Origin of the sequence: uncultured Piscinibacter sp. (assembly GCF_937952055.1) — a bacterium.
Lineage (GTDB): Bacteria > Pseudomonadota > Gammaproteobacteria > Burkholderiales > Burkholderiaceae_C > Piscinibacter.
Map to the genome: position 1 here is coordinate 561472 of NZ_CALFYO010000020.1, position 56936 is coordinate 618407.

The 56936-nt window shown below is 70.6% G+C and carries 50 protein-coding genes (2 of these 50 only partly in view); 37 read left to right on the top strand and 13 right to left on the bottom strand.

The window, feature by feature from the left end; genetic code table 11:
• The 12 genes from Q0599_RS13545 to Q0599_RS13600 all read left to right on the top strand — a co-directional run.
• Positions 1-180, top strand: partial view of an inositol monophosphatase family protein gene (locus Q0599_RS13545; RefSeq protein WP_298830226.1) — the final stretch only. The gene continues 783 nt to the left of window position 1, outside the view; only the last 180 of its 963 coding nucleotides appear in the window; its start codon lies off the left edge, out of view; it ends in the stop codon at positions 178-180.
• A 593-nt stretch (positions 181-773) separates the two neighbouring features.
• Positions 774-2219, top strand: coding sequence for a cytochrome P450 (locus Q0599_RS13550; protein WP_298830228.1), 1446 nt, complete (start codon positions 774-776; stop codon positions 2217-2219).
• Positions 2220-2603: 384 nt separating this feature from the next.
• Entirely contained in the window at positions 2604-5210 is a 2607-nt protein-coding gene (mutS, locus tag Q0599_RS13555) for a DNA mismatch repair protein MutS (protein WP_298830230.1), read from the top strand.
• Positions 5207-6031: a proteasome-type protease gene (locus tag Q0599_RS13560; protein WP_298830232.1), complete on the top strand. Its 825-nt coding sequence runs from the start codon at positions 5207-5209 to the stop codon at positions 6029-6031. The genes mutS and Q0599_RS13560 overlap by 4 nt, the downstream gene beginning before the upstream one ends.
• Complete coding sequence (locus Q0599_RS13565; RefSeq protein ID WP_298830235.1) at positions 6028-6831, top strand: alpha/beta hydrolase; 804 nt, start codon at positions 6028-6030, stop codon at positions 6829-6831. Before Q0599_RS13560 ends, Q0599_RS13565 begins: the two co-directional genes overlap by 4 nt.
• 77 nt (positions 6832-6908) lie before the next feature.
• Positions 6909-8573 (top strand): CTP synthase, encoded by a 1665-nt coding sequence (locus Q0599_RS13570; protein WP_298830236.1) that lies wholly within the window; start codon positions 6909-6911, stop codon positions 8571-8573.
• Positions 8570-9427 carry a 3-deoxy-8-phosphooctulonate synthase gene (gene kdsA, locus Q0599_RS13575; protein WP_298830238.1) on the top strand — a complete coding sequence of 286 codons (858 nt, stop codon included), beginning with the start codon at positions 8570-8572 and terminating at the stop codon, positions 9425-9427. The genes Q0599_RS13570 and kdsA overlap by 4 nt, the downstream gene beginning before the upstream one ends.
• Positions 9428-9468: 41 nt before the next feature.
• The gene (gene eno, locus Q0599_RS13580; protein WP_298830240.1) at positions 9469-10752 is read left to right on the top strand and encodes a phosphopyruvate hydratase; all 1284 of its coding nucleotides are present in this window, start codon (positions 9469-9471) and stop codon (positions 10750-10752) included.
• Between the two features lie 99 nt (positions 10753-10851).
• On the top strand, positions 10852-11130 hold the full coding sequence (ftsB, locus tag Q0599_RS13585; protein WP_298830466.1) for a cell division protein FtsB: 279 nt from the start codon (positions 10852-10854) through the stop codon (positions 11128-11130).
• Between the two features lie 19 nt (positions 11131-11149).
• Complete coding sequence (gene pnuC, locus Q0599_RS13590) at positions 11150-11785, top strand: nicotinamide riboside transporter PnuC (RefSeq protein WP_298830242.1); 636 nt, start codon at positions 11150-11152, stop codon at positions 11783-11785.
• Positions 11782-12411, top strand: a complete 630-nt coding sequence (locus Q0599_RS13595) for an ATP-binding protein (protein WP_298830243.1) — start codon at positions 11782-11784, stop codon at positions 12409-12411. The genes pnuC and Q0599_RS13595 overlap by 4 nt, the downstream gene beginning before the upstream one ends.
• 33 nt (positions 12412-12444) lie before the next feature.
• Positions 12445-13248, top strand: coding sequence for a hypothetical protein (locus tag Q0599_RS13600; protein WP_298830244.1), 804 nt, complete (start codon positions 12445-12447; stop codon positions 13246-13248).
• Between the two features lie 59 nt (positions 13249-13307).
• On the opposite strand, the gene Q0599_RS13605 is transcribed toward Q0599_RS13600, so the two are convergent.
• The 3 genes from Q0599_RS13605 to Q0599_RS13615 are packed head-to-tail and all read right to left on the bottom strand — an operon-like array spanning position 13308 to position 16787.
• Entirely contained in the window at positions 13308-14279 is a 972-nt protein-coding gene (locus Q0599_RS13605) for an Hsp33 family molecular chaperone HslO (protein WP_298830245.1), read from the bottom strand.
• A complete protein-coding gene (locus tag Q0599_RS13610) occupies positions 14279-14803 on the bottom strand; it encodes a gamma carbonic anhydrase family protein (RefSeq protein WP_298830248.1) in 525 nt (174 codons plus the stop codon). Before Q0599_RS13610 ends, Q0599_RS13605 begins: the two co-directional genes overlap by 1 nt.
• A 31-nt stretch (positions 14804-14834) precedes the next feature.
• Complete coding sequence (locus tag Q0599_RS13615; protein ID WP_298830250.1) at positions 14835-16787, bottom strand: aminotransferase class I/II-fold pyridoxal phosphate-dependent enzyme; 1953 nt, start codon at positions 16785-16787, stop codon at positions 14835-14837.
• Positions 16788-16824: 37 nt separating this feature from the next.
• Between Q0599_RS13615 and Q0599_RS13620 the strand changes: the two genes are divergently transcribed.
• From Q0599_RS13620 to Q0599_RS13640, 5 genes are all read left to right on the top strand, one after another.
• A complete protein-coding gene (locus Q0599_RS13620) occupies positions 16825-17613 on the top strand; it encodes a ferritin-like domain-containing protein (protein ID WP_298830251.1) in 789 nt (262 codons plus the stop codon).
• 2 nt (positions 17614-17615) lie between these two features.
• Positions 17616-19124 (top strand): M81 family metallopeptidase, encoded by a 1509-nt coding sequence (locus tag Q0599_RS13625; protein ID WP_298830252.1) that lies wholly within the window; start codon positions 17616-17618, stop codon positions 19122-19124.
• 95 nt (positions 19125-19219) lie between these two features.
• A complete protein-coding gene (locus Q0599_RS13630; protein ID WP_298830253.1) occupies positions 19220-20092 on the top strand; it encodes a basic amino acid ABC transporter substrate-binding protein in 873 nt (290 codons plus the stop codon).
• A gap of 16 nt (positions 20093-20108) precedes the next feature.
• Positions 20109-20861 carry an amino acid ABC transporter permease gene (locus Q0599_RS13635; protein ID WP_298830255.1) on the top strand — a complete coding sequence of 251 codons (753 nt, stop codon included), beginning with the start codon at positions 20109-20111 and terminating at the stop codon, positions 20859-20861.
• Between the two features lie 137 nt (positions 20862-20998).
• Positions 20999-22000 (top strand): porin, encoded by a 1002-nt coding sequence (locus Q0599_RS13640; RefSeq protein WP_298830257.1) that lies wholly within the window; start codon positions 20999-21001, stop codon positions 21998-22000.
• 69 nt (positions 22001-22069) lie between these two features.
• On the opposite strand, the gene Q0599_RS13645 is transcribed toward Q0599_RS13640, so the two are convergent.
• Positions 22070-22663, bottom strand: a complete 594-nt coding sequence (locus Q0599_RS13645) for a MarC family protein (protein ID WP_298830259.1) — start codon at positions 22661-22663, stop codon at positions 22070-22072.
• Between the two features lie 63 nt (positions 22664-22726).
• Here Q0599_RS13645 and Q0599_RS13650 point away from each other — a divergent pair, with 63 nt between their 5' ends.
• From Q0599_RS13650 to Q0599_RS13680, 7 genes are all read left to right on the top strand, one after another.
• Positions 22727-25363 (top strand): LuxR C-terminal-related transcriptional regulator, encoded by a 2637-nt coding sequence (locus Q0599_RS13650; RefSeq protein WP_298830262.1) that lies wholly within the window; start codon positions 22727-22729, stop codon positions 25361-25363.
• Between the two features lie 116 nt (positions 25364-25479).
• Positions 25480-25854 carry a cupin domain-containing protein gene (locus Q0599_RS13655; RefSeq protein ID WP_298830263.1) on the top strand — a complete coding sequence of 125 codons (375 nt, stop codon included), beginning with the start codon at positions 25480-25482 and terminating at the stop codon, positions 25852-25854.
• Positions 25851-26870, top strand: a complete 1020-nt coding sequence (locus Q0599_RS13660) for a hypothetical protein (protein ID WP_298830265.1) — start codon at positions 25851-25853, stop codon at positions 26868-26870. The genes Q0599_RS13655 and Q0599_RS13660 overlap by 4 nt, the downstream gene beginning before the upstream one ends.
• A 165-nt stretch (positions 26871-27035) precedes the next feature.
• Positions 27036-27767, top strand: a complete 732-nt coding sequence (locus Q0599_RS13665; RefSeq protein ID WP_298830266.1) for a hypothetical protein — start codon at positions 27036-27038, stop codon at positions 27765-27767.
• Positions 27768-27792: 25 nt separating this feature from the next.
• A complete protein-coding gene (locus Q0599_RS13670; protein WP_298830267.1) occupies positions 27793-28698 on the top strand; it encodes a c-type cytochrome in 906 nt (301 codons plus the stop codon).
• 29 nt (positions 28699-28727) lie between these two features.
• Entirely contained in the window at positions 28728-29105 is a 378-nt protein-coding gene (locus Q0599_RS13675) for a hypothetical protein (RefSeq protein WP_298830268.1), read from the top strand.
• Between the two features lie 104 nt (positions 29106-29209).
• Positions 29210-29452 (top strand): hypothetical protein, encoded by a 243-nt coding sequence (locus Q0599_RS13680; protein ID WP_298830269.1) that lies wholly within the window; start codon positions 29210-29212, stop codon positions 29450-29452.
• Here Q0599_RS13680 and Q0599_RS13685 read toward each other — a convergent pair whose 3' ends face one another.
• The gene (locus tag Q0599_RS13685) at positions 29453-31240 is read right to left on the bottom strand and encodes a gamma-glutamyltransferase family protein (protein ID WP_298830270.1); all 1788 of its coding nucleotides are present in this window, start codon (positions 31238-31240) and stop codon (positions 29453-29455) included. It lies immediately after the preceding gene.
• A complete protein-coding gene (locus Q0599_RS13690; RefSeq protein WP_298830271.1) occupies positions 31237-32523 on the bottom strand; it encodes a mechanosensitive ion channel domain-containing protein in 1287 nt (428 codons plus the stop codon). Before Q0599_RS13690 ends, Q0599_RS13685 begins: the two co-directional genes overlap by 4 nt.
• Positions 32524-32640: 117 nt before the next feature.
• Between Q0599_RS13690 and Q0599_RS13695 the strand changes: the two genes are divergently transcribed.
• From Q0599_RS13695 to Q0599_RS13705, 3 genes are all read left to right on the top strand, one after another.
• Positions 32641-34002 (top strand): TAXI family TRAP transporter solute-binding subunit, encoded by a 1362-nt coding sequence (locus Q0599_RS13695; RefSeq protein ID WP_298830272.1) that lies wholly within the window; start codon positions 32641-32643, stop codon positions 34000-34002.
• A 9-nt stretch (positions 34003-34011) separates the two neighbouring features.
• A complete protein-coding gene (locus Q0599_RS13700) occupies positions 34012-35805 on the top strand; it encodes an aminopeptidase P family protein (RefSeq protein ID WP_298830273.1) in 1794 nt (597 codons plus the stop codon).
• A gap of 324 nt (positions 35806-36129) precedes the next feature.
• Complete coding sequence (locus tag Q0599_RS13705) at positions 36130-36348, top strand: hypothetical protein (protein WP_298830274.1); 219 nt, start codon at positions 36130-36132, stop codon at positions 36346-36348.
• Positions 36349-36359: 11 nt separating this feature from the next.
• Here the strand turns inward: Q0599_RS13705 and Q0599_RS13710 are convergent, their stop codons facing one another.
• The 5 genes from Q0599_RS13710 to ettA all read right to left on the bottom strand — a co-directional run bounded on the left by Q0599_RS13710 (position 36360) and on the right by ettA (position 44624).
• Positions 36360-37133: a LytTR family DNA-binding domain-containing protein gene (locus Q0599_RS13710; protein WP_298830275.1), complete on the bottom strand. Its 774-nt coding sequence runs from the start codon at positions 37131-37133 to the stop codon at positions 36360-36362.
• On the bottom strand, positions 37130-38215 hold the full coding sequence (locus Q0599_RS13715; RefSeq protein WP_298830276.1) for a sensor histidine kinase: 1086 nt from the start codon (positions 38213-38215) through the stop codon (positions 37130-37132). Before Q0599_RS13715 ends, Q0599_RS13710 begins: the two co-directional genes overlap by 4 nt.
• A 99-nt stretch (positions 38216-38314) precedes the next feature.
• Positions 38315-40984 carry a zinc-dependent metalloprotease gene (locus Q0599_RS13720; RefSeq protein WP_298830277.1) on the bottom strand — a complete coding sequence of 890 codons (2670 nt, stop codon included), beginning with the start codon at positions 40982-40984 and terminating at the stop codon, positions 38315-38317.
• A gap of 123 nt (positions 40985-41107) precedes the next feature.
• Positions 41108-42751: a hypothetical protein gene (locus Q0599_RS13725; RefSeq protein ID WP_298830278.1), complete on the bottom strand. Its 1644-nt coding sequence runs from the start codon at positions 42749-42751 to the stop codon at positions 41108-41110.
• A gap of 208 nt (positions 42752-42959) precedes the next feature.
• Complete coding sequence (gene ettA, locus Q0599_RS13730) at positions 42960-44624, bottom strand: energy-dependent translational throttle protein EttA (protein WP_298830279.1); 1665 nt, start codon at positions 44622-44624, stop codon at positions 42960-42962.
• 115 nt (positions 44625-44739) lie between these two features.
• Between ettA and Q0599_RS13735 the strand changes: the two genes are divergently transcribed.
• From Q0599_RS13735 to Q0599_RS13765, 7 genes are all read left to right on the top strand, one after another.
• Positions 44740-45891, top strand: a complete 1152-nt coding sequence (locus Q0599_RS13735) for an MFS transporter (RefSeq protein WP_298830280.1) — start codon at positions 44740-44742, stop codon at positions 45889-45891.
• Between the two features lie 15 nt (positions 45892-45906).
• Positions 45907-46329, top strand: coding sequence for a hypothetical protein (locus Q0599_RS13740; RefSeq protein WP_298830281.1), 423 nt, complete (start codon positions 45907-45909; stop codon positions 46327-46329).
• 140 nt (positions 46330-46469) lie between these two features.
• On the top strand, positions 46470-47933 hold the full coding sequence (locus Q0599_RS13745; RefSeq protein WP_298830282.1) for a DEAD/DEAH box helicase: 1464 nt from the start codon (positions 46470-46472) through the stop codon (positions 47931-47933).
• A 16-nt stretch (positions 47934-47949) separates the two neighbouring features.
• Positions 47950-48633 carry an NAD(P)H-binding protein gene (locus Q0599_RS13750; protein ID WP_298830283.1) on the top strand — a complete coding sequence of 228 codons (684 nt, stop codon included), beginning with the start codon at positions 47950-47952 and terminating at the stop codon, positions 48631-48633.
• Complete coding sequence (locus tag Q0599_RS13755; RefSeq protein WP_298830284.1) at positions 48630-49844, top strand: MFS transporter; 1215 nt, start codon at positions 48630-48632, stop codon at positions 49842-49844. Before Q0599_RS13750 ends, Q0599_RS13755 begins: the two co-directional genes overlap by 4 nt.
• Positions 49793-50461 carry an RluA family pseudouridine synthase gene (locus Q0599_RS13760; protein ID WP_298830285.1) on the top strand — a complete coding sequence of 223 codons (669 nt, stop codon included), beginning with the start codon at positions 49793-49795 and terminating at the stop codon, positions 50459-50461. Before Q0599_RS13755 ends, Q0599_RS13760 begins: the two co-directional genes overlap by 52 nt.
• A 293-nt stretch (positions 50462-50754) precedes the next feature.
• Complete coding sequence (locus Q0599_RS13765; RefSeq protein WP_298830287.1) at positions 50755-51267, top strand: hemerythrin domain-containing protein; 513 nt, start codon at positions 50755-50757, stop codon at positions 51265-51267.
• 11 nt (positions 51268-51278) lie between these two features.
• On the opposite strand, the gene rsgA is transcribed toward Q0599_RS13765, so the two are convergent.
• Complete coding sequence (gene rsgA / locus Q0599_RS13770) at positions 51279-52370, bottom strand: ribosome small subunit-dependent GTPase A (RefSeq protein ID WP_298830289.1); 1092 nt, start codon at positions 52368-52370, stop codon at positions 51279-51281.
• Positions 52371-52790: 420 nt separating this feature from the next.
• Between rsgA and Q0599_RS13775 the strand changes: the two genes are divergently transcribed.
• Together Q0599_RS13775 and Q0599_RS13780 are read left to right on the top strand one after the other, a co-directional pair.
• On the top strand, positions 52791-53705 hold the full coding sequence (locus tag Q0599_RS13775) for a TIM44-like domain-containing protein (protein WP_298830291.1): 915 nt from the start codon (positions 52791-52793) through the stop codon (positions 53703-53705).
• A 4-nt stretch (positions 53706-53709) separates the two neighbouring features.
• Positions 53710-54471 (top strand): SDR family NAD(P)-dependent oxidoreductase, encoded by a 762-nt coding sequence (locus Q0599_RS13780; protein ID WP_298830293.1) that lies wholly within the window; start codon positions 53710-53712, stop codon positions 54469-54471.
• Between the two features lie 10 nt (positions 54472-54481).
• On the opposite strand, the gene Q0599_RS13785 is transcribed toward Q0599_RS13780, so the two are convergent.
• Positions 54482-54745: a hypothetical protein gene (locus Q0599_RS13785; RefSeq protein WP_298830296.1), complete on the bottom strand. Its 264-nt coding sequence runs from the start codon at positions 54743-54745 to the stop codon at positions 54482-54484.
• Between the two features lie 166 nt (positions 54746-54911).
• Here Q0599_RS13785 and Q0599_RS13790 point away from each other — a divergent pair, with 166 nt between their 5' ends.
• A protein-coding gene (locus Q0599_RS13790; protein ID WP_298830298.1) for a prolyl oligopeptidase family serine peptidase crosses the window boundary here: on the top strand, positions 54912-56936 show its 5' portion. It continues 6 nt past the right edge of the window; 2025 of the gene's 2031 nt are visible here — the first part of the coding sequence; it begins with the start codon at positions 54912-54914; the stop codon falls past the right edge of the window.

A 56936-nucleotide genomic window follows, 5' to 3' on the forward strand; every position in this document is an offset into this window, starting at 1 on the left:
CTCGCGCCCTACACCCGCGCCATCAAGGCCGACGAGCCGGCTGCGCCGCCGAACCCGGCCGCGCTGACGCCGGAGGCCGCGCTGGCCGCTACGCAGCCTGTCGCCGAGCCGGCGAGAAAGAAGGGCCCGGTACGCATCCGCAAGGCGGACGCGGCGCGCGACGACGACGCCCCGCTCTGAGCCGCGATGGCACGCCCAAATGGGCCAGCCCGTGACGGCCGCCTTCGACGGCCACACGCCGACGATGCAGCAGTACCTTGGGGTGGGTGACATCCTCGTCCTTTGCTGGCGAGACTCTCACGGCCTCCCCCTGGCCTGGACCTGATGGTCGGGATGTCATCTCTCGAGCAGAACTTCGGCGAGACGGTCGTCGCTGCCGTGCCCCTGGTTCGCTTGGCGCTGTTCGCGCTGGCCCCGATCGCCTGGCAGCCCTGAGTCACCATGGCGATGGTGCGCTGAGGCGGAGGGCAGGCCGCTGCCGGTTCAGGTCGCGCCGGCTCGGCGGCCGGGCGGCTGCGGCAGCAGGATGCGCTCGACCTCCCCGCGCACGATGTCCATCAGCAGCCGAGTTGCCGCCGTCGGTGTGCGATCGCGCAGCCACACCGGGCCCAGCCTCGCGCGCAGCGGCGTCGATTCGCAGAGCGGCCCGAATCCCCGAGTCCGCAGGCGGCTCGGAGGTGCTGGCGAACCTCCCTGGCGCGAGCGATCAAGCCGCGGGATTGACGCCGCAACGGCGACGATCAGAATCGCGGCGACAGACGGAGGAGTCTCGGATGTCCACTACGCTCAACGCACCCGGCCAGCGCCGCTATGCGGACCTGCCCGGCCCACGGGGCATCCCGGTGTTCGGCAACGCGCTGCAAGTCGACAAGGCGCGCATGCACCAGAGCGTGGAGCGCTGGGCGAACCAGTACGGGCCGTACTTTCGCTTCCGCATCGGTGACCGGCGCTTCCTCGGCATCGCCGACCACGAGGCGCTCGCCACGTTGATGCGCGACCGGCCCGAGGGTGTGCGCCGCGGCGCGAAGCTCGAGCAAATCTGGCGCGAGCTGGGGCTCGCGATCGGCGTGTTCACTGCGGAAGGCGATGTCTGGCGGCGCCAGCGGCGAATGGTGATGGCCGGCTTCGACCCGGCGCACGTGCGCGAGTATTTCCCGTCGCTGCAAAGGGTCGCGCACCGCCTGGCCGGTCGCTGGAGCGTGGCGGCGCGAGAGGGCCGAGCGATCGACCTGCAGTCGGACCTGATGCGGTTCACCGTCGACGCGATCGCCGGCCTTGCCTTTGGCAGCGACGTGAACACGCTCGAGTCCGATTCAGACCGCATTCAACAGCACCTCGACAAGCTGTTTCCGACCCTGTTCAAGCGGATCATGGCGCCGCTGCCCACATGGCGCTGGTTTCGCAGCGCCGTCGACCGCGAGGCCGAAGCCGCCGTCGCCGAGGTGAAGCGGGCGATCGACGGCTTCATCGCCCAGGCTCGAGAGCGGCTGGCGGCCGACCCGGCGCGCCGCGAGCGACCGCCGAACCTGCTCGAAGCGATGCTCGCCGCCGCCGACGCCGGCGACAGCGGCCTCGGCGACGACGACGTCGCCGGCAACGTGCTCATCATGCTGCTCGCTGGCGAGGACACGACGGCGAACACGATCGCGTGGATGCTCTACCTGATGACGCGCCACCCGCAGACGCTGGAGCGGGCGCGGCGGGAAGTGGACGCCGCGCTCCCGCCGGGAGCGCCGCTGAGTCACGAAGGCCTGGCCGCACTCGACTGGGTCGAGGCGTGCGCGCACGAGACGATGCGGCTCAAGCCGGTTGCGCCCTTCATCGGGCTGCAGTTGCTCCGCGACACGGTCGTCGCTGGCATCGAGGTGCCGAAGGGCACGGTGGTCTGGTCGGTGATGCGCCATGACAGCGTGAACCCGAAGCACTTCCCCGAGCCGCAGGCCTTCAAGCCGGAACGTTGGCTCGCCGACGGTGGGCCGGGACAGGCGGCGGCCTCCGCCAAGCGCGTGTCGATGCCCTTCGGCGCCGGGCCGCGCGTCTGCCCGGGTCGCTACATGGCACTGCTCGAGATCAAGCTCGCCGTGGCGATGCTGCTGCGCGAGTTCGACATCGTCGCGCTCGAGACGCCCGACGGCGCCGAGGCGCGCGAGCGGCTTGAGTTCACGATGCGGCCCGAGGGCCTGACGATGAGACTGAAGGAACGCGCAGTCAGCGCGTGAGCGCCGCCGGTGCCTGTCGCGGTGGCGACCTGGTCCTGTCCCGCCCCGATGCCGATCGATAAGCGCAAGAGCACTCCCCGCCCACGCCGGCTTCGCGCGCATCGTCGTCCAGTCGTCGGGCACGACCGGGCTTGCCGGCCCGGTCCCACGCGCAGTCGAGCCAATTGCAGCACGGCACGCCAGAGATCGCGTCGACTTGGCGGGTCGTTGGCGCGGTACGGCCTCGCCGTCACTCGCGCCGCCGATACCAGTGCGCGCACCCGCTCCGTCGCCGACTGCGGAGGCGCGATCGCAGCGACTCGGGCATGACCCCGTGAGACGACTGAAACCTGCCCGCACGCGAAACCGCTGCGGCGCCCGTCGTGATCTACCATCGCGGGCGTCATGACCGCCCCGACCTCCACCGCAGAGCTGCTCCAAGGCGACCTTTCACGCCACTCGCCCATGATGGCGCAGTACCTGCGCATCAAGGCCGACTTCCCCGACACGCTCGTCTTTTACCGGATGGGCGACTTCTACGAGCTGTTCTTCGAGGACGCGCGTCGCGCCAATCGCCTGCTCGACATCACGCTGACCAGCCGCGGCCAGAGCGCCGGCGAGCCGGTGGTGATGGCCGGCGTGCCGGTGCACTCGGTGGAGAGCTACCTCGCCAAACTGATCAAGCTCGGCGAGGCGGTGGCGATCTGCGAACAGGTCGGTGACGTGGCGACCGCCAAGGGTCCGGTCGAGCGCAAGGTGGTGCGCGTGGTCACGCCGGGCACGGTGACCGACACCGAACTGCTCGCCGACAAGAGCGACGCGGTGCTGCTCGCGGTGGCGCGGCATGGCGGCGTGTACGGCCTCGCTTGGCTGTCGCTGACGCAGGGCGAGGTCGGGTTGACCGAGTGCGGGGAGCGCGAGCTGTCCAGCTGGCTGGCGCGCCTGCAGCCCAGCGAGGCCCTGGTGGAGCGCGAACACGGCAGCGCGGCCCTCGCGCAGTCGCGCGTGCCGCTGACCGTGCGCCCGGCCTGGCAGTTCGACGCCGCCTTGGGCGCGCGCAAGCTCTGCGAGCAACTGCGCGTGGCCAACCTCGCCGGCTTCAATGCCCAGGAACTGCACGCGGCGCAGGCCGCGGCGGCGGCGTTGCTGGCCTTCGCCGAGCACACCCAAGGCCAGTCGCTCGCCCACGTGCGCGCACTCACCGTGCGGCGCGCCAGCGAGCTGCTCGAGCTGCCGCCGACCACCCACCGCAACCTCGAGTTGACGCAGACGCTGCGCGGCGAGGACGCCCCGACGCTGTTTTCCTTGCTCGACAGCTGCCGCACCGGCATGGGCAGCCGCGCACTGCGCCAGTGGCTGACGCAGCCGCTGCGCGAGCGCGGCGTCGCGACGCAGCGCCACGACGCCATCGAGGCATTGCTGCACACCGAGCTCGACGCATTGCGCGAGGCCCTGCGCGGCATCAGCGACGTGGAGCGAACCACCGCGCGCGTGGCGCTGCGCCAGGTGCGGCCGCGCGAGCTGGCCGGCCTGCGTGCCACGCTGCAAGCGCTGCCGCACCTGCTGGCGCGCGTGCCGCACGGCGCGTCCGCGCTGCTCGACAGGTTGTGGGAGGCGCTGCACCCGCCGCCCGAGATCGAGGAACTGCTCGTCGCCGCCCTCGCCGACGAGCCTGCCGTGCTGCTGCGCGACGGCGGCGTGATCGCGCCGGGCTTCGACGCCACGCTCGACGAGCTGCGCGGCATCGGCGCCAACTGCGACGCCTTCCTGCTCGATCTGGAGGCCCGCGAGCGCACGCGCACCGGCATCGCCAACCTGCGCGTGCAGTTCAACAAGGTGCATGGCTTCTACATCGAGGTCACCAGCAGCGGCCTCGACCGCGTGCCGGGCGACTATCTGCGCCGCCAGACGTTGAAGAACGCCGAGCGCTTCATCACGCCGGAGCTGAAAAGCTTCGAGGACAAGGCGCTGTCCGCGCAGGACCGCGCGCTGGCGCGCGAGAAGCTGCTCTACGACCAGTTGCTCGACCAGTTGCAGGCCCATCTGGAGGTGCTCACCGCGCTGGCCCGCGGCCTGGCCAGCCTGGACGCGCTCGCCGCGCTGGCCGAGCGGGCGCGGACGCTGGGCTGGTGCCGGCCGACCTTCGTCAAGGAGCCGTGCATCGACATCGAGGGCGGCCGGCATCCCGTGGTGGAAGCCCGCCTGGCCGAGACCGGGACCGGCGCCTTCATGGCCAACGACTGCAGGCTCGACGCCAACCGCCGCATGCTCGTCATCACCGGACCGAACATGGGCGGCAAGAGCACCTTCATGCGCCAGGTGGCGCTGATCGCCCTGCTCGCCGCGATCGGCTCCTTCGTGCCGGCCAAGGCCTGCCGGCTCGGGCCGATCGACGCCATCCACACGCGCATCGGCGCCGCCGACGACCTCGCCAACGCGCAGTCGACCTTCATGCTCGAGATGACGGAAGCCGCCGCCATCATCCACGGCGCCACCGAGCAGTCGCTCGTGCTGATGGACGAGATCGGCCGTGGCACCTCGACCTTCGACGGCCTGGCGCTGGCCGGCGCCATCGCCGCGCACCTGCACGACCGCAACAAGTCCTTCACGCTGTTCGCCACGCACTACTTCGAGCTGACCGAGTTCCCGCTCAAGCACGAGCGTGCGCTGAACGTGCACGTCTCGGCGGTGGAAAGCGGCGACGACATCATCTTCCTGCACGACATCCAGGGCGGCCCGGCGAGCCGCAGCTACGGCGTGCAGGTGGCGCGCCTGGCCGGCATGCCCGCAGGACTGATCCGCCAGGCGCGCGCCACGCTGGAGGCGCTGGAGTCGCACCAGCGCGCCGGCGATGCGCAGATCGACCTGTTCGCGCCACCGCCTGCGCGCACCGAAGTACCGCCCTCCGAGGTGGAGGACGCGCTCTGCGCCATCGACCCCGACAGCCTCAGCCCCAAGGAGGCGCTGGACGCGCTGTACCGCCTCAAAGCCTTGCAGAAGGAAGCTCCATGACGTATTGCGTGGGCATCAAGCTCGATGCCGGCCTCGTGTTCCTGTCCGACTCGCGCACCAATGCGGGCCTGGACCAGATCAGCACCTTCCGCAAGATGATGGTCTACGAGAAGGCCGGCGACCGCTTCATGGTGATGCTGTCGGCGGGCAACCTGTCGATCAGCCAGTCGGTGCGCGAGATCCTTCAGGTGGAGAAGATCGACAACCCGGGCGGCGAGCCGATCACCATCTGGAACGCCGCCAGCATGTTCGACGCCGTGCGCGTGCTCGGCAGCGCGGTGCGCCGCGTCTACGACCAGGACGGCCCGTCGCTGAAGGCCTCGGGCATCGACTTCAACGCCTCGATGATCTTCGGCGGACAGATCGGCGGCGAGGCGATGCGCCTGTTCCTCGTCTACTCGGCGGGCAACTTCATCGAGGCGACGCGCGAGACCTGCTACTTCCAGATCGGCGAAAGCAAGTACGGCAAGCCGGTGCTCGACCGCATGATCACGCCGGCCACGCCGCTGGACGAGGCCGCCAAGTGCGCGCTGGTGTCGATGGACTCGACGCTGAAGTCCAACCTCACGGTCGGCCTGCCGCTGGACCTGCTGGTCTACGAGCGCGACGTCCTGGCGAGCGAGAAGCTGGTCTGCATCGACGAGCACAACCCCTACTTCCACATGATCCGCAGCACCTGGGGCCAGAAGCTGCGCCAGATCTTCGAATCGATCGACGATCCGCACTGGAATGGCGGCGATGCCGCCCACCCGCTGTGCATCAGCCAGGGCCGCTACGAGCCGATGCGCAAGATCACCCACCCCGGCGAGAAGATCGTTTGAACCGGACGCTCCCGATCGTCTTCAGCCACGCCAACGGCTTCCCCGCCGGCACCTACCGCCTGCTGTTCGAGGCCTGGCGACGGGCCGGCCACGCGGTGCACGCGCTGGACAAGTTCGGCCACGACCCCGCCTATCCGGTGACCAGCAACTGGCCCAGGCTGCGCGACCAACTGATCGACTTCATCGATCGCGAGGTCGGAGGTCCCGCCGTGCTGGTCGGCCACTCGCTCGGCGGGCTGCTCAGCCTGCTGGCCGCCTGCAAGCGGCCCGACCTGGCACGCGGCCTGGTGATGATCGACTCGCCGGTGATCACCGGATGGCGTGCGCAGAGCCTGCAGGTGGTCAAGACCACCGGGCTGGTCAGGCGCGTCTCGCCCGGTCGCGTGTCGCGCACCCGGCGCCACGAATGGCCCTCGCGCGACGCGGTGCGACGGCATTTCGCCGCCAAGGCGGTGTTTGCACGCTGGGATCCGCGCGTGCTCGAAGACTACGTGCGCTCCGGCTTCGAGGATCGCGACGGCAAGACCGTGCTCGCCTTCGACCGGGCCATCGAAACCCGCATCTACGACACGCTGCCGCACCACCTCGCCACGCTGCTGCACCGCCATCCGGTGCGCTGTCCGGTGGCCTTCCTGGCCGGCACGCAATCGGCGGAGATGCGCCAGGGGGGCATCGCGGCATCGAAGGCGCTGGCGCACGGCCGCTTCGCGATGATCGAGGGCAGCCATCTCTTTCCGATGGAGAAACCCGACGAGACGGCGGCCGCGGTGCTGCAGTGGGTCGAAGGCATGGCGCCGTAGGGGGCGACCGCCCGACCCACACGCCTATAATCGCGCTTTACCACCACGGCATTCGTGAGCAACGGATGCCGCACGCAATGACCAAGTTCGTCTTTGTCACCGGCGGTGTGGTGTCCTCGCTGGGCAAGGGCATCGCTTCTGCAAGCCTCGCCGCGATCCTCGAGTCGCGCGGCCTCAAAGTCACCCTCATCAAGCTCGATCCGTACCTCAACGTGGATCCGGGCACGATGTCGCCGTTCCAGCATGGCGAGGTGTTCGTCACCGACGACGGCGCGGAAACCGACCTCGACCTCGGCCACTACGAGCGCTTCATCACCACCCGGATGCGCAAGTCGAACAACTTCACCACCGGGCAAATCTACAAGAGCGTGCTCGAGAAGGAGCGCCGCGGCGACTACCTCGGCAAGACGGTGCAGGTGATCCCGCACGTCACCAACGAGATCCAGGAGTTCATCCAGCGCGGCGCCGGTATCGGCACCGACCATGCCGTCGACGTGGCCATCGTCGAGGTCGGCGGCACGGTCGGCGACATCGAGTCGCTGCCCTTCCTCGAGGCCGCGCGGCAGCTCAGCCTGAAGGCCGGCCCGAACCAGTGCGCCTTCGTGCACCTCACCTATGTTCCCTGGATCGCTGCGGCCGGCGAGCTGAAGACCAAGCCGACCCAGCACACCGTGCAGAAGCTGCGCGAGATCGGCGTGCAGCCCGACGCGCTGCTGTGCCGCGCCGACCGCCCGGTGCCCGACGAGGAGCGCGACAAGATCTCGCTGTTCACCAACGTGCCGCGCTGGGGCGTGATCTCGATGTGGGACGTGGACACCATCTACAAGGTGCCGCGCATGCTGCACGAGCAGGGGCTGGACGGCCTCATCTGCGACAAGCTGCGCCTGTCCACGCCGCCGGCGAACCTGAGGCGCTGGGACGACCTCGTCAACGAGGTCGAGCACCCGAAGGCCGAGGTGCGCATCGCCATGGTCGGCAAGTACACCGACCTGTCGGACTCGTACAAGTCGCTCAACGAGGCGCTGCGCCACGCCGGCATCCACAATCACGCCAAGGTGACCATCGAGTACGTCGACTCGGAGACGATCACGCCGGAGAACGTCGACCGTCTCGGCGACTTCGACGCCATCCTGGTGCCCGGCGGCTTCGGCAAGCGCGGCATCGAGGGCAAGATCTGCGCGGCACGCCTGGCCCGCGAGAAGAAGATCCCCTACCTGGGCATCTGCCTGGGCATGCAGGTGGCGACCATCGAGTACGCGCGCCACAAGGCGGGCCTGGCCAGCGCCAACAGCACCGAATTCGACCCGGCCACGCCGCACCCGGTGATCGCGCTGATCGAGGAGTGGCAGGATGCCGACGGCTCGATCCAGAAGCGCTCGGCCTCCTCCGACCTCGGCGGCACGATGCGCCTCGGTGCGCAGAGCTCCGACGTCAAGCCGGGCACGCTGGCGCACGAGATCTACGGCGACGTGGTCACCGAACGGCATCGGCACCGCTACGAGGCCAACGTGCACTACCTCGACCGCCTCGAGCAGGCCGGCCTGGTGATCTCGGCGATCACCCAGCGCGAGAAGCTGACCGAGATCGTCGAACTGCCCAAGGGCGTGCACCCCTGGTTCATGGGCGTGCAGTTCCACCCCGAGTTCAAGTCCACGCCCTGGGGCGGGCATCCGCTGTTCACCTCCTACATCCGGGCGGCGCTGCAGCATCAGGCGGACCGCAAGCAGAGGGTAGCGGCATGAAGCTCTGTGGCTACGACGTCGGCCTCGACCGGCCCTTCTTCCTCATCTCCGGCCCCTGCGTGGTCGAGAGCGAGCAGCTGCAGATGGACGTGGCCGGGCGGCTGAAGGAGATTACCGCCGCGCTGGGCATCCCCTTCATCTTCAAGTCGAGCTACGACAAGGCGAACCGCTCCAGCGGCAGCTCGTTCCGCGGTCCGGGCATGGACAAGGGCCTCGAGATCCTCGCCAAGGTCAAGCGCGAGCTGAATGTACCCATCCTCACCGACGTGCACAGCGAGGCCGAGATCCCGGCCGTGGCCGCGGTGGTCGACGTGCTGCAGACGCCGGCCTTCCTGTGCCGCCAGACCGACTTCATCCGCGCCGTGGCGCAGAGTGGCAGGCCCGTCAACATCAAGAAGGGCCAGTTCCTCGCGCCGCACGACATGAAGAACGTCATCGACAAGGCTCGTGCGGCAGCCCGCGAGAAGGGCCTGAACGACGACAACTTCCTCGCCTGCGAGCGCGGCGCGAGCTTCGGCTACAACAACCTCGTCTCGGACATGCGCAGCCTCGCCATCATGCGCGAGACCGGCGCGCCCGTGGTGTTCGACGCCACCCACTCGGTGCAATTGCCCGGTGGCCAGGGCACCAGCTCGGGCGGCCAGCGTGAGTTCGTGCCGGTGCTGTCGCGCGCGGCGGTGGCGGTGGGCGTCGCCGGCCTGTTCATGGAGACGCACCCCGATCCGGCCAGGGCGCTGTCCGACGGCCCGAACGCCGTGCCGCTGAAGCACATGAAGGCGCTGCTCGAGCAACTCGTCGCGCTCGACCGCGTGGTGAAGACCCAGCCGCTGCTCGAGAACGACTTCTCCTGCTGAAGTCCCATGCCAACAACTCACCTTCCTGGAAAGACAAGACCATGAGCGCCATCGTCGACATCGTCGGAAGAGAAATCCTCGACAGCCGCGGCAACCCGACCGTCGAGTGCGACGTGCTGCTGGAGTCCGGCACCATGGGCCGCGCGGCGGTTCCCTCGGGCGCCTCGACCGGCTCGCGCGAGGCGATCGAGCTGCGCGACGGCGACAAGTCGCGCTACCTCGGCAAGGGCGTGCTCAAAGCCGTGGAGCACGTGAACACGGAAATCAGCGAGGCCGTGCTTGGCCTGGACGCCAGCGAACAGGCCTTTCTCGACCGCACGCTGATCGACCTCGACGGCACGGAGAACAAGAGCCGTCTCGGCGCCAACGCCACGCTGGCGGTGAGCATGGCGGTGGCGCGTGCCGCCGCCGAGGAATCGGGACTGCCGCTGTACCGCTACTTCGGCGGCTCGGGCGGCATGCAGATGCCGGTGCCGATGATGAACGTCATCAATGGCGGGGCCCACGCCAACAACAACCTCGACCTGCAGGAGTTGATGATCATCCCGGTCGGCGCCCCGTCGTTCCGCGAGGCGGTGCGCTACGGTGCCGAGGTCTTCCACGCGCTGAAGAAGATCATCGACGGCAAGGGCATGAGCACGGCCGTCGGTGACGAAGGCGGCTTCGCGCCCAGCGTGGCGAGTCACGAAGCGGCCATCCAGCTGATCCTCGAGGCGATCGACAAGGCGGGCTATGAAGCCGGCCGCCAGATCGCCATCGGCCTGGACTGCGCCGCCAGTGAGTTCTACAAGGACGGCAAGTACCAGCTCGAGGGCGAGGGCCTGACGCTGTCCGCCCCCGAGTGGACCGACATCCTCGCCACCTGGGTCGACAAGTACCCGATCGTCTCGATCGAGGACGGCATGCACGAAGGCGACTGGGACGGCTGGAAGCACCTCACCGAGCGCCTCGGGCAGAAGGTGCAGCTGGTCGGCGACGACCTGTTCGTCACCAACACGCGCATCCTCAAGGAGGGGATCGAGAAGCGCATCGCCAACTCGATCCTCATCAAGATCAACCAGATCGGCACGCTGAGCGAAACCTTCGCCGCCATCGAGATGGCCAAGCGCGCGGGCTACACCGCGGTGATCAGCCACCGTTCGGGCGAGACCGAGGACAGCACCATCGCCGACATCGCCGTGGGCACCAACGCCGGCCAGATCAAGACCGGCTCGATGAGCCGCAGCGACCGCATCGCCAAGTACAACCAGCTGCTGCGCATCGAGGAGGATCTCGGCGACGTGGCGAGCTATCCCGGCCGCGATGCCTTCTACAACCTGCGGTGAGCCCGGACATGAAGCAAGACCTTCGTCTTGACGAGTGCCTGGCGAACGACCGGCGCGTCTCGCGCCGGTGCGGTCTGCAAGGCTGAGCACGGCGCGGCGATGCGCCTGGTGACGATCGCACTGCTGGCGCTGCTGGCGCTGGTGCATGCCGAGCTGTGGTTCGGCCGGGGCGGCGTGCCGCGTGTGATGGAGCTGTCGGGGCAACTGCGCGAGCAGAAGGCCGCCAACGACGCGTCCAGGCAACGCAATGCGCAGCTTCTCGCCGAGGTCAGCGACCTCAAGGAAGGCCTGGAAATGGTCGAGGAGAAGGCCCGCTTCGACCTCGGCATGGTCAAGCCGGACGAGATCTTCGTGCAGATCTCGGCGCCGCAGCGCTGAACAGGCCACGCTGCCCGTGATGGAGACGCTGCTGCAGGCGTTGCGGCCGCTGTTCGCACCCGCCTTCACGCTGTGGGGATCGCCGGCCACCTGGCTGGAGCTGATCGCCTTCGTGCTGGCGCTGGCCATGGTGGGCTTCAACATCCGCGTCAATCCGTGGGGCTGGCCGCTGGCGATCGCGAGCTCGCTGCTGTACTTCCTGCTCTTCTGGGACAGCCGGCTGTACGGCGAGGCCAGCCTGCAGATCTTCTTCGCCGCGGTGGCGCTGTGGGGCTGGTGGCAGTGGCTGCGCGGCACGCTGGACGACGGCACGGCGCTGCGCGTGCGTTCGCTGCCGCGCCGCGCGCTGGTCGGCTGCCTGCTGGCGTTGGCGCTGGCCTGGCCGGCGCTGGCCCTCTTCCTCGACCACCGCACCGACTCCGACGTGCCCTGGTTCGACGCCTTCCCCACCGCGGCCAGCCTGGTGGGGCAGTGGCTGCTCGGCCGCAAGTACGTGGAGAACTGGCCCGCCTGGCTGGTGGTGAACGTGGTCAGCGTGGCGCTGTTCGCCGTCAAGGGGCTGTGGCTGACGGTGCTGCTGTACGCGGTGTTCGCCGTGCTCTCGGTCGCCGGCTGGCGCGCCTGGCGGGCGCGGGCGAACGCCGGGACGCCATGAACGACGCCTTCATCATCGCGCTGCTCGGCGCCGAGAGCACCGGCAAGACCACGCTGGCGCACGCGCTCGGCGCGTCGCTGGCCGAGCGCGGCCAGCGCGTGGCGGTGGTGCCGGAGGTCCTGCGCGAGTTCTGCGACCGCGCGGGCCGCACGCCGCGCAGCGACGAACAACGCGGCATCGCGGCCGAACAGACGCGTCGCATCGCCGCCGCCGCCGAACGCCACGACATCGTGGTCGCCGACACCACCGCGCTGATGATCGCCGTCTACAGCGACCATGTCTTCGGCGACCGCGGCCTCTACGACGAGGCGCTCGCCGCCCACGCGAGCTGCCACCTCACCCTGCTCACTGCGCTGGACCTGCCCTGGCGGGCCGACGGACTGCAGCGCGACGGCCCGCACGTGCGTGAACCGGTCGACGCCAAGGTGCGCGCGGCACTGACGCGCGCAGCGCTGGACTGCTCGGTGGTGTTCGGCCAGGGTGCGACGCGACTCGCCAACGCGCTCGCCGCCGTCGAGCGTGCGCGCCAGCCGCCCGAAGTGCTCGCCGAGGCACGGCGCTGGCAATGGGTGTGCGAACGCTGCGGCGACGCACAATGCGAACGCCACTGGCTGCCGCCGCTCTGATATCGTTCCGCGTCCTTCCCGCCCGCCGCGCCCATGGCCCTTGTCTGCTCGAAGTGCAGGTCCGACAACGCCGACGGCGCGCTCGTCTGCCGGCATTGCGGAGCGTCGCTGCAAGCCAAGCCGGCCTGGGGCCGCTCGCTGATGCCCGACGACGACAGCTTCGACCCGCTCTCGGCACCGACGCTGGTCATGCAGCACACCGCGCCGGCCAGCCTGCCGCCGATCGAGGAATCGCCGCTGGCCGAGCCGCCCGCGCACGGTACCGGCAGGCGCAAGGCAGTGGGCCTGGCGGTGGTGGTCGTGCTCGCCGCCGGTGGCATCTGGCTGCTGCGCCCGGGGGATGACACGCCACCGGCACCGGCCCCCGCGACGGTGGCCAGGCCGGCCTCGGCGGCCACGGCGATCGATGCGGCTCCGGTCGCATCGGCTCCCGCACCGACAGCCGCCGCAGCGCCCTCGGCGAGCATGGCGGCGGCACCGGCGAGTGCAGCCTTGCCGACGCAGGAGGCCGCCAGCGCCATGGGCGCCGAAGCCGCCGAACCCGCCTCCGTCCCCGAGCGCCGGAAGCGCCTTCCCGAGCCCGTGCCTCGCCCGCGTGCACAGCAGACCCTGCGCGCCGCACCGCCGGCGCAAGCCGTGCCGCCGGCTGCAGCGGCCGCCCCTGCCTCAGCGCCTGCGCCTGCACGTTTGAAGACCGTCGCCGAGCTCTGCGCTGGCAACAACCTGCTGATGCGCGGCTTCTGCGAGCAGCGCGAGTGCCGCAAGGCCGAGTTCGCTGCCGACGCCGCCTGCGTCAAGCTGAAGGAGACGGAACAGCGCCGGCTGTTCCAGCAGTGAGCCGCGCCCCTCGTCGCTGCGCCCGCGCCCGGGGGCCGTCACGCCGCCGGGCCTCTGCGTCAGTTGAGCGTCGTGCTGCCCGGCGGCTGCGAGTCGGCGGGCATGAACAGGCCGGCGGCGTCGACGGCATCGAAGTGGTACTTGATGCCGCAGAAGTCGCAGGCGATCTCCACCTGCCCCTGCTCGGCGAGGATGCCCTCGATCTCTTCGCGGCCCAGGCTGCGCAACATGTCGCCGACGCGTTCGCGCGAACAGCTGCAGTGGAAGCGGGGACCACGCTCGCCCGACATCGGCTCGAAGCGGCGCAGGTCCTCTTCCCAGAACAGCCGCCGCAGGATGGTGTCCGCATCCAGCGTCAGCAGCTCTTCGCGCTTCAGCGTGGACGCGAGATGCGCGATGCGGTTGAACGCTTCGTTCAATCCGATCTCGTCCTCGTTGCGCCGACCGGCGAGATTGCCCTCGCCTTGCACCGGCAGACGCTGGATCAGCAGTCCGGCGGCGACATGGTCGTCGGCCGCCAGCACCAGTCGCGTGTCGAGCTGCTCGGATTGCAGCATGTAGTGCTCCAGCACCTGCGACAGCTCCTGCAGCGGCTCGCGCGCGTCGCCATGCAGGGGCACCACGCCCTGGTAGGGCTGCTGGCCCGGCAGCTTGTCCTGCGGGTCGAGCGTGATCGCGCAGCGGCCCTTGCCGTGCACGTTCAGCATGGCCTCCAGCCTCGCGTCGTCGCCGACCTCTCCCACCACCTTGGCGGTGGCGCGGAAGGCCAGGTCGGGCTGCACCTCGGCCACCGCGAGGCGCACCGGACCGTCGCCGAACACCTGCAGGATCAGCGCACCGTTGAACTTGATGTTGGCCTGCATCAGTGCGCCGGCCGCCGCCATCTCGCCGAGCAGCGAGCGCACCGGCGGCGGGAAGGCGTCGTCGGCGCGCTCGCGGCGCTGCAACAACTCCTGCCACGACTCGGTCAGCCGCACCAGCATGCCGCGCACCGGCAAGCCTTCGAAGATGAACTTGTGCAATTCCGACATCAGGCGATCTTCTTCAATCCCTTGCGGTAGCGCTCCGCCTTCTCGGCATAGTGGATCGCACCCTGCCTGACCCGCTCGAACTGCTCCGGCGAGAGCTGCTTCACCACCTTGGCCGGCGAGCCCATGATCAGCGAGCCGTCGGGGAACTCCTTGCCCTCGGTGACCAGCGCGCCGGCGCCGACCAGGCAGTTGCGCCCGATCTTCGCGTTGTTCAGCACCACTGCCTGGATGCCGATCAGCGAACCGTCGCCGATGGTGCAGCCATGCAGCGTGACCTGGTGGCCGACGGTCACGTCCTGCCCGATCACCAGCGGGCAGCCGGGGTCGGTGTGCAGCACGCTGCCGTCCTGCACGTTGGAGCCGCGCCCCACCGTGATCCAGTCGTTGTCGCCACGCAGCACGGCGCCGAACCACACACTGGCGCCTTGCTGCAGTTCCACGCGGCCGATCACCTGGGCACTGTCGGCCACCCAGGCGGAGTCCGCGATGCGGGGGATGTCGTCGTCGAGCTGGTAGATGGCCATGAGCTTGCTTTCGTGAAGGGCGGCAGTGTAGTCACAAGGCGCGGCTGCTGCGCTCCTCGGCCAGCGTCATCACGCGCAGGCAGGGCATGTAGCCGTCGTGCACCACGCCATGCAGGTCGGTTCGCTTGTGCGAGCGCATCAGCGACAGCAGGAACTGCACGATCTCGCGGGTGATCACCTGGCCCGGAACGAGCGCGGGAATGCCCGGGGGATAGGGCACGATCTGGTCGGCGCAGACCCGGCCGTCGAGGGCGGCGTTGGCGTGCTCGTCCTCGTCGAGCAGCGGCAGCAGTTCGCCTTCGCAGTAGAAGGCATCGCGCGGCAGGTAGCGCAGGCTGGTGAAGCCGGCGATCTCCGGCGCCTTGACCAGCCGCCGCGGCGCCTTCGCATCGCGCGCCAGGCGCAGCAGCGCATCGTGCAGGCGCGACACCTTGCTGCGCGTGGTGCCGATGGTCAGCAGCAGTGTCACCGTGTTGAAGGTGGACTTCTCGACCTGGATGTTGAAGCGCTCGAACAGCACCTGCTGGAACTCGTCGACGGTGAAGCCGGACTTGGAGATGTCGACCGTGATCTTCGTCGGGTCGAGCTGGATGCCGTCCCCGCGCACTTCCTCGGGCAGCAGCTCGGCGAGCGTGAGCGCCTGGAACACGCCGGTCGCGTTGATCGACTCGCGCAACTCGGCGGCCAGCTCCAGCGTGCGCTGCAGCAGCTTGTAGCCTTCCATCACGGCCTGCTGCCGACCGACGTCGAGGCTGGCGATGATGCCGTACTGCGGACTGGTCGACGTGTGCATGTTGAAGTTCTCGCGGAACAGGTGCGCGTCGAAGTCCGGATCGTTCACGTGGATCATGCTCGCCTGGCTGAGCGCGGACAGCACCTTGTGCGTCGACTGCGTGGCGTAGTCGGCACCGGCCTCCATCGCCGTCGGGCGGAAAGCGGGGTGGAAGCGCGCATGCGCGTACCAGGCCTCGTCGATGATCACCTTGATGCCTCTGGCGTGCGCCGCCGCGACGATGGGCGGCAGGTCGTAGCGCAGGCCGTCGTAGGTGCACGAGGTGAGGATCAGCGCCTTGGCGTCGGGATGCGCCTCGATCGCCTCGAACAGCGTCTTCTTCGGCACCGGCCCGAACAGGCCGTAGGTGCGGTTCACCGAGCTGTCGAGATAAACCGGCCGCGCGCCCGACAGCACCACGCCGTGGTGCACCGACTTGTGGCAGTTGCGATCGAGCAGCAGCTTGTCGCCCGGCGCCAGCAGGGTCTGGAAGATCACCTTGTTCGCCGTCGAGGTGCCGTTGGTGGCAAAGAAGGTGCGCTTCGCGCCGAAGGCGCGCGCCGCCATGTCCTGTGCCTGGGCGATCACGCCCTTCGGGTCGAGCAGCGAGTCGAGCATGTCCACCGACACCGACAGGTCGGCGCGCAGCAGGTTCTCGCCGACGAACTCGTGGAACGCCGACGACCAGGGGCTGCCGCGCAGGCTGTCGCCCGAGGAGTGGCCGGGCGTGTGCCAGGCGTCCTTGGCCATCAGCACGTACTCGCGCAATGCGTCGAAGAAGGGTGTGCGCGACTTCTCCTGGATCTCGGCCTGGATGATGCGGAACCAGCCGCGCGGGTCGGACTCGTCGCGGATGAAGAAGCCGTCGATGGCCTCGCGCGTCAGCGCCCCCACGGTCTCCTCGTCGCGCGTGCTGTCGACGAGCACGTAAAGGTCGAGTTCGGGACGCAGCCGGTGCAGCGCCTGCACCAGTTCCTCGGCCTGCCAGGGACGCTCCGCGTCCGCGTCACCCAGACCGTCGACCAGCACGCACTGCAGGTCGCCGTCCTCGCGCGCGATGCGCAGCGCCTCCTCGGCGCAGTCGGTGCCGGCGAATCCCAGCCCACAGGGGTTGTCCAGGCTCTTCGCGGCAGCCGTCAGGCCCTTGAGCAGGTTGCGCCGGAAGGTATCGTCCGCGAGGACGATGAGGACATGGCTGTGCGGACGTGGCATGGGCGGAGCTTATCAAGGGCCCGTCGATAATCGCGCCATGGAACTCCGCCGCGAAGCGCTCGCCCTGCTGCAGATCGCCGACCCGATGGAGAAGGCCGACGCGACCCGCACGCTGTCCGAGCGCGCCGGCCTGGGCGTCGATGCCGACGTCCTGCTGGCCGAGCCCGACGGCCTGCCCGGTCGCCCGGTGCGGCCGCACCTCGTGCCGCCGAAGGACGTGCCCACGCGCTCCCCGTTCACCGTGGAGGGTCGCGCTGCGCTGCTGCACGCGATCGCCCACATCGAGTTCAACGCCATCAACCTCGCGCTCGACGCGGCGTGGCGCTTCGCCGGGCTGCCCGAGGCCTACTACCGCGACTGGCTGCGCGTCGCCGCCGAGGAGTCGCTGCACTTCACGCTGCTGCGCGAGCACCTGAGGTCGCTCGGCCACGACTACGGCGACTTCGCCGCCCACGACGGGCTGTGGACGATGACGGCGCGCACGGCGCACGACCTCGTCGCGCGCATGGCGCTGGTGCCGCGCACGCTGGAGGCGCGCGGCCTGGATGCCACGCCGCCGCTGCAGGCCAAGCTCGCGAGGGCCGGTGACGCGCGCGCAGTGGCCATCCTCGACGTGATCCTGCGCGACGAGATCGGCCACGTGGCGATCGGCAACCGCTGGTACCGCTTCGCCTGCGAACGCGCGGCACTCGATCCCGTGGCGATCTACCCGGGACTCGTCGAACGCTACGCCGCCCCGAAGCTGCGGCCACCGTACAACGACGCGGCGCGGCGCGCGGCCGGCTTCAGCGAAGCCGAGATCGCCTACCTGACGCGGGCCGTCTGACCATGCGCATCTTCGTCGCCGGCTTCCACCACGAGACCAACACCTTCGCGCCTTCGCCGGCCGACTGGGCGGCCTTCGAAGCCGGCGCCGGCTACCCGGCCTACGCGCGCGGCCCGGCCATGCTGGAACAGATGCAGGGCAGCAGCCTGGCGATCGCCGGCTTTGCCCGTGCCGCCCGCCGCGCGGGCTGGACGCTCGTGCCGTCGGTGTGGGCCGGCGCCATGCCTTCGAACCGCATCACCGCCGACGCCTTCGCGCGCATCGGCCGTGAGATCGAGTCCGACCTGCGCGAGGCGCTGCGCGACGGCCTGGACGGCATCTACCTCGACCTGCACGGTGCTGCCGTCGCCGAGGGCGCCGACGATGCCGAAGGTGCGCTGTTGCTGCGACTGCGCGCGATCGTCGGCGCGCAGCGGCCGATCGTCGCCAGCCTGGACCTGCACGCCAACCTCACCCGGCTGATGCTCGCGCGCGCGAGCGCCATGACGAGCTATCGAACCTATCCCCACGTCGACATGGTCACCACCGGCGAGCGTGCCGCGCGGATGCTGGCGCGGCGGCTGGCCGACCGTTCGGCGCACTGGTTCACCCATGCTCGCCGGGTACCCTTCCTGCTGCCGCTGAACGCCCAGTGCACGCAGATGGAGCCGGCGGCCTCGGTGATCGCCGAGCTCGAACGGCTGGAGGCGCACAGCGGTGCCGAGTTGAGCTTCGCGATGGGTTTCTCGGCGGCCGACTTCCCCGAATGCGGGCCGGTGCTGTTCGGCCACGGTTTGGACGACGCGGTGACACAGCGGGCGGTCGAAGAGCTGCACACGATGGTGGTCGACCATCGCCGCCAGTGGGCCAGCGAACTGCTCTCGCCGCACGAGGCCGTCGAGCGGGCGATCGGCCTCGCCGTGCCGGGCCGCGGCCCGGTCGTCATCGCCGACACGCAGGACAACCCCGGTGCCGGCGGAGACGCCAACACCACCGGCATGTTGCACGCCTTGCTCGACGCCCGCACCGGCCAGCGCGTCGGCGGCGCCGTGGCGCTCGGCCTGCTGTTCGACCCCGACAGCGCGCGCGCCGCGCATGCCGCCGGCCTCGGCGCCCGCCTGACCCTGTCGCTGGGCCGCGCCGTACCCACCTGGTGCGGCCAGACCGACGGGCCGGTCGAACGCGAAGCATGCGTGCTCGCGCTGCACGAGGGCACGCTGCGCCTGCACGGTCCGATGACCGCCGGCAGCGTCGTGCGCCTCGGGCCCTGCGCCAGCGTCGAGGTCGAGGGCATCCGCGTGCTGCTGTCCAGCGCGAAGGCGCAGATGCTCGACCTCGACCTGTTCCGCTTCCTCGGCGTCGAGCCCGCGGCGATGCAGGCGCTGGTGGTGAAGAGCTCGGTGCACTTCCGCGCCGCGTTCGCGCCGATCGCCTCGCACATCCTGGTGGCCAAGGCGGCCGGCCCGATGCCGGCCGACCCGGGCGACCTGCCCTGGCGGCACCTGGACCCGGCCACTGCGCCACGGCCCTGAGGTCGTGCGGGGCCGGCGCGCCGCCCGCTTACACTTCGCGCCACGCCCTCAGACCGATCCGTCCGGGCTCCCAACATTCCTTCACCGAGGACTCCATGACCACCATCACCACCCGTCGATTCCTGCAAACCGCCGGCCTGCTGTTCGCGGGCGCCCTGCTCGCCGCCTGCGGCAAGAAGGAACCCGCGCCGGCGCCCGAAGCGTCGACGCCCGCCCCGGCCGCCTCCGTGGCCGCCGCGCCGCCGCCGGCGAGGGTCTACGTGGTCGGCACCGACGCCGCCTACGCACCGTTCGAGTCGCAGAACGAGAAGGGCGAGATCGTCGGCCTGACCATCGACATCGTGACCGCCGTGGCCCAGAAGGCCGGCATCGAGGTGAAGTTCGTCAACACGCCGTGGGAAGGCATCTTCAACGCGCTGCAGCAGGGCGACCGCGACATGCTGGCCTCGTCGATCACGATCACCGACGAGCGCAAGCAGACGATGGACTTCACCGATCCCTACTTCGACGCCTACCAGCTGATCGCGGTGAAGGCCAACTCCAAGGTCGCCAAGTTCGATGACCTGAAGAAGCTCAAGGTCGGCGTGCAGACCGGCACCACCGGCGACGAGGCCGTCACCAAGCAGCAGGGCAAGAACAGCACCAACATCAAGCGCTTCGAGTCCACCCCGCTGGCGCTGAAGGAGCTGGAAGCCGGCGGCGTGGACGCGGTGGTGGCCGACAACGGCGTGGTCATCAATTACGTGACCAACAACCCGGACGCCAAGTTCAAGACCGTCAGCGACAAGGCCTTCGCGCCCGAGCAATACGGCTTCGCGGTGAAGAAGGGCAACACCGAGCTGCTCGAGAAGCTGAACAAGGGTCTGGCCGACATCAAGGCCGACGGCACCTACGACCAGATCTACACCAAGTACTTCGGTGCCGCCCCGGCAGCGGCCGCGGCGCCGGCGACGGCCGCCTCGAAGTAAGCCAAGCGGGGCGCGCGTGGACCTGCGCTGGGAGATCCTCGCCGGCTACGGGCCGTTGTTCCTCAACGGCCTGTGGATGACGATCCAGCTCACCATCGTCTCGATCGGCGCCGGGCTGCTGCTCGGCGTGTTGCTCGGACTGGTCAGCAGTTCGCGCGACGCCCCGGTGCCGCAGTCTCTGGCGCTGGCCTGGCTGCTCAAGCTGGCGCGGGCGGTGACGCTCGCCTACGTGACCTTCTTCCGCGGCACGCCGCTGTTCGTGCAGATCCTGCTGGTGCACTTCGCGCTGATGCCGGCGCTGGTGCACCCGGACAGCGGCCTGCTGCTGTCGGGCGACGCGGCGCGCGAGTTCCGCCAATCGCACGGTGCCTTCTTCTCCGGCGCGCTGGCGATGACGCTCAATGCCGGCGCCTACATCTCCGAGATCTTCCGCGCCGGCATCCAGAGCATCCACACCGGCCAGACCCAGGCCGCCTACAGCCTGGGCCTGACCCATCCCCAGGCGATGCGCTTCGTGGTGCTGCCACAGGCCTTTCGCCGCATGGTGCCGGCGCTGGTCAACGAGGGAGTCACGCTGATCAAGGACTCGTCGCTGGTCTCGGCGATCGGCCTGGCCGAACTGGCACTGGCCGCGCGCACCGTCGCCGGCGCGTACTCGCGCTACTGGGAGCCCTATCTCGCCATCTCGGCGGTCTACCTGGTGCTGACGCTGACCTTGTCGATGCTGGCCAAGCGCCTGGAGGCGCCCTCGCACCTGCGCGGCCGTTGACCGTTGGTCGCGTCGTTGTCGCTTCGGCGCAACGAAGCTCCGGGTTTTCCTCCAGCTGTCATCTAAGATTCGGCACCTCGTTCCGGTGACATGTGTCAACCGGGTTCGTGTTTCGAATGAAGACCAAAAGGATCTACATGAAGCGCTCTCTCTTCCTGGCCGCCGTGGCCACCCTGGCCGGCACCTCTGCCCTGGCCCAAAGCAGCGTCACGATCTACGGCCGCCTGAACACGTCGGTCGAGCGCCAGAAGGACGGCGACACCAGCGTCACCGCGCTGCAGAACAACGCCTCGCGCATCGGCTTCAAGGGCACCGAAGACCTCGGCGGCGGCCTGAAGGCCTCGTTCCTGCTCGAGCATGGCTTCAACGTCGACACGGGCGCGCAATCGCAAGGCGCGTTCTGGGCCCGCGAGAGCTGGGTCGCGCTGGAAGGCAGCTTCGGCCGCGTGCGCCTGGGCAACATGGGCCCGACCGCCGCGTACTTCGCGACGGCCGACTACATCAGCATGCACAACCACGACACCGGTACGTCGTCGGATGCGTTCTACCTGTACCCCGGTGATGTGCGCAACACGATCGCCTACAACTCGCCGAGCTTCGGCGGTGTGACGTTCGACGCGCAGGTTGGCCTGGCCGAGACCACCAACACCAAGAAGACCATCGTCCTTGCGGCGAACTACGTCGGCGGCCCCCTGCACCTGGGCGCCTCTTACGTGAACGCGCCGACGGGCCTGTTCACGCCGCCGGCCGATGACGACAGCAAGGAGTTCGGCCTGCGCGCGCTGTACGAAATGGGCCCGCTGACCTTCGGCGCCTACTACATCCGCAACACCATCGACGACGGTGTCGGCACGGAAGTGAAGCGCAACTCGTACCGCCTGTCGGCCATGTACACGATGGGTGTCAGCGAGTTCCACCTGAACTACGGCGTGGCCGGCGAGCTCAAGGGCAACGGCAACACGCTGAACGACACCGACGCCACCCAGTTCACGTTTGCCTACAACTACAACCTGAGCAAGCGCACCAAGGTGTTCGCCTTCTACACGCAGGTGGACAACAAGGACAACGCTGCCTACAGCGTCTCGAACGTCGGCACGAAGTTCTCGTCGTTCGCCGCGGGCGTGCGCCACAACTTCTGATCCCCGAAGTTCACAGCGCTCGAGAGGGCCGGTCTCAGGACCGGCCCTTTTTTCATGGCCGCGCGGCCATCAGCCGAGGAAGTAGCGCTTCAGCCCGGCAAGGATCATCTCCACGGCGATGGCGGTGAGCACGAGGCCCATCAGCTTCTCGGTCGCCGCCACCACCGAGTCGCCCAGCAGCCGCCGGATGCGCTCGCACAGCAGAAGCACCGCGCCCGACACCGCCATCGCCACGGTGAGCGCTGCCATCCAGGTCATCACCTTCTCCGGCTGGCGCGACGCCAGCAGCAGCACCGTGGCCATCGCCGACGGGCCGGCCAGCAGCGGCACGGCCAGCGGGAAGATGAGCGGCTCCTTGCCCTCGGGCATGCCGTAGACGCCGCCCTCGTGGCCGAAGATCATGCGGATGGCCACCATGAGCAGGATCACGCCGCCGGCCACCTCGAGCGAGCGCTCCGAGAGGTGCATCACGCGCAGGAAGGCTTCGCCGGCGAACATGAAGCCGAGCAGCACGGCGAAGGCGATCGCCACCTCGCGCAGTGCCACGCGCCGCCGGCGCTCCCGGGGCACGCCGTTCATGATGGGAATGAAGATCGGCAGGCTGCCCAGCGGATCGAGCACGAGCAGCAGCAGGATGAGGGCGGAGAGAAAGCTGTGGTCCATGGGAGCGGCATTGTGGGCCAGCCCCGCCGCACAATCCGCGCTGACCGCAAGCCTGCTCCGCCCGTGTCCGCGCTCGCCGATTTCGCCCTCACCAAGCTGCACCCGCCACGTCTGCGTGCCGCCCGCGTCCCGCGCGCGGCGCTGGAGGCACGCATTGCCTTGGCGCTGCGGCAGCATCGCTTCGTGCTGCTCTCGGCGCCGGCCGGCTTCGGCAAGACGGCGGCGCTGGCCGCGGCACTCGATTCGGCGCCCGCCACCGCGCTCGCCTGGATCTCGCTCGACGAGGGCGACGACCTGCAGCGGCTTCTCGCCTGCCTGGCCGTGGCGCTGGAGCCGCTGGACCTGCCTTGGCGCACGGCGCCCGAAGTGCTGGTTGCTGCGGCGGGTGGCAGCGGGTCGCAGCGCCGGCAGGCGGCCGACGAACTCGTCAACACCCTGGCGTCCACGCCGGTCGCGCAGGGCGTGATCGCCCTCGACGACCTGCACCGCATCGAAGACCCGGCGCTGTTCGAGTTCGTCGAGGTCCTGGTCGAACGCTTGCCACCCGCGTGGACCCTCGCCGCGACGGCGCGCGTCGATCCGCCCCTGCCGCTGGCGCGCTGGCGCACGGCCGAGGAGATGATGGAATTCCGCGAGGCGGAGCTCCGTTTCGATGCAGTCGAGGTGGCGGCACTGGCCGAAGCTCAAGGCGGCGCAGGGGTCGACAGCGCGGCGCTGCTCGAACGAACCGGCGGCTGGCCGGCCGGCGTGCGTCTCGCACTGCGTGATGCTGCCCAGGGCGCGCGCCTGCGGGACCGCCACGCGTTCGACTACCTGGCCGCCGAGGTGCTGGCGCAGATGCCCGCGGCCTTGTGCGACTTCCTGCTGCGCTGCGCCGAGCTGCCCGAATTGAGCGCGCCGCGCTGCAACGCCTTGCTGGGCAGCACCGACGCGGCGCGGCACCTGCGTGAGGTCGAGCGCCGTGGCCCCTTCGCCACCGCGATCGAAACCGGCGCTGAACCCGCCCTGAAGCTGCACGACCTGTTCCGCGACTTCCTCGAGGACCGGTTGATGCGCGCCAACACCGCCGGCTTTCGCACCCTGCTCGGCCGTGCCGCCGACACCGAGCCCGACCCGGCCAGAAGCATCGGCTATCGGCTGCGCGCCGGCGACTGGGCGCGCGCCGAGGCGGAACTGCAACCACTGGTGCACGAGTGGCTCTCGTTCGGCCTCTTCGCGCAGGCCCGGCGCATGCTCGACGCCTTTCCCGCGGCGTGGCGCGAGCGCTCGCCGTCGTGGTGGATGCTGCAGGCACTCTGCGCCTGGGCGAACTGGGATTTCGCGGCCATGGACGGCGCATCGGCTGCGGCGCTGCGTCTGGCCGACCAGCATGGTGATGCCGCCACCCGGCTGCGCACACTGGCCTACCGTGCGCTGGCCCATGTCCAGCAGGACCGCTACGACGACGTGGAAGCGACGCTCGCCGAACTGCGCCGTCATCCCTTGCCGCCCGAAGCCGCCGTGCCGGCGCTCACCGCAGCGGTCTGGCAGACCGGCGACACCGGGCCGGCCGACGACGCCGCGGCGTGCTTCGCCGAACGCAACGAGGTGCTGGCCGGCGTCGACGAGCTGAGCCTGTGGTACGAGGCCTCGCCGATGCCGCGCGACACCTCGCTGCCGGCGATGCGCGCACCGCTGCGGCGCTACCTGGATCTCGTGCCCACACGCGCCCTGGAGGCGCCGTCGCCGCTCGGCGCGATCGTTCACCTGATGCGTGGCCACCTCGCCCTGTGGGCGGGCGATGCCGCCACGGCAGCCGAACAGTTCGACGCCGCCGAGGACATGTCGCGCTGGCTGGGCCGGCCCCGCAATCTCCACTTCATGTTGCTGCAGGTGCGCAGCCAGCTCGCCGCTCTCACCGGGCAGGCCGTCGCCTGCCGCGAGCTGATCGATCAACTTCGACTCGAGGGCGAGCGCGAGCCCGAGGGCCTGGGCCGCGCGCTGCTGCGGCGCAGCCTGGCGTTCACGGCGCTGCGCCTGCTGCTGACCGCCGGCGACGCCGCGGCGGCCACCGCACAGCTCGACACCCTGCAGGGCCCCGAACCGGTCGAGGTGGACACCTTCGGCCAGCGTGCGCGGCGGCTTGTCGTGCCGGCCTACCGCGCGGAACTGGAAGGCGACGACGAGGCGGCGACGCAAGCCTGGCTGCGCGCGCTGGCCACGCGCGACGACCTCGAGTGGTACGGGCTGCGCGTCGAGGCACGACTGCGTGCCGCGCACGCGTGCCTGCGCACCGGACGTCGCGACGAGGCTAGAGCGCAGACCCTGGCCGCCGTGCGTCGCTGTCGCGACGACGGCCTGCCGGGCTCGGCACTGCTGGCCGGCCCCACCGTGCTGTCGGCGCTGGCCTCGATCTTCGCGGGGGATGCGGAACTCGCGCCCACGCTGCTCGACTGGTCGGAATGGGGCCAGCGCCTGCGGCGGCGTGTCGCCGTCGGCACGGTGGCGCGGGACGTGCCGCTGCCCGCAGGATCGCTCAGCGACCGCGAGCTCGAAGTGCTGGCGCGCATCGCCGCGGGCGACAGCAACAAGCTGATCGCCCGCGCGCTCGACCTGAGCCCGCACACCGTCAAGCGGCACGTCGCCAACATCCTCGACAAGCTCGGGTGCAGCTCGCGCGGCCAGGCCGCCGCCTGGCACCGCGACCGCCTGCGGCACTGAACGCCGGCGGGCCATGGCCCGCGGATGGCTCCTGTGGGCGATGCCATGCGGCGGCCGAGGCGCAACCATGTCGCTCGTCGTCACCACCGCCGGCCCGGCACGCTGGCGAGCCGCACATGCACATCGTCCACCACGCCCACCTGCGCTGCGAGCGCAATCACGGCGAGCACCGCCTCGTCGCGGCCTGTCGCGAACAGGGCATCGCCGGCTTCGTGGTCTGGATGAGCACGCTGGAGCCGGGCGCCGCGACGCGCGAGATGCGCCACGACGGGGAGCTGGTCGCCGTCGCGCACGCGGGCGCCGGCAAGCTGCTGCTCGACGGCGGGCCGCAGCGCTTCCAGTCGCCGTGCTCGCTGCTCATCCCGCCCGGCTGCAGCTTCCACGTTGCCAACAACGGCGGCGCGCCGCTGCACCTGTTCTGGGTCTGCACACGACCGCCGCGGCCGGTGGACGACGCCATCCCCACTGCCCCCGAGGAAAGCGCCCCATGAACCCCCACCACGACATCGACCCGACGCAGCCGCTGCTGCCGGCCGCCCTGCGGATCCCGCTGCTGCTCGCCCTGCTGGGCTGGTCGCTGCTGATGCCGGCGCAGGCCGGCGAACGCCGCGCGCGGCTCACGATCGAGCTGCAGCTCGACGGCGCGAGCCGCTGGCAGGACGCCGGCGACTCCGGCCAGACGACGCTGAAGCGCCGCTACCGCGTCGTCACCTTCCTGCGCGCCGACGGCGAGCCGATGTCGGTGAACACCAAGGCGCCCGACTATGCGCAGGGCATGATGGCCCGCTCCGCCCAGGTGCAGGCACAGGTCGCCGAAGCGCAGTCGCGCAAGCCGCAGGCGAACTTGCCCGCGCCGATGGACCCGGCGGCGCAGATGACGCTGGCGCGCCAGGCCCAGGCTGCCTGCGGAGCCGATCGCGACTGCCTGATGCGCATGCTGATGCCGCAGGTGGCTGCGCAGGTCAGCACCGACCCGGCTCACCAGGCGCAGCTGATCCGCCATGGCCAGACGGCGAAGGTGGAAGCAGACGAGGAGGATGCCCGCTTCCTGAGCTTCCATGGCATCGATCGATGCGACGCGAAGGTCGAGGTCAGCGTCGACGAGACCATCGAAGGCCGTTACGCCGACGTGCAGGGGCCGGTGCCATGGCGCATCGCCCGCGGGAGCCCGGCGCCGCTGTCGGCCGACGAGCTGCGCCTGCTCTGCCTGAGCTTCAACCTGGTGCTGGACCTGCGTACCCACACCATCAGCACCGACGCCGGCTTCGTCCTGCCCGAGCCGATGGTGACCGCGGTGCACACCGAGCGCGGTCGAAGCACGAAGAGTGTCGACCGTCTCGCAGGCCTGGCACCGGTGGCGCAGTGGGTGGCCGAGCGCACGCGGCAGGCACCACGGGCCGGCAACGCCAGCGCCACGCTGCCGCTGTCTTCGTCCCCAGAAGGGGGCCGCGGCCGCAACGACGGCTCGGTGAAGGCACGGCTGAGCTGGAAGTTCGAGGAGATCTGAGCCGGCCGGGCCATGCCCCCCAGCCGGAGGTTGGCCCGCCATGGCCCGTCGAATGGCTCCTCCGGGCGATGCCCGAAAACGAACACAAAGGAACACTTCCGATCAAGCCGCGAACGAATGCGGCTGCCTCCCACACCCTCCAGACACCGCGACCAGGAACCGACCATGAACACCGCCACCGCCTCCCGCACCCCCGCCATGACCACCGCTCGCCTGGACATGTACGTCGGCATCCACAAGGCCCTGCGTCATTTCATGACGGACACGCTGCACCGTGTCGGCCGCATGGACCCGAACGACAGCGCCGAGCTGGCCCGCACGCTCGGCCAGTTCGAGGACCTGATGGCGCTGTGCGTGAACCACATCCACCACGAGAACGACTTCGTGCACGCCGCCATCGAGGCTCGCCAGCCCGGCGGCGCGTCGCGCACCGCCGGTGACCATGTCGAGCACTTCGAGCACATCGACGCGCTGCGCGCCGACGCCCGTGCGCTGGCCCGGGCCAGCGACGCCGGCCGCCCGGCGTTGGCACTGCGCCTGTACCGCCATCTGGCGCTGTTCGTCGCCGACAACTTCCAGCACATGAACGTCGAGGAGACGCAGAACAACGCCGCGCTGTGGGCGAACTACAGCGACGCCGAGCTGCTGGAACTGCACCAGCGCATTCTTGCCAGCCTGCCGCCCTCGGAAACGATGGAGGTGATGCGCTGGATGATCCCGGCCAGCAGCCCGGCCGAGCGCGCGCAGGTGCTCGGCGGCATGAAGGCCGGCGCGCCGGCGCAGGCTTTCCAGGCCGTGCTCGACATCGTGCGCCCGCACCTCGATGACGCTGCCTGGGACAAGCTGGCACGCGCCATCGGCGTGCCGCAGGTGCCGGGCCTGGTGAACGTGCGCTGAGCCCAGCACCCCACGAGGTCGCCTCATGAAGACTTGGCTCGTGCGGGCCGGCTACGGCCTGCTCATCCTCATCGCGGCACTGGTTGCCGCCACCGCCTTGCTGTTCGCCAACGGACACCGCAAGGCCGAGCGCCGCGTCGAGGTGCAGCTGCAAAGCGTCGCCGCGCGCAGCGACGCCGCCGCGGTCGAGCGCGGCGGCTACCTGTTCCGCTCGCGCGGCTGCACCGACTGCCACGGCAAGGACGGCGCCGGCCGGACCTTCGTCGACGACGGCAAGGGACTGCACCTGCACGCGCCGAACATCACGCCGGCGCGCGGCGCGGCGGTGGCCTCCTACCGCCTGGACGACTGGGACCGCGCCATCCGCCACGGCGTCGCGCCGGGTGGTCGGCCGTTGCTGATCATGCCCAGCGAGGACTACAACCGCCTCACCAACGACGACTTCGCCGCGCTGGTGGCCTACCTGCGCCAGATGCCGCCCGCCGAGGGCGGTCCGGCGGAGATTCGCCTGCCCGCGCTGGTGCGCACCTTCTACGGCGCCGGCGTCATGCGCGATGCGGCGGAGAAGATCGATCATGCGCTGCCGCCCTCGACCCCGGTGCCGGAGGCAGTGACGGCGACGCACGGTGCCTACGTGGCCAACGCCTGCGTCGGCTGCCATGGACCGGGGCTCTCGGGCGGGCGCATCCCCGGCGCGCCGCCGGAGTGGCCCGCGGCGGCCAACCTCACGTCGGGCGAGGGCTCGGCAATGGCCCGCTACGCCGACGCCGAGGCCTTCGTCGCGATGATGCGCAGCGGTCGCCGCCCCGACGGCAGCGCCGTCAGCGAGGTCATGCCCTTCGGCGCGCTGCGCGAGATGAGCGACGTCGACCTCGCGGCCACCTTCCTGCACCTGAAGAGCCTGCCGCCGCGCGCCGCCGGCTCGCACTGACCCCCAATGGGAAAGACTCGGAGCACACCATGCATGTCATGACCCCCACGGCCGCTGCGCTGCTGGCCTGCCTCGCGCTGATCGCCTGCGGCGGCGGCGGCGACTGGCAATCGATGCGCATCGAGGCGAGTACTTTCGGCCTCGAAGAGGCGCCGACTCCGGCGCAGGTCGGCCTCGAAGGCTGTGTCGTCGACGCGCAGGACCGGCCGATGGCCCGGCCCGTGCAGGCACTCGACAGCGATGGCAGGCTCGTCGCCAGCGGCGCCAGCGGTGCCGACGGCGTGTTCCGCCTGAGCGTGCCGGCACGCAGCGTGCTGCGCGTCGAGACGTTGGGCCCCGGCGTTGACGGCATCACGATCATGACCGGCAACCACCCCGCCCTGCTCGGTGGCTGCCTGCGCGGCTGAGCCGGCCATCCCTCGTTCGAAGGACGCACCCCCCGCAGGCGCGGCGGTGCGCGGCGCGGAGTCTGCACCGACCATGGCGGCACTTTCCTCTGCAGGAGCCGATCATGCTGTCATCCGTTCCGGCCCCGCGCGAAGCGACGGCCATCCAGCTTCACGGCGACACCTTGCCGGTGACGATTCCACCTGGCCACGTCGGCCCGGTGGTACTGCCCGGCAGTGGCCGGCTGGTGTGGTGGACCGGCCGCGTCGCCATCGGGCTGCGCCACGAGCGCCCGCGCACCCTGGAGACGCCGTCGCGTTCGGCGCTGTGGCTGCAGGCGCTGATGCTGTCGCGCGTCGCGGTCTGATCAGTCGCCCGCCGCGATGCCCTCGCGGCGCGGGTCGGCGGCACCGAACCAGCCGCCGCTGCGGCGCTGGATGCCCTGCACGCCGCTGGTCAGCGGCACGATGTTCAGCGCATGGCCGCGCCGGCGCAACGCCTGGGCCAGCACCTCGCTCGATCGCCCCGCCTCGAGTTCCGTCGGCCCGTTGCGCGAGCCGAAGTTGGGCAGCGAAATCGCCTGCTGCAGATCCAGCCCCCAGTCCAGCGTGGCGATCAGCGACTTGGCGACGAAGTTGATGATCGCCGGCCCACCGGGCGAGCCGAGCGACACGGCGAGTTCGCCGCTGTCGCGCTCGAACACCAGCAGCGGTGCCATCGACGAGCGCGGCCGCTTGCCGCCCTGTACGCGGTTGGCCACCGGCACGCCGTCGACTTCGGGCACGAAGGAGAAGTCGGTGAGCTGATTGTTGAGCAGGAAGCCGCGCACCATGATCTGCGCACCGAAGGCGTTCTCGATCGTGCTCGTCATCGACAGCGCATTGCCGAAACCGTCGACCACAGACACCTGCGTGGTCGAGGCGAACTCCGGGCTGCGATCGTCGGCGAGGCTGACCGCCGGCGACAGCGGCGTACCGGGCGAGGCGCGGCCCATGCTGCGCTCGCCGATCAGCGCCGCGCGCTGGCGCAGGTAGTGCGCGTCGAGCAGCGTGGCCGCGCCCAGTCCGGGCAGCGGCACGAAGTCGGGGTCGGCAACGTAGCGCGCACGGTCGGCGAAGGCGAGCCGACCAGCCTCGCTGATCAGGTGCACGGCTTCGGGTGCCGGCTCCCGCCCCCAGGGTGCAGGGACGGGCTTCAGCGTGGCCAGGTCACGCCCTTCGAGCATGCCGAGGATCTGCCCGACGGCCAGCGTGCCCGACGAAGGCGGCGGCATGCCACAGACGCGCCAGCGGCGGTAGGCGAAGCACATCGGCGTGCGCTCGACGGCACGGTAGGCGGCGAGGTCGGCCTCGCCCAGCAGCCCGGGGTTGCGGGTGTGGCTGCGCACCCTGACGGCGATGGCGGCAGCCATCTCGCCGCGGTAGAAGCCGTCGGCACCCCGCTGCGCGATCCCGCGCAGCGTGGCGGCCAGCGCCGGGTTGCGCAGCACCGCTCCCTCGCGCAACGGTTCGCCCTGCGCGTCGAAGAACAGCGCCGCGGCCTCGGGATCATCGCGCAGCGCGCGAGCGTCCCGCTCGCGCAGCAGCATCGCCAGCCGCGCGCCGACCGGCACGCCGCGATCGGCCAGTTCGATCGCCGGTTCGAACAATCTTGCCCAGGGCAACCGGCCGTGCTGGCGGTGGGCCAGCTCGAGCGCGCGAAGCACGCCGGGTACGCCCACCGACCGGCCGCCCACCAGCGCCTCGGCAAACGGCATCGGCCGCCCCTCGCGCAGGAACAGCCCAGGCCCCGCGGCGGCCGGTGCGGTCTCGCGGCCGTCGAAGGCCTGCACGCGGCGGCCGTCGTGGTGGACGAGGAACAACCCGCCGCCGAGGCCCGAGCTCTGCGGCTCCACCAGCCCCAGCACCATCTGCGCGGCAACGGCCGCATCGACCGCGCTGCCGCCCTCGCGCAGCATCTGCACACCGGCCTGCACGGCCAGCGGATGCGCCGCAGCCACCATGTGGCGCGCGGCCGTCCATCCCGGCTTGTCGACGAATCCGCCGGCAGCCTCGGGCGCGGCCGGCCTGGCGGCGGAGGCGTCGAGCGGCGGCGCGCTGCCGCAGGCGGCCAGCGCGAGCGCGAGGCCGGCCAGCGCCGCGCGCCAGGGTCTCACGCGTCGCCCTTCGCCGCCGGCGCGGTCGCGCCGACCTGGCGCACCACCCGCTGCGGGAACGGGATCTCGATGCCCTCGCGGGCGAACAGGTCGAGGACCGCAAGGTTGACGTCGGAGCGAACGTTGCCCTGGCCGTTCTCGGGATCGGCGATCCAGAACAGAACGTTCAGGTTCATGCCGTCCGCAGCGAACTCGGCGAGCTGACAGGAGGGCCCCGGTTCCGCCACCACCCGCGGCACCCCCGCCACGACCGCGACCACCTTGGGCTGCAGCGCACGCACATCGGTGCCGTAGGCCACCTGCACGGTGGTGGTGAGCAGCACCTTCATGTCGGCCAGCGACAGGTTCTCGACCCGCTGCGTGATGAGCAGTTCGTTGGGCACGATGGCCTCGCGTCCGGAGAGCGCGCGGATCACCGTGTAGCGGGTGCGGATGTCGGTGATGCGGCCTTCGAAGTTGTCCACCCGCACCATGTCGCCGATGCGCAGCGAACGCTCGGCGAGGATGACGAAGCCGCTGACGTAGTTGGCGGCGATCTTCTGCAGGCCGAAGCCCAGGCCGACACCGAGCGCACCGCCGAGCACCGACAGCGCGGTGAGGTCGATGCCGACCGCGGACATCGCCAGCAGCAGGCCAATGAAGAGCAGCAGGGCGCGCACCAGGTTGGCGGCGATCTTGCGGATCGACAGGTCGTCGCCGCTGCCGCGCAGCAGTTGCTTCTCGATCGCGGCCGAGATCCACAGCGCGACCACCAGCACCAGCGCGGCGGTCAGCGTGCCCTCGACGGCGTTGCGCAGCGAGAGCTGGGTCCCGCCAACCGTCCAGCGGATCTCGTCCATCGCCTCGAGCAGCAGCGGCAGCACGCCGGTGATCCACAGCACCACCGCGAGCCAGGCGATCCACGACACCGTGCGCTCGATGATGCGCACCCAGCGCGCGGTCGGGAAGGTGACGTGCAGGACGCGCGCCGCGAGGCGGATCACCAGCAGCGACAGCAGGATCGGGATTGCCAGCTTGAACACCGCGATCTTCAGCGTGCCGGCGAGCAGCAAGCGCGCGCCGAAGGCCAGCGCGAGCGCCATCGCCGGGAACAGCACGCCGTCGATGACGCGTTCGCCGAACCAGATCGATCCGGTCGCGACTCGTTGGCCGCGCAGCAGCCGAACGATTCCCCACGCGAGCAGCAAGCAGCCGGCCAGCACGGCCAGTTCGGTCAGCGCGGTGCGCTGCAACAGCGAGCCGATCAGCTCGTTGAGTTCGGTGGTGTCCAGTGTTCGTGTCATGGCCAGGGGAGTGCGAAGCGGCCGCATTTGACCATGCGCGCCCGTTACGGTTGGTGAACGCGTTCGCCCCGCCGCGCGCTATCGTCGCGCATCGCCGCTGCCGCCGCACCGCCGCCCATGCCGCAAGCCCTTCGCCACACCCTGCTCTCGCTGCGCGACCTGCTCGCCACCGCCGGCCCCTTCGTCTTGCTTGCGCTGCTGCTGCTGCTGCTTGCCTACAAGGTGCTGGACCCGAATCCGCCGAAGAAGGTGGTGCTGGCGACCGGCGCCGACCAGGGCGCCTATGCCGAGTTCGGCAAGCGCTACGCCAAGCTGCTCAAGGAGCACGGCATCGAGGTCGAGCTGCGCAGCAGCGCCGGCGCGGCCGAGAACCTGAAGCTGCTGCGCGACCCGGACTCCGGCGTCGATCTGGCGTTCGTGCAGGGCGGCGCCGACGTGGAGTACGCCAGCACCGCCGATGCCGAGTCTGCCAACGCCGGGCTGGAGTCGCTCGGCAGCCTGTTCCATGAGCCGGTGTGGCTGTTCTTCCGCGAGGCGTCGGCGCAGCGCGCCGTCGGCAAGCCGGAGATCGAATCGCTGGCGGAGATGGCCCGGCCCGGCGACTGGACGCTCAACATCGGCGCGCCGGGCAGCGGCGTGCCGAACCTGGTCAAGCGCCTGCTCGAGGCCAACCGCATCGCGCCGGAGTCGCTGACGCTGGTGAGCAAGCCCTCCACGCCGGCCGTGGTGGCGCTGCTCGCCGGCGAGATCGACGCCCTGGTGTTCGCCTCGGCGCCCGAGTCGGCGCTGGTGCAGATGCTGCTGCAGACGCCGGGCGTGCGGCTGCTCGACTTCCCGCAGTCCGAGGCCTATTCGCGCCGCTTCCCCTTCATCAGCCCGGTGTTGCTGCCGCGCGGCGTGGTCGACCTGGCGCGCGACATGCCACCGGCCAACATCCGACTGATCGCGCCCACCGCCACGCTGGTGGCCAAGGAGTCACTGCACCCGGCGCTGGTGCAGCTGTTCGTGCAGGCGGCTCGGCAGATCCACGGCGGCGCCGGGTGGTTCCAGCGCAGGGGCACGTTTCCGTCGATCGAGAACACCGAGCGCACGCTGGCGCCCGAGGCCGAGCGCTTCTACCGCAGCGGCCCGCCGCTGCTGCAGCGCTACCTGCCGTTCTGGATCGCCAACCTCATCGACCGCATGTGGGTGGTGATGGTGTCGATCATTGCCATCCTCATCCCGCTGTCGCGCGTGGTGCCGCCCCTGTACGAGTTCCGCGTGCGCTCGCGCATCTTCCGTTGGTACGGGCAACTGCGCCGGCTGGAGGAGTCGCTGGGCGAACGCCCGACCGCCGAACTGATCGAAGACCTCGACCGCCTGGAGGAGCGCGCCGGGAAGATCACCGTGCCGCTGTCCTATGCCGACGAGCTGTACTCGCTGCGCAGCCACATCCACCTGGTGCGACGGCGCCTGCAGGCATCGGGGCTCCACTCCTAGAATCCGCCCATGGACACCCGCACCTCGCCCTACCGGGCACGCATCGCAAAGACGCAGGAGACGCTGGCCCGACTGGGGCTGGCCGCGCTGCTCGTCCCCTCCTCGGACCCGCACCTGTCGGAGTACCTGCCCGAGCGCTGGCAAGGCCGGCAATGGCTCTCAGGCTTTACCGGCTCGATGGGCACGCTGGTGGTGGCGCGCCACAAGGTCGCGCTGTTCGCCGACAGCCGCTACTGGGTGCAGGCGGAAGCCGAGCTGGCGGGCAGCGGCATCGAGCTGGTGAGGATCCCCACCGGTACCGCGACGCACCATGTCGACTGGCTGGCGCGCGAGGCCAAGGCCGGCGAGACGGTGGCGGTCGACGGCGACGTGCTCGGGCTGGCCGCCGCACAGCAGTTGCGTGCGGCACTGGAGAAGGCGGGCGTGGCCTTGCGCACCGACCTCGACCTGCTCGCCGAGGTCTGGCCGGACCGTCCCGCCCTGCCGGCCGCGCCGGTCTACGAACATCGGGCGCCCGAGGCGCCGATGTCTCGCGCCGCCAAGCTCGTGCAGCTGCGCGAGGCGATGGCGCGGCAAGGCGCCTCGCACCACCTGATCAGCACGGTGGACGACATCGCCTGGACGCTGAACCTGCGCGGCTCCGACGTCAGCTATAACCCGGTGTTCCTCGCCCACCTGCTGCTCGCGCCCGGCGGCGCCACCCTCTTCGTCGGCGAGGGCAAGATCGACGCCGCTCTGCAGGCTGCACTCGCGGCCGACGGCGTGACGCTCGCACCCTATGGCGACGCGGCGGCCGCGCTCGGCCGATTGCCGGCCGACGCGACAGTGCTGCTCGACCCGAAGCGCGTGACGCTCGGCCTGCGCGAGCGCGTGCAGGGGCCGGTGCTGGAGGCGATCAATCCGAGCACGTTGCTGAAGAGCCGCAAGAGCCCGGCAGAGGCCGCGCACATCCGCGCCGCGATGATGCAGGACGGCGCGGCGATGTGCGAGTTCTACGCCTGGTTCGAGTCGGCGCTCGGCCGCGAACGCATCACCGAGCTGACCATCGACGAGCGGCTGACTGCGGCGCGCGCACGCCGCCCCGGCTTCGTCGGCCTGAGCTTCAACACCATCGCCGGATTCAACGCCAACGGCGCGATGCCGCACTACCGCGCCACGCCCGAATCGCACGCGGTCATCGAAGGCGATGGCCTACTGCTGATCGATTCCGGTGCGCAGTACCTCGGCGGCACCACCGACATCACCCGCGTCTGGCCGATCGGCCGGATCACCGAGGCGCACCGGCGGGACTACACGCAGGTGCTCAAGGCCACGATGGCGCTGTCGCGGACGAAGTTCCCGCGCGGCACGCTGTCGCCGATGCTCGACGCCATCGCGCGTGCGCCGATGTGGGAGCAGGGCCTGGATTACGGCCACGGCACAGGCCACGGCGTGGGCTACTTCCTCAACGTGCACGAAGGCCCGCAGAGCATCTCCAAGGCGACGCCCGACGCGCACATGGCGATGGAGCCCGGCATGGTCACCAGCATCGAGCCGGGCCTGTACCGACCCGGCGCCTGGGGCATCCGCATCGAGAACCTGGTGATGAACGTGCCGGCGGGCACGACCGAGTTCGGCGAGTTCCTCGCCTTCGAGACGCTGACGCTGTGCCCGATCGATACCCGCTGCATCGAACGAACGATGTTGCGCGCCGACGAGATTTCCTGGCTGAACGACTACCACGCCACCGTGCGCGAACGCCTGGCACCGCTGCTGGAGGGCGCGGCGCGCGACTGGCTGATGCAGCGCACCTCGCCGATCTGAGCGCAGCTCGCCGCGCGTGTTCCGCCGTTCGTCGCAAGGCGCTGTCGCGCCGGCGGGGTCATGCTCACACTGGCCGCGCCGTCCTACCCTGCGACGGCTTCACCCCGCCTGCCGCCCCCTGATCTCCGGGCCGCAGGCGTTCTTTTTTGGGTGGAAGCCGCCGATCGCGACGAGCGCCGCACGGCAGACTCGGCCCACGCATCGGCGGCCCGCGCAGTTCATCCGCGCCGGACCGCGCTTCGTCGCAATCCGCTGTCGCCGCCGTGGGCCTGCTCCTAGAGTCTCATCAACGCGGCACCTTGCCGCGAACCGAAGGAGCCCACCATGATCGACCGCATCTTCTCCGCCCTGCTGACCTTCTGCCTGCTGGCCGGCGGTACCGTGGCGATCGGCAGCGCGCTGTTCGACGCCGGCCCCGCACCGGTGGCGACGCCGATGGTCATGCTGCCCACGGTCACGGTGACCGGCACGCGCGACACGGCCGACCGGCCGCTGGCGCAGAACGAGGCGGCGCTGGAGCCCAGCGCGCGCCAGCTCCAGTGACCGCCGTGACCCTACATCTGGCGAAACAGGTGGAGGTAGCTGCGGCTCACCGGCAGCAGTTCTCGGCGGCCCTTGAGCTGCACCTCGGCCGTCTCGTTCGGCCCTCGCGTGACCTGCACCACCTGGTGCAGGTTCACGATCACCGAGCGGTGCGTCTGCACGAACCGTGACGGGTCCAACTCGTCGGCGAGTTCGCGGATGGTCTTGCGGATCAGCGCCTCGCCACCCTCCCACACGACCAGCGTGTACTTCTCGTCGGCCTTCAGGTAGGCGATCTGCTCGACCGGGATCAAACGCACGCTCTGGCCCACCGAGGCCTTGATCCACTGCAGGTACGACGGCGCGGCGCCGGCGCGGCGCTTTAATTCGGCCGACAGACCATCGAGCACTGCCTCCAGGCTGGCCGGCACCGCCTGCGCGGATCGCGCGAGCCGCTGCTGCAGCCGCTGCACGGTGTCGGCCAGGCGCTGCTCGTCGAAGGGCTTGACGAGGTAGTCGATGGCCCCCTGCTCGAACGCCTGCACCGCGTACTGTTCGTAGGCGGTGACGAACACCACCTGGGCACGGCGCGCGATCGAGCGCGCCGCCTCGATGCCGTTCAAGCCCGGCATGTGCACGTCGAGGAAGACCACCTGCGGCGCGTGCTGATCAAACAGCTCCACGGCCTCGCGCCCGTTGCGCGCCTCGGCCACCACCGTCAGCTCGGGCCAGCAGCGCGCCAGCAACGTGCGCAGCCGCTCGCGCAGCAGCGGCTCGTCGTCGGCGATCAGCGCGCTGGCATTCACCGTGCCACCTGCCGCGGACAGTTCAGCGTCACGACCACCCCGCTCGGTTCGTTCTCGACCATCTCCAGCCGCGCAGCGGCGCCGAAGAACATCGCCAACCGCTCGCGCAGGTTGACCAGGCCGGTGCCCGGCGCGGCGTTCTCGCTCAGCCCCACCCCGGTGTCGGCCACGCTCAGCGTCAGCGAGTCATCGGCCTCGCGGCGAGCGCGCACGACGATGCGCCCGCCCGCTTCGGCCGGGTCGACGCCGTGGCGGATGGCGTTCTCCACCAGGGTGAGCAGAGCCATGGCCGGGAAGCGCTGGCCGTGCAGTTCGGCCGGCACGTCGATCTCGAAGGCCAGGCGGTCGGGCATGCGCATCAGCATCAGCTCCAGGTAGGCACGCACCAGCGCCAGCTCGTTGCCCAGAGTGGCATTGTCGTCGCCCAGCCGGGGCATGGCGGCGCGCAGGTAGGCGATCAGGCTCTTCAGCACCGCGCTGGCCTGGGGCGAACCCGACTCGACCAAGGCCTGAATGTTGGCCAGCGTGTTGAAGAGGAAGTGCGGCTCGATCTGCGCATGCAGCAGCCGCAGCCGCGCATCCAGCGCCTGGCGCTCGAGCTGGCTGCGCTCCAGCGCGAAGCTCAATGCCTGGTTGCGCGCCTGCGCGTCGCGCTCGCGGTACAGCGCACCGAGTGCCAGCAGCGGCGCGATCACCAGCACCGTGCCGGTGATCAGGACGAAGCCGGAGAGCCGGCCTTCGTGGCGCAACACCTCGAACACCTGGCCCTGCACCGCGGGCAGGTAGACGACATAGGTGGCCACTGGCGCAGCCAGCACCACCGCGATCACCTGCACCAGCCAGCGCGGCGCCTGGCCCACCGACACCGAGCCCGCCGCCGTGAACACCAGCAGCAGCATCAAGGCGATGACCAGCATGCGCCCGAGCAGCACCGGGTAGGGCGTGACGAACACCGGGTTGAGCAGCGAGGCCGCCGCCACCGCCAGCACGATGGCGATCAACACCCGCCGCAGGCTCAGCGCGGCGATGAACCGATCGAAGGCGCGCTCGGTGGGCGCTGCGGAGTCCGGGGTCGCGGCCATGGCGGCACGATAGCGCGGCCGCCATGGGTGCGCCACGGCATCGACCCGTCGCCGCGACGAATCACGGCCTCGAGGGTGCGAACGACGGCGGATGCCGCCTCAGCTGCGCAGCATCGACGCGTTCAGCGCCTGGTCGAGAAGCGCCAGGCTCTCCTGCAGGTGGGCGCGCGACTCCACGCCCCAGCTGCGGCGTGCCAGCGCCTGGCGCATCTCGTCGCGCAGCGCCGTGGCGTTCAGGCGCAGCAGGTTCTGCGCATCCCCCGGCAGGGGCACGTTGACCTTCACCAGCAGGCCGTGCACGCGGCGCAGGTGCTCGCGTTGCAGGTTGCGGCGCAGGCGGTCGATGTCGCCGCCCTGCTTCAGCTCGCTCCACACCGCGCGCTGCAGCGTGCCGTAGACCTCGTTCAGCGAAATGAGGTCGCGTCGCTCCTGCTCCGCCACGTACAGCGGCAGGTCGAGCAGCCGAGACGCGGTGCCCTGGCTGAGCAGCCGATCCAGTGCCTGGGTCTGCAGTTGCAGCACCGCCGTGGGAATGCTCACCAGCGCGGGTCGCTCCCACTCGCGGTAGTCGGGCGTCAGGTTGGCAAGGAACGCCGGCTCGAAGCGGAAGCTGTCGGCGGAGAACAGCCCGCTGGCGAGGAACCTCAGCGCCTCGCGCTGCTTCGCCGGCTCGACCGGCACGAAAGCCGGCGCTGCCGACGCCCCCGGCACGGCGCGCGCGGTGTACATGCCGCCGACGTACTTGGCCACCAACGCTGGCGCGTCCCTCAGTGCGCTGAAGCCGGCCAGCAGCACGCGCCGCTGCCGCGTCGGATCCTCGCCGGGATGCGGCGTGCGTGCCTGGACCCGCTGCCACAGCTCGCGCGACAGCTGCAGGCGCTTGCGGTAGTAGGCCAGCGGGTCGTCGCCGAGGTCGAAGCGGTTGACCAGCGGGTCGATGCCGTCGTTGGCCGGACTGCCGCCGGCGTCCGGGTCGTTGGCGAAGGCCAGCAGCGGATCGCTGCTGCTGCGCGCAGCGATGCGCGCCAGTTCGTCCCTCTCCTGCCCCGCAGGCAACGGCTTGTAGGCGTACTCGATGGCCCAGTAGTCGTAGGGGCCGAGCGTGCCGTTGTTGAAGCTCGCCTGGGGCTCGCCGGCCACCGCGATGTTGAAGGCGTTGTAGTCCATCACCGACCCGGAGATGCCGTGCTTCTCGGTGAAGTTCTTGTCCTGCAGTTGCGCGCGGCCATACACGGTCGACGCCTTGAAGTTGTGCGTCAGGCCCAGCGTGTGCCCGACCTCGTGGATGATGGTGTCGCGCACCACCGACTGCGCGAAGGCCTCGGCCTCCGGGCTGTCCGGCGTGATCTCGCCGCGCTCGCCGAGCAGTTCGAGCGCGAACTCGAACTCGGCGGCGGCCGCATCGGCATATTCACACGCCTGCGCCGCAGCCTTCGACCCGGGCAGCTCGATCGGCGTCGCGAAGGTCTGCGTCGACGTGCCGACGCTCTCGACGCGGAATCGCCGTGCGCTTCGGCCGAACACGTCGCTCATCGCGATGTCGGCGTCGATGATCTCCCCGGTCCGCGGGTCGGTGTGGACGGGCCCGCGCGCGAAGCCGACGTCGGCGCCGACGAACCAGCGGATCGAGGCGTGGCGCGCATCGAGCGTGTCCCAGTCGGCGTCGTCGGGCTGCTGCTTGACGACGATCGCGTTCCTGAAGCCGATGCGCTCGAACGCCTTGTTCCACTCCAGCACGCCCTCGGTCACCGCCTTGCGGTAGCTGACCGGGATGTTCTTGTCGAGCCAGAACACGATCGGCTGCTTCGGCTCGGAAATCTCCGCCGCCGCATCGGCCTTCTCCAGCCGCCAGCGGTTGATGAGGAAGCGTTTCGGATTGGGCCGCAGGTCGGTGCTCAGGTCGCTGACGGTGTCGAAGAAGTGGCCGACCCGCGGATCCGCGTCTCGCACGGGCATCGGTTCCTCCGCGAGCCTGGTGAAGCTGTAGACGTAGCCGACGAACAGGCTGCGCGGATCGGGCAGCGTCTTCGGCGGCGAGGGCAACGGCACCGGCAGCGGCGTCAGCGGTGGCAGCGGCAGCCGCGGCGTGGCGAAGTGCATGCGCAGGTTCAGCGTCGTCAGCTCTTCGGCGGCCTGCGCCTTCTCGATCGAGGAGTTGATCCGATCCAGCGCGTAGGGGATGCGAAAGGCCCGCTCCAGGCGTGCCGTGTAGCCGGGCAGATCGGCGATCAGGAAGCTCGCGTCGACCAGCACCGACTTGCGTTCGGGATGCGGCGCGCTCGCCACCGGGCCCGCCGCGAGCAGGCTGTCGGAGAAGGCCTGCGCCACGGTGGCCTTCATCGCCGGCGAGGTAGCGACGTAGTCGGTGTTCAACGCGAGAAGCTGGATCTGGTTGTTGACGCGACGGAACGTCGCCAGCCACGACGGCCCCATCTGGCTGCCGTACAGCCCGCGCTCGCCGATCGACTCCGACACGTTGGCCGAGAGCAGGAACGGCTGCTCGAACCGCTCGGCCGGGATCTCCAGCCAGGTCTTCTCGTCCTTGCGCCACACGGGAAAGTAGCCGGCCTGTTGCACAGCACCCTTGATCACCTCCGCGAAGGGCTTGGGCGCCGACGGGTCGGGCCGCGACGGCGTCGGGGTCGATGCCGCGTGGCCCGGCGCGGCGGGCGATGCCGCAGCCGTGGCCTTCAGGGCGGTCGGGGCCAGCGAAGCGCAGCCGGTCAGGATCGCGACCAGCGCGGCCAGGGCGGAAAGGCGGAAGGTCATGGACATGGACGATGCGCAGCGCGCGGACAGATGCAGCTGCGGCGGATTTTGCAGCAGCCTCCAAGACCGAGTGATCCGGACAGTCCCCTTGCGCGTCCAGGGAACCCAAAGTCCGGCCGCGGATCAGCGCCGGCGGTCGCGATCGGCCCAGCCGGCCAGCGACACCAGCAGCAAGACAGCGGCGAGCACGCCGAACAGTTGCACCAGCCAGCCGGCCAGACGTGCCGCGTCGCTCCAGCCGAAGCCGTGCGCCGCACCGGGCGCGGGCAGCCAGCGGCTGTGCTCGTGCAGGTCGATGCCCGGCAGCAGCAGGTCCAGCGTATAGGCCAGCGGGCTGAACGGCGTGAGCGCCGGCGTACCCGCGGGCAGCAGCGCACCTTCCTGCGCGGCCAGGCCGAAGAAGCCTGCCGCGCCCAGCCACACCAGCAAGGTCCACAGCAGCAGGCGCTGCGGCCGCCAGCCGTAGCCGGCCAGCGCGCCGAACAGCGCGTGGCCCAGGCCCGCTGTCCAGCGCAGCGCGCCCGGCAGCGCCTCGCCGATGCGACCGATGCGGCGCAGCCGCTGCTCGCGCCGCAGCGCCAGCGTACCGGCGCTCGCGCCACGCCCCATGCGGCGCATCACCTGGATGACGCGGCGCCACGGCCCGGTGCGGAAGTTCTCGCCGAGGTGAGAGGCCGGCTGCCGCTCCAGCCAGGCGAGGCGGAAGCCCGAGTCCGTCGGCGCGCCGTCGCCGAACTGCGAGTAGGCGAAGCCGTCGAGCACCAGGCGCTCGCCCCACGTGGACGCGTCGTCGACCAGCGACTTCGCCCGCGTGCCGGCGAAAGAGGCGCCGAGCAGGGGCGCCTGCAGCCTCGCCAGCCTCAGCGCGCCGCCGATGTGCGCGCGGTCGAGCACCAGGCACAGGCCATCGCCCCAGGCGGTGTCGCCGACGCGGTCGAAGGTGGCGCCGCTGCAATCGAAGTCGCCGTCGACCCGCGCACGGCGCGCGCTCACGCGGCCGGCGGCCGCGAAACCCTCGTCCAGTCGGAGGTCGCCGCCGACCTCGATGCGATCGAGCACCAGCGCGCTGCGGCGCGCGCCGGTGGCATCGAGAGGCCCGTTGACGCGAGCGGCGCTGGCAAGGAAGTCGCCGCGCACGTGCGCCCCGACAAAGCGCACTTCGCCGGAGGCGTCGAAGCCCTCCGAGATGCGCACGTCGCCCTCGACCTCCAGCGCATCGGCGACCAGGCTGCGGCGCCCGGGCAGCGAGGCATCGTTGCCGGACAGCACGAGCCTCGTCGCATTGAAGTCGCCGCCGATGCGTGCCTGCTGCAGCCGCACCTCGTTGGCGATGCTGCAGCCGGCGTTGAGCGCAAGGTCCTGCGCGATGCGGCAGCGCTCGGCCAGCAGGCCCGGCAGCTCGCAGTCGGGAAACGCCAGTCCGCCGGCGATGCGCGCGCCGTCGAACAGCGGCGTGGTATCGAACACGCAGCGGAAGAACCACAGGTTCGCCGGAACCTCGCATTCGCCGAGGTCGAGCCGGCCCTGCACCCAGGCGCCGAGCAACTGCAGGCGACGCGCGCCACGGCGAGAGCCGGGATCGAGCGCGAGAGCGGCGATGAACGAGGCACGCACGGTCACGTCGTCGTTGGCCTCGCGCGGCCGGCGCAGCCCGACGCGCGCGATGTCGCCGCGGCGCACGGCCTTGAGCAGTGTGCGCTCGGCGCGGCGCAAGGGTTCGAAGCGCGCCAGCGGATGGCCCGGCGCAAACTCGGTGGGCGCCGTCATCGGACGACGCACCTCGCGCGCATCGAGCCTGACCCGACCACGGCCCGATAGGGATTGACTTTGTGCATGTTCTGTTCGCCCAACAACGTGCGTTGGCGCCGATTCTGGAACAGCCGCGTCGCCCCCTGGAGGCCGCGATCACCCGCGATCGCGGGGCAGGAGCCCCGACGGTCGCGCCTTCCCCCCGAGGTGGAGGGTGAGCCCGGGCCTACTTGAGCGCCTTGAAGCGCAGGCGGTGCGGTCGCGCGCCCTCTTCGCCGAGGCGCCGCTTCTTGTCGGCCTCGTACTCCTGGTAGTTGCCGTTGAAGAACACCCACTGGCTGTCCCCTTCGGCGGCGAGGATGTGCGTGCAGATGCGGTCGAGGAACCAGCGGTCGTGGCTGATCACCAGCGCGCTGCCGGCGAACTCGAGCAGCGCCTCTTCCAGCGCGCGCAGCGTTTCCACGTCGAGGTCGTTCGACGGCTCGTCCAGCATCAGCACGTTGCCGCCGCGCGCCAGCGTCTTGGCCAGGTGCAGGCGGCCGCGCTCGCCGCCGGAGAGCTGGCCGACCAGCTTCTGCTGGTCGTTGCCCTTGAAGTTGAAGCGGCCGAGGTAGGCGCGTGATGGCATGACGAACTGGCCGACGACGATGTTGTCGAGCCCGCCGGAGACGTCCTCCCATACCGTCTTGTCGGCGGCGAGGCTCTCGCGGCTCTGGTCGACGAAGGCCAGCTTGGCGGTCTGGCCGATGTGCACCTCGCCCGCGTCGGGCTGCTCGATGCCCTGCAGCATGCGGAACAGCGTCGACTTGCCGGCGCCGTTCGGACCGATGATGCCAACGATCGCGCCGGCCGGCACCTTGAAGCTGAGGTGGTCGATCAGCAGGCGGTCGCCGAAGCTCTTGCTGACGTCCTTGAACTCGATGACGTCATTGCCGAGGCGCTCGGCCACCGGGATGAAGATCTCGTTGGTCTCGTTGCGGCGCTGGTAGTCGACGTCGCTGAGTTCCTCGAAGCGGGCCAGACGCGCCTTGCTCTTGGCCTGGCGGCCCTTGGCGTTGGAGCGCACCCACTTGAGCTCCTCCTTCATCGCCTTGATGCGCGCGTCCTCCTTCTTCTGCTCGACCTCGAGGCGCTTCTCCTTCTGGTCCAGCCAGTCGGAATAGTTGCCCTTGTAGGGAATGCCGCTGCCGCGGTCGAGTTCGAGGATCCACTCGGCGGCGTTGTCGAGGAAGTAGCGATCGTGGGTGATGGCCACCACGGTGCCGGGGAAGCGCTGCAGGAAGTGCTCCAGCCACTCGACCGATTCGGCGTCGAGGTGGTTGGTCGGCTCGTCGAGCAGCAGCATGTCGGGCTTGGACAGCAGCAGCCGGCACAGCGCCACGCGGCGCTTCTCGCCGCCGGAGAGCACGCCGATCTTCGCGTCCCAGGGCGGCAGGCGCAGCGCGTCGGCGGCGATCTCGAGCTGGTGCTCGGTGTTCTCGCTGCCGGCCGCGGCGATGATCGCCTCGAGTTCGGCCTGCTCGGCGGCGAGCTTGTCGAAATCGGCATCGGGCTCGGCGTAGGCGGCGTAGACCTCGTCCAGGCGCTTCTTCGCCTCGAGCACGCCACCGATGCCCTGCTCGACCGCCTCGCGCACCGTCTGCTCGGGGTCCATCTGCGGCTCCTGCGGCAGGTAGCCGATTTTCAGACCGGGCATGGGGACGGCTTCGCCCTCGATGTCCTTGTCCAGGCCGGCCATGATCTTCAGCAGCGTGGACTTGCCCGAGCCGTTCAGGCCGAGCACGCCGATCTTCGCGCCAGGGAAAAAGGACAGGCTGATGTCCTTGAGGATCTGCCGCTTCGGCGGCACGATCTTGCCGACGCGGTTCATGGTGTAGACGTACTGGGCCATTCGCGGGTGCTTGGAGACGAAGAGATTGAACGAGCGCGCCGCCGGCGCGGCCGACGGCGAAACGCGTATTGTCGCTTGCCTTCGCGGCGGGCCCCTTTCTGCTACCGTGAAGGCCATGCCGCGCCTGCTGGTCCTGCTCGCCCTGTGCAACCTGTTCATCGGCACCGGCGCCTTCGTGCTCAGCGGCGTTCTCACCCCGCTGGCCGAGTCGCTGCAGGTCAGCGTCGCGGCAGCCGGGCAGGCGATGACTGTCTATGCGCTGTCCACCGCCGTGCTCGCGCCGCTGGCGCTCGTGCTCACCGGCGGCTGGCCGCGACGGCGCGTGCTGTGCCTTTCGCTGGGCCTGTTCGCGCTCGGAAACGTCGTGTGCGCGCTGGCGGGCAGCCTGTCGCTGCTGCTCGCGGGCCGCGTCCTGATGGGAGTGGGTGCGGTATTCACCGCGGTGGCCGCCGGCATCGCCGTGGCGCTGGTGGAACCGGCGCGGCGCGGCCGGGCGCTGTCGCTGGTGTTCGTCGGCGTCAGCCTGAGCTACGTGATCGGCCTGCCGCTGGGTGCCTGGCTCGGCTTTCGCCACGGCTGGCAGTGGCCGATCGCGCTGGTCGGCGGTCTGTCCGGCCTGGCCAGCCTGGTGCTGGCCGTCGTGCTGCCGCGCGACATCGCCGCGCCGGGCGCCACGTTCTCCGGCCTGGGCGATCTGCTGCGCCAGCGCCAGGTGGCCTGGGCGCTGTCCCTCACCCTGCTCTACTTCATCGCCATCTTCTGCGTGTTCTCCTACATCGGGCCGGTGCTGCAGGCGCTGGTGCCGATGTCCACCGCGGCGATGAGCCTGACGCTGATGCTGTTCGGCCTGTCGGGCGTGATCGGCACGATGGTCGGCGGCTGGGCCAACGACCGCTTCGGCGCGCGGCGCACGCTGACCCTTCAGCTCGCCGTGCTGGGCGCGATGATGCTGCTGGTGCCGCTGACACGCGGCCAGCCTGTGCTGCTCATGCTGGTGCTCGTGGTCTGGGGCATCGCCGGCTTCGGCATGATGACGCCGCAGCAGTCGCGCCTTGCGGCGCTGGCACCGGTGCAGGCGCCCATCCTGCTGTCGCTGAACAACTCGATGCTCTATGTCGGCACCGCGCTCGGCGCGGCGATCGGCGGACCAGCCTCGGCCTGGGTCGGCTTCGACCGCCTCGCCTGGGTCGGCGCGCCCTTCGCGCTGGCCGGCTGGCTGACGCTGCGCTACGGACCAGCCACGCCGGGCGCGTGGCGCGCCGCCTGATGGCATGATGGCCGCATGAGCTCGAACCCCTGGACCGTCGACGCCTCGCCCTCACTGGTGCGCACCGCCCACATCGTCTATGCGCTGCACGCGCTGGGCCTGGCCATCGGCGCCTTCGGCGCCGCCAGCTTGCTCGGCTCGTTCCTGTTCGGCTGGCCGTCGATCATCGCGGTGATCATCAACTACGTGAAGCGCGGCGAAGCGCGCGGGACCTGGCTGGAGTCGCATTTCGACTGGCAGATCCGCACGTTCTGGTACGCGCTGCTGTGGGCGCTGATCGTGGCGGCGGTCTCCGCCGTACTGGCGATCGTGATCGTCGGCTTCGCCACCTGGATGCTCGGCATGTTCCTGCTCGGCGCCTGGGCGATCTACCGCGTGCTGCGCGGCTGGCTGCGCCTGAAAGACCGCCAGGCGATGCCGGTCGCGGCAGGCGGGTAGAATCGGGCCAGCAGCGCGAGTCCAGTCGCCGCGATGCAGGTCGTTCCCGACATCGTTCCCACCGCCCCGCGCCTTCCGACTGGTGCAGCCCGACCGGCCGCAGCAGGTCGCGACAACGGCTCCTTGGCGAGCCCCTCCCGATGAAATTCACCGAACTCGGCCTGGCCGAGCCGCTCCTGCGTGCCGTGCGCGAGCAGGGCTACGAAACCCCGACTCCGATCCAGGCCCAGGCGATTCCCGTCGTGCTGCAAGGCGGCGACCTGCTCGGCGGCGCGCAGACCGGCACCGGCAAGACCGCCGGCTTCACGCTGCCGATGCTGCAGCGCCTGATGGCCAAGCCCGCGGTCAAGGATGCACGCGGCCGCGTGCCGATCCGCGCGCTCGTGCTCACGCCGACGCGCGAACTCGCGGCGCAGGTCGAGGAAAGCGTGCGCGCCTACGGCAGGTACAGCGGCCTGACCAGCATGGTGATGTTCGGCGGCGTCGGCATGCAGCCGCAGATCGACCGCCTCAAGCGCGGCGTGGACATCCTCGTGGCCACGCCCGGCCGGCTGCTCGACCACCATGGTCAGCGCACGCTGGACCTGAGCCACGTCGAGATCTTCGTGCTCGACGAGGCCGACCGCATGCTCGACATGGGCTTCATCCACGACATCAAGAAGGTGCTGGCGATCGTGCCGGCGAAGAAGCAGAGCCTGCTCTTCTCCGCCACCTTCAGCGACGAGATCAAGGCGCTGGCCGACCGGCTGCTGAACAAGCCGGCGCTGATCGAGGTGGCACGGCGCAACCAGACGGCCGACACCATCGCGCAGAAGGTCCACCCGGTGGGCCGCGACATGAAGAAGGAGTTGCTCACGCACCTCATCAAGAGCAACGACTGGCACCAGGTGCTGGTGTTCACGCGCATGAAGCACGGCGCCAACCGCCTAGTCGAGTACCTGACGAAGCAGGGCATCAGCGCGATGGCCATCCACGGCAACAAGAGCCAGGGCGCACGCACCAAGGCGCTGGCCGACTTCAAGTCGGGCGAGCTGACCTGCCTGGTGGCCACCGACATCGCCGCGCGCGGCATCGACATCGACCAGCTCCCGCACGTCGTCAACTTCGAGCTGCCCAACGTGCCCGAGGACTATGTGCACCGCATCGGCCGCACCGGCCGCGCCGGCGCGCAGGGCGAGGCGGTGTCGCTGGTGTGCGTCGACGAGAACGGCTTCCTGCGCGACATCGAGAAGCTCATCAAGCGCGAGATCCCGAAGGAGATCGTGCCCGGCTTCGAGCCGCCCGGCGGCGAGCGGCCCGAGCCTATCGTTCTCGGTCGCATGGTGATCGGTGAGGGCGCCGGCCGCGGTGGCCATCGCCACCATGCGCCCGCACGCGGCGGCCAGGGCGCTTCCCGTGGCGGGCGCGGCGAGCCGCGCCAGGAAGCGCGCCACCACGAACGGCCGCGCCAGGACAACCGTGCACCGGCGCCGGCGGGCCGTCCGGCGCATGGGGGCCACGTGCCGCCGCAGGGGGCCGGCCGTGCACCGGCGCCCGCGCGCAGCGACGCCAACCGCAGCGGCAGCAAGCCGCAGCCGCGACTCACGCAGCCCAAGCCGCGCTGAGGCTACAGTCGGGGCCATGTCCCCGACGCAGTCCGCCCCGCCCCGCACCGTGCTGCTGGCCGGCGCCACCGGGCTGGTCGGACGTGCGCTGCTGCCGCTGCTGCTCGATCATGCGTCGGTCGGCCTGGTGCACGTGCTGCTGCGCCGCGCGGCGCCGGGCATCGCCGAGCATCCCAAGCTGGAACTGCACACCGTCGATCTCGGCCACCTGAAGCGCCTGCCACACGTCGACGACGTCTACATCGCGCTGGGCACGACGATCAAGGTGGCGGGTTCCCAGGCTGCCTTCCGCATGATCGACCACGACCTCGTGCTCGCCGTCGCGCGCGCCGCGCGCGAGGCCGGCGCGAAGCGTCTCGCGGTGGTGTCGGCGCTCGGCGCCGATCGCGACTCGCGCATCTTCTACAACCGCGTCAAGGGCGACATGGAAGCCGACGTCGCCGCGCTCGGCTACGAGTCGGTGTGCTTCGCCCAGCCCTCCATGCTGACGGGCGACCGCGCCGCGCTCGGCCAGCGCGAGCGGCCGGGCGAGGTCTGGACGCTGCGTCTGCTGCGCCCGCTGATGCCTCTGCTGCCCAAACGCATCCGGCCGATCGCCGCCCACGACGTCGCTGCCGCGCTGATCGCCGCGACGATGGCCGGCCGCCCGGGCGTGCACCACCTCAGTTCGGCGCGCATGCAGGGAGCGCACCCGCATTGAGCGAGTCGCTGCTGCGCCAACGCGCGTTCATGCGCTTCTGGTTCGCGCGACTGGCCGGCACCGCCGCGAACCAGATGCTGATGGTCGCCATCGGCTGGCAGATGTACGACCTGACCGCCAGCGCCTGGGACCTGGGCCTGGTCGGTCTGATGCAGTTCATCCCCTCGCTGCTGCTGGTGCTGGTGGCCGGCCATGTGCTGGACCGTCACCACCGCGCGCACATCCTCGCCGCCTGCATGGCGCTGCAGGCCGGCGTGGCGCTGGCGCTCGCCCTGGCTGCCGGGCAGCACTGGGCGAGCCGCGAGCTGCTGCTTGCGCTGTCGCTGCTGATCGGCACCGCCAAGGCGTTCCAGCTGCCGGCACAGCAGGCGATCACGCCGCTGCTCGTGCCGGCCGAGGTGCTGCCGCGCGCGCTCGCCTTCAGCTCCGCCGGCATGCAGGGTGCGATCATCGCCGGGCCGGCGATCGGCGGCTTCGTCTACGTCGCCGGCGCCACCGCCGTCTACGCGAGTTGCGCGGCGCTGTTCGCGCTGGCCGGCGCGCTGGTGATGGCGGTGCGCTACCGCCACGACCCGAAGCCTGCGCAGGCCGCCACGCTGGACGCACTGCTCGCCGGCGTGCGCTTCGTGCGACAGCGCGAGGTGGTGCTGGGCGCGATCTCGCTGGACCTCTTCGCCGTGCTGCTCGGCGGCGCGAGCGCGCTGCTGCCGATGTTCGCCAAGGACGTGCTGCAGGTCGGCCCCTGGGGCCTGGGCCTGCTGCGCGCCGCGCCGGCGGTGGGCGCGCTGGCGATGGCAGTGGCGCTGTCTCGCTGGCCGATCCGGCGTCGCGCCGGCCCGGTGCTGCTCGCTGCGGTCGGCGTCTACGGCGCGGCCACGCTCGGCTTTGCCCTGTCGACGCAGCTGATGCTGTCGATCGTGATGCTCGCGTTCTCCGGGGCGGCCGACATGGTCAGCGTGGTGATCCGACAATCGCTCGTGCAACTGGAGACGCCCGAAGCGATGCGTGGCCGGGTCAGCGCCGTGAACGCGGTGTTCATCGGTGCGTCCAACCAGCTCGGCGAGTTCGAATCGGGAGTCACCGCGGCGCTGCTCGGGCCGGTGGGATCGGTGGTGCTGGGCGGCGTCGGCTCGATGGCGATCGCGGCGCTGTGGGCGCGATGGTTCCCGGCGCTCGCCCGGCGCGACCGCCTCGTCGAGGCCGCGCCGTGATCCTGCACCTCGATGAACACGTCGTGATCGCCGACAAGCCCGCCGGCCTGCCCACCGTGCCCGGACGGCCCGCCGAGTTGCACGACTGCCTGTGGCAGCGCGTGCGTGCCGAGGTGACCGACGCACTCGTCGTGCACCGGCTCGACATGGCCACCTCGGGGCTGGTGCTGTTCGCCCGCGGCGCCGCGATGCAGCGCGCGCTGAGCGCCGCCTTCGCGCAGCGCGGCGTCGACAAGCGCTACGAGGCCGTCGTGGCCGGCCCGGTCGCGACGGAGTCCGGAGAGATCGATCTGCCACTCGCGGCCGACTGGCCGAACCGGCCGCGGCAGCGCGTCGATGCCGAACGCGGCAAGCCTTCTCTCACGCGCTGGCGCGTGCTGGCGCACGATGTCGCGGCCGGCACCACGCGGGTAGCGCTGCAGCCGGTCACCGGTCGATCGCACCAGCTGCGCGTGCACCTCGCGGCAATCGGCCATCCGATCCTCGGCGATGCGCTCTACGCGGCGCCCGAAGCGGCAAGTGCCGCACCGCGGCTGCTGCTGCATGCGACTCGGCTGTCCTTCACTCATCCCGGCGACGGCCGGCGCGCCTCGTTCGCCAGCCCGGTGCCCTTCTAGGCGCTACAGGAGCGCCCCGCCGCTGCGCGCGCTGGGCTCGTAGACCACCTGGGCCCGGCCCGACGCGGAGCGGGTCGGCTGGGCTTGCACTGCGTTCGTGGAGGGGCTTCGCGTTCCTTGAAGCGGCGGCGCGACAAGGTCGCCGGCCATGATGCGGACGCAGCGTGATGCCCTCCGGGTGAGGCACCCGATCACTTCGAGACGTCCGCTTCCGTGTCAGGTTGACCTGACTCAAGGCCGCTGTGCAGCCTCCTGCCTACCCTCGCCGCAACGCCCCCCTTCTAAGGTTTGCCATGCCCGTGCTCGAATGGTCCGACGCGCTGTCGCTCGACCTGCCCCTGATGGACGACACCCATCGCGAGTTCGTCGACCTGCTCGCCGCCGTCGATGCGGCGACGGACGACGCGCTGCTCCCCGCCTGGCGCGCGCTGCTCGTCCACACCCAGTGGCACTTCGACCAGGAAGACCGCTGGATGCGCGAGACGCGCTTCGCCGCCGGCAACTGCCACAGCGTGCAGCACAAGGTCGTGCTGGAGGTGATGCGCGAGGGTCTGAAGCGCGCCGAAGCCGGCGAACCGCAGATCCTGCGCATGATGTCCGGCGAACTGGCGTTGTGGTTCCCGCAGCATGCGCAGAGCATGGACGCAGGACTGGCGCTGCACCTGCGCCGGGTCGGCCACGACCCGGTCACCGGCAAGGTCACCCACCCCGACGCGCTCCCGCAGGCCGAGATCAGTGGCTGCGGGTCGGTGGCCTGCACACCGGCCGAGGCGCCGCAGGCCAGCGCGGAATCCGCGTCGGCCTGAACGATCGGGCCTCAGTCGAACTCGCGCTTGGCCCTGGCGCGCGCTGCACCGGCGCGGCCCCGCGCCTTCCACATCGCGACCTGACGCTGGCGCTCGAGTGCGCTCATGGTGTCGCGTCGTGCCTCGCGCAGCAGCTTGTGGTAGTTGCGCAGTCGGTCGTCGTCCACGCCTTCGCGCACCGCGCAACCCGGCTCCTCGCGGTGCGTGCAGTTGCGGAAGCGGCACCGTGGGGCGAGCGCCGCCACGTCGGCGAAGGTCGCCGCCACGCGCGCCTCGTCGGCATCGGGGCGCAAGGCGCGCAGCCCTGGCGTGTCGATCACGCAGGCGCCGCCGGGCAGGCGGAACAGCGATCGCGAGGTGGTGGTGTGCTGACCGCGGCCATCGCTCTCGCGCACCGCACCGGTGTCCTGGCGCGTCTGTCCGAGCAGCGTGTTGGTCAGCGTCGACTTGCCCGCCCCCGACGAGCCGAGCAGCGCCAGCGTGCGCCCCGGCAGCGTGTGCGCGGCCAGGCAGGCCGCCGCCTCCGGGTCGCGCGCGTCCACCGCAACCATCTCCACGCCCGCCGGAAGGCGGCCGCGCAGTTCCTGCATGCGGCAGTACAACGCACGGGCGTCGGGCACGGTGTCGGCCTTGCTGAGCACGATCACCGGCGACACGCCGCTGTCCTGCACCAGCGCCAGGAAGCGCTCCATGCGGCGCGGGTTGAAGTCCTCGTCCAGCCCCATCACGAGCAGGGCGGTGTCGACATTGCTGACCAGCGGGTGACGGCGTCCGTCGGCATCCCGCCGCGCCAGGCGGCTTTGCGGCGGCACGCGCGCATGCACCCAGGGCTGGCCGTGCACATCGCCAGAGGCCAGCACCCAGTCGCCGACCGCCAGCGCGTCCTCGGCCTCGGCCAGCATGCGCGCGAGCCTCGGCAGCACGCGCGCTGCGAACTCGCGTTCGCCGTCGTGCAACTGCACCGTTTCCCGGTGCAGCACGGTGAGCCGCACGAGGCGCAGCGGCACGTCGCCGGTTGCCTCGGCAGCCATTGCCGCGGCCTGGCTGGCCAGTGCCGCGGTGAGTCCCATTGAGCGCAAGCGCTCGAACGTGAAATCGGTCATGGTGATGAATGAACCTGTCTGTCGCCAAGGCGCGCACGAACGCGCCGGCCGGCCCCACGCGACGCGTGGGGAGCGCAACGAACGAACGCGGCCGCGGTGCGCGCGGCTCAGGTCAGGGCTCGAGGAACTCGACGCAGAAGGAAGACCCGAAGCGCATCAGGCGCTGGCCGCAGGGAGGGCAAGATCCATCGTCTTCATGAGGCACCTCCTGGGTTCGGGTCGGTCGGAAGGCCGCGTGCGCAGCCGCTGAGGGCGCGCAGTGTGGCACGCATGGGCAGCAGGGTCAATCGGCGTACGGGGAACTCACCGGCCGCGCGTGGCTTCCCGGACGCTGGCAGGGGTCTTGGCCAGCAAGCCAGCAGACTCTGCATATCATCCGCGCGCGCCCCCCACGGCGACGACCCCAAGGACACTCCGACCATGAAACGCTGGCTGCTCGCTCTCTCTCTCGCCTTCTTCTCGATCTCGATGCTGCCCGAGTTGGCCGAGGCCAGACGCCTGGGCGGTGGCGGCAGCGCCGGCCTGAAGCGCGACATGCCGGCGCGCACCGCGCCCGATGCCGTGCCGGCCAAGCCGGCGCAGAACAGCACGGCGTCGCCGAGCAACGCCGCCGCACCGACCGCGGCGGCCGCGACGGCCAAGCGCTCGTGGATGGGGCCGATCGCCGGCCTGGCCGCTGGCCTGGGCCTGGCGGCGCTGGCCAGCCACCTCGGTCTCGGCGAGGAACTCGCCAGTGTCATGATGATCGCGCTGCTGGCGCTCGTGGCCATCGTCGTCGTGCGCCTGCTGCTGCGCCGCTTCTCTGGCGCCGCGGCGTCACCCGCGGGCATGCGTCTGGCCGGCGCCGGCGCACCGGTGACGAACGACCACGGGGCCTGGCGCGCAGCTGCGGCCGCGCCGATGCCGCCGGCAGGCGCCGTAGAGCATGAGCTTCCCGCCAGCGCGCCGTCCGTGCCGGGTGACTTCGACGCTGCGGGTTTCGCGCGCATCGCGAAGATGATCTTCATTCGCATGCAGGCCGCCAACGACGCCGGCGACCTCAACGACCTGCGCGCCTTCACCACGCCGGAGATGTTCGCCGCGATCCGACTCGACCTGCAGGATCGCCAGGGTGCCGCGCAGCAGACCGACGTGGTGCAGATCGACGCCGAAGTGCTCGACGTGGCGCAGGAGACCGAACGCCAGGTCGTCAGCGTGCGCTTCCATGGCCTGATCCGCGAGGCACGCGAAGCAGGTGCCATGCCCTTCGACGAGGTCTGGCACCTGGTGCGCGCGGCGGATGGCAGCCGCGAGTGGGCCATTGCCGGCATCCAGCAGATGGCCGCGGCGCACTGAGGCCGTGGTGCAGCAGCTGTACATCGTCACCGGTCACTCGCGCGGCCTCGGCGCGGCGATCGCCGCACGGCTGCTGAAGCCCGGCCATGTGGTGATCGGCCTGTCGCGCCGCACCAACGAGGCCCTGGCAATGTCGGCAACGGCCATTGGCTCGACGCTCGACCAATGGAGCGTCGACCTGGCCGAGCCGCTGCCGGTGGCGCAGCGGCTGCGCGAGACGCTCTGCAGCTTCGCGCCGGAGCGCTTCGAGCGCGCCGTGCTGATCAACAATGCCGGCGCCATCAACGCCCCGACGGCACTGCGCGACGCCGAGCTCGGCGCGCTGTCCGCCACGCTGCGCATCGACCTGGAAGCCACGCTGCTGCTGTGTGCGGCCTTCCTGGACGCCACGCGCCACTGGCAGGCCGACCGCCGCGTGTTGAACATCTCCTCGGGGCTCGGCCGGCGCGCGATGGCCAGCAGTGCGGCCTACTGTGCCGCGAAGGCCGGCATGGACCACCTGACGCGCTGCCTCGCGCTGGAGGAGGCGGCGTTGCCCCACGGCGCGCGCGTGCTTTCGCTCGCGCCGGGCGTGATCGACACCGACATGCAGGTGCAGTTGCGCGGCGCCGATGCTGCTGCCTTCCCCGACCGCGAGCGCTTCATCGCCTTGCAGCGCGAGGGCCAGCTCAGCAGCGCCGAGGATGCCGCGGCCCGCGTGCTGGCCTGCCTGGAGCGCGCCGATTTCGGCCAGCAGCCGGTGGGCGACGTGCGCGAGATGGCCTGAAGGCACGCATTCACGAACGCGGCGCCGGTGCGGCGGACTTCTGCGCGAGGCGCGTCGCCTTGTCGGTCACCGGCCGCTTTCCAATCACGGTCACGCGCGGCAACTGCACCACGCGCGGCTCGAGCAGGTTCTCACGCTTGCCCACCACCTCGACAAGCGGCAGCGTGACCACGCGCTGGGCAGGCTCGGCGGCCCGCGGCGCCTGCACGCTGAAGGCAGCGGCCAGCGTGGTGGCGATCATCAGCGCGGGGGTGAGGTAGCGGGTGGCATTCATGGGCGGCTCCTGGTGTCGATGGATGGCAGTATCGGCAGCGCCCGCCGCCGTGGCGAGCCGATTGCGACGCACTGCACCATGGCGGCGACGAACTGCTGCCCGCGCCGACGAAGCGCGGGGGCTTTGCCCGCAGAATGCGCTTCGCCGCCTGCAAGAGGACTCTTCGATGCGACGTCTCGCCCTGCCCGCCCTGGCCCTGCCGATGGCGTTGATGCTCGCCGCTTGCGCCGTCGTGCCGCCCAAGCCGCTCGCACCGCGTCCGGCCGTCGACGCCGCTGCGCCCGCCGTGGTGGTGCCCCGGCCCAATCTCGTCGTGCAGGGCATCCCGGCCGTCCCGGTCGAACTGACGCAGCAGGTGGCGCGCTACACCGACTTTCGCGGCCACCAACTGATCGAGTGGCATCCGACGCGCCGCGAGGTGCTCGTCAGCCACCGCCGCGCCGGCGGCAGCACGCTGCAACTGTTCCGCGTCGCCTCGCCGATGGCCGAGCCCGAGCCGCTGACCGACTTCGGCGAGCCGGTCCGTGTCGCCAGCTGGGAGCCGACGCGTGGCGACTACCTCGTGTTCGCGCGCAGCAACGGCGGCGACGAGGCCGACCAGCTCTATCGGCTCGACCTCGACAGCCGCCAGGTCACCCTGCTCACCGACCCGCGCGAGCGCCACGAGATCGAGGGCTGGCTCAATCGCAGCAGCCGCCTGCTCGTCAGCTCGGTGCCGCTGGACCGCACCGCGCAGGACGGCACGCGCGAGCGGATCCGGCAGACGCTCACGCTGATCGATCCGGCCCGTCCCACGCAGCGGCGCAAGCTGGCCGAGCTGCCGGGCAGCGGCTGGGCCGTGGGGGGCGTGTCCTGGAGTGACAAGCGCATCGCGCTGACGCGCTACCTGTCGGCCACCGAGTCGCAGTTGTGGCTGCTCGATCTCGCCACCGGCAAGCTCAGGCAACTGCTGCCCGCGCCGGGCAGCAAGGAGAAGGCGAGCTTCTTTGCAGGTCCCTTCAAGCGCGACGACAGCGGCATCTGGGTGGTCTCCGACCGTGCGGGGGAGTTCCGGCAGCTTCACCTGTACCACCTCGCCCGCCGCAAGCTGCTGCCGGTATCGGACCGCGTCCCCTGGGACGTGGATCAGATCGCCGCCACGCGCGACGGCCGGCTGCTCGCCGCGCGCGTCAACGTCGACGGCCGCCACGAATTGCGCCTGTTCGATGCGCGCAAGCTGAAGGAACTGCCGGCGCCCTCCCTGCCCGCCGGCAGCGTGCGTTCGGTCGGCATCCACCCGCGCAGCGGCGAACTCGCCGTGGCCCTCGACAGCGCCAAGGGCCCGAGCGAGGTGTTCTCGATCGACGGGGAGAGTGGCCGGGTCGAGCAATGGACGCGCGCGCTCGCCGCACCCGGCGTGGACCCGCAGACCTTCGGTGACCAGCAGATCGTGCGCTGGCCCAGTTTCGACGGCCGCACCATCTCGGGCCTGCTCAACCTGCCGCCCCAGCGCTTCGAAGGACGGCGGCCGGTGCTGATCGAGATCCACGGTGGGCCGGAGGCACAGGCGCGCGTGGGCTTCATGGGCCGCTACAACCACTTCATCGAGGATCTCGGCATCGCCGTCATCCAGCCCAACGTGCGCGGCTCCTCGGGCTACGGCAAGACCTTCCTCGCGCTCGACAACGGTCTGCGGCGCGAGGACGCGGTGAAGGACATCGGCACGCTGCTCGACTGGATCGCCACGCAACCGCGGCTGGACGCGTCGCGCGTCGTGGTCAGCGGCGGCAGCTACGGCGGCTACATGAGCCTGGCGGTGGCAGCCACCTATCCCGAGCGCATCGTCGGCGCGATCGACGTGGTCGGCATCTCCAACTTCGTGACCTTCCTGCGCAACACCGAGAGCTACCGGCGCGACCTGCGCCGCGTCGAGTACGGCGACGAGCGCGACGCGGCGATGCGCGAATTCCTCGAGCGCATCTCGCCGACGACCAGCGCGCCGAAGATCATCAAGCCGCTGTTCGTCGTGCAGGGCCGCAACGACCCGCGCGTGCCCTACACGGAGGCCGAGCAGATCGTCGACAAGGTGCGCGCCAACGGCACCTCGGTGTGGTACCTGCGCGCCGACGACGAAGGACACGGCTTCCAGCGCAAGGAGAACGCCGACTTCCAGTTCTGGGCGACGACGCTCTTCCTGCGCCAGACCTTGCTC

Excerpts from the sequence above, each read along its gene's own strand:
- Q0599_RS13605 (WP_298830245.1), bottom strand. The coding sequence starts at position 14,279 with ATGTCGGAATTGCACAAGTTCATCTTCGAAGGCTTGCCGGTGCGCGGC.
- Q0599_RS13655 (WP_298830263.1), top strand. The coding sequence starts at position 25,480 with ATGCACATCGTCCACCACGCCCACCTGCGCTGCGAGCGCAATCACGGC.
- Q0599_RS13715 (WP_298830276.1), bottom strand. The coding sequence starts at position 38,215 with ATGGCCGCGACCCCGGACTCCGCAGCGCCCACCGAGCGCGCCTTCGAT.
- eno (WP_298830240.1), top strand. The coding sequence starts at position 9,469 with ATGAGCGCCATCGTCGACATCGTCGGAAGAGAAATCCTCGACAGCCGC.
- Q0599_RS13665 (WP_298830266.1), top strand. The coding sequence starts at position 27,036 with ATGAACACCGCCACCGCCTCCCGCACCCCCGCCATGACCACCGCTCGC.
- Q0599_RS13735 (WP_298830280.1), top strand. The coding sequence starts at position 44,740 with ATGCCGCGCCTGCTGGTCCTGCTCGCCCTGTGCAACCTGTTCATCGGC.
- Q0599_RS13760 (WP_298830285.1), top strand. The coding sequence starts at position 49,793 with ATGGTTCCCGGCGCTCGCCCGGCGCGACCGCCTCGTCGAGGCCGCGCC.
- Q0599_RS13595 (WP_298830243.1), top strand. The coding sequence starts at position 11,782 with ATGAACGACGCCTTCATCATCGCGCTGCTCGGCGCCGAGAGCACCGGC.
- Q0599_RS13675 (WP_298830268.1), top strand. The coding sequence starts at position 28,728 with ATGCATGTCATGACCCCCACGGCCGCTGCGCTGCTGGCCTGCCTCGCG.
- Q0599_RS13645 (WP_298830259.1), bottom strand. The coding sequence starts at position 22,663 with ATGGACCACAGCTTTCTCTCCGCCCTCATCCTGCTGCTGCTCGTGCTC.
- pnuC (WP_298830242.1), top strand. The coding sequence starts at position 11,150 with ATGGAGACGCTGCTGCAGGCGTTGCGGCCGCTGTTCGCACCCGCCTTC.
- Q0599_RS13775 (WP_298830291.1), top strand. The coding sequence starts at position 52,791 with ATGAAACGCTGGCTGCTCGCTCTCTCTCTCGCCTTCTTCTCGATCTCG.
- Q0599_RS13705 (WP_298830274.1), top strand. The coding sequence starts at position 36,130 with ATGATCGACCGCATCTTCTCCGCCCTGCTGACCTTCTGCCTGCTGGCC.
- Q0599_RS13630 (WP_298830253.1), top strand. The coding sequence starts at position 19,220 with ATGACCACCATCACCACCCGTCGATTCCTGCAAACCGCCGGCCTGCTG.
- Q0599_RS13550 (WP_298830228.1), top strand. The coding sequence starts at position 774 with ATGTCCACTACGCTCAACGCACCCGGCCAGCGCCGCTATGCGGACCTG.
- Q0599_RS13570 (WP_298830236.1), top strand. The coding sequence starts at position 6,909 with ATGACCAAGTTCGTCTTTGTCACCGGCGGTGTGGTGTCCTCGCTGGGC.
- Q0599_RS13615 (WP_298830250.1), bottom strand. The coding sequence starts at position 16,787 with ATGCCACGTCCGCACAGCCATGTCCTCATCGTCCTCGCGGACGATACC.
- Q0599_RS13765 (WP_298830287.1), top strand. The coding sequence starts at position 50,755 with ATGCCCGTGCTCGAATGGTCCGACGCGCTGTCGCTCGACCTGCCCCTG.
- Q0599_RS13725 (WP_298830278.1), bottom strand. The coding sequence starts at position 42,751 with ATGACGGCGCCCACCGAGTTTGCGCCGGGCCATCCGCTGGCGCGCTTC.
- Q0599_RS13625 (WP_298830252.1), top strand. The coding sequence starts at position 17,616 with ATGCGCATCTTCGTCGCCGGCTTCCACCACGAGACCAACACCTTCGCG.
- kdsA (WP_298830238.1), top strand. The coding sequence starts at position 8,570 with ATGAAGCTCTGTGGCTACGACGTCGGCCTCGACCGGCCCTTCTTCCTC.
- Q0599_RS13785 (WP_298830296.1), bottom strand. The coding sequence starts at position 54,745 with ATGAATGCCACCCGCTACCTCACCCCCGCGCTGATGATCGCCACCACG.
- Q0599_RS13700 (WP_298830273.1), top strand. The coding sequence starts at position 34,012 with ATGGACACCCGCACCTCGCCCTACCGGGCACGCATCGCAAAGACGCAG.
- Q0599_RS13560 (WP_298830232.1), top strand. The coding sequence starts at position 5,207 with ATGACGTATTGCGTGGGCATCAAGCTCGATGCCGGCCTCGTGTTCCTG.
- ftsB (WP_298830466.1), top strand. The coding sequence starts at position 10,852 with ATGCGCCTGGTGACGATCGCACTGCTGGCGCTGCTGGCGCTGGTGCAT.
- Q0599_RS13680 (WP_298830269.1), top strand. The coding sequence starts at position 29,210 with ATGCTGTCATCCGTTCCGGCCCCGCGCGAAGCGACGGCCATCCAGCTT.
- Q0599_RS13745 (WP_298830282.1), top strand. The coding sequence starts at position 46,470 with ATGAAATTCACCGAACTCGGCCTGGCCGAGCCGCTCCTGCGTGCCGTG.
- mutS (WP_298830230.1), top strand. The coding sequence starts at position 2,604 with ATGACCGCCCCGACCTCCACCGCAGAGCTGCTCCAAGGCGACCTTTCA.
- Q0599_RS13750 (WP_298830283.1), top strand. The coding sequence starts at position 47,950 with ATGTCCCCGACGCAGTCCGCCCCGCCCCGCACCGTGCTGCTGGCCGGC.
- Q0599_RS13610 (WP_298830248.1), bottom strand. The coding sequence starts at position 14,803 with ATGGCCATCTACCAGCTCGACGACGACATCCCCCGCATCGCGGACTCC.
- Q0599_RS13620 (WP_298830251.1), top strand. The coding sequence starts at position 16,825 with ATGGAACTCCGCCGCGAAGCGCTCGCCCTGCTGCAGATCGCCGACCCG.
- Q0599_RS13695 (WP_298830272.1), top strand. The coding sequence starts at position 32,641 with ATGCCGCAAGCCCTTCGCCACACCCTGCTCTCGCTGCGCGACCTGCTC.
- rsgA (WP_298830289.1), bottom strand. The coding sequence starts at position 52,370 with ATGACCGATTTCACGTTCGAGCGCTTGCGCTCAATGGGACTCACCGCG.
- Q0599_RS13600 (WP_298830244.1), top strand. The coding sequence starts at position 12,445 with ATGGCCCTTGTCTGCTCGAAGTGCAGGTCCGACAACGCCGACGGCGCG.
- Q0599_RS13670 (WP_298830267.1), top strand. The coding sequence starts at position 27,793 with ATGAAGACTTGGCTCGTGCGGGCCGGCTACGGCCTGCTCATCCTCATC.
- Q0599_RS13720 (WP_298830277.1), bottom strand. The coding sequence starts at position 40,984 with ATGACCTTCCGCCTTTCCGCCCTGGCCGCGCTGGTCGCGATCCTGACC.
- Q0599_RS13660 (WP_298830265.1), top strand. The coding sequence starts at position 25,851 with ATGAACCCCCACCACGACATCGACCCGACGCAGCCGCTGCTGCCGGCC.
- Q0599_RS13690 (WP_298830271.1), bottom strand. The coding sequence starts at position 32,523 with ATGACACGAACACTGGACACCACCGAACTCAACGAGCTGATCGGCTCG.
- Q0599_RS13740 (WP_298830281.1), top strand. The coding sequence starts at position 45,907 with ATGAGCTCGAACCCCTGGACCGTCGACGCCTCGCCCTCACTGGTGCGC.
- Q0599_RS13640 (WP_298830257.1), top strand. The coding sequence starts at position 20,999 with ATGAAGCGCTCTCTCTTCCTGGCCGCCGTGGCCACCCTGGCCGGCACC.
- ettA (WP_298830279.1), bottom strand. The coding sequence starts at position 44,624 with ATGGCCCAGTACGTCTACACCATGAACCGCGTCGGCAAGATCGTGCCG.